Annotated in this window: 64 protein-coding genes and 1 pseudogene (1 of these 65 only partly in view); 46 read left to right on the forward strand and 19 right to left on the reverse strand. The window is 62.6% G+C overall.

Annotated elements, in window-relative coordinates; translation table 11 throughout:
- The 34 genes and pseudogenes from Mgrana_RS08305 to Mgrana_RS08470 form a co-directional block, all read left to right on the forward strand.
- On the forward strand, nucleotides 1-128 hold a 128-nt coding region (locus Mgrana_RS08305), incomplete at its 5' end, for an EF-Tu C-terminal domain-related protein (RefSeq protein WP_476738584.1).
- Nucleotides 129-139: 11 nt separating this feature from the next.
- On the forward strand, nucleotides 140-454 hold the full coding sequence (rpsJ, locus tag Mgrana_RS08310; protein WP_119357146.1) for a 30S ribosomal protein S10: 315 nt from the start codon (nucleotides 140-142) through the stop codon (nucleotides 452-454).
- Entirely contained in the window at nucleotides 454-1101 is a 648-nt protein-coding gene (rplC, locus tag Mgrana_RS08315; RefSeq protein ID WP_119357147.1) for a 50S ribosomal protein L3, read from the forward strand. The genes rpsJ and rplC overlap by 1 nt, the downstream gene beginning before the upstream one ends.
- A complete protein-coding gene (gene rplD, locus Mgrana_RS08320) occupies nucleotides 1101-1733 on the forward strand; it encodes a 50S ribosomal protein L4 (protein ID WP_119357148.1) in 633 nt (210 codons plus the stop codon). The genes rplC and rplD overlap by 1 nt, the downstream gene beginning before the upstream one ends.
- On the forward strand, nucleotides 1730-2020 hold the full coding sequence (gene rplW / locus Mgrana_RS08325) for a 50S ribosomal protein L23 (RefSeq protein ID WP_119357149.1): 291 nt from the start codon (nucleotides 1730-1732) through the stop codon (nucleotides 2018-2020). The genes rplD and rplW overlap by 4 nt, the downstream gene beginning before the upstream one ends.
- Before the next feature lie 179 nt (nucleotides 2021-2199).
- Nucleotides 2200-3027: a 50S ribosomal protein L2 gene (rplB, locus tag Mgrana_RS08330; protein WP_119357150.1), complete on the forward strand. Its 828-nt coding sequence runs from the start codon at nucleotides 2200-2202 to the stop codon at nucleotides 3025-3027.
- Nucleotides 3028-3038: 11 nt separating this feature from the next.
- Nucleotides 3039-3317, forward strand: coding sequence for a 30S ribosomal protein S19 (rpsS, locus tag Mgrana_RS08335; RefSeq protein ID WP_119357151.1), 279 nt, complete (start codon nucleotides 3039-3041; stop codon nucleotides 3315-3317).
- A gap of 10 nt (nucleotides 3318-3327) precedes the next feature.
- Nucleotides 3328-3669 (forward strand): 50S ribosomal protein L22, encoded by a 342-nt coding sequence (rplV, locus tag Mgrana_RS08340; protein WP_119357152.1) that lies wholly within the window; start codon nucleotides 3328-3330, stop codon nucleotides 3667-3669.
- Complete coding sequence (gene rpsC / locus Mgrana_RS08345; RefSeq protein ID WP_119357153.1) at nucleotides 3659-4411, forward strand: 30S ribosomal protein S3; 753 nt, start codon at nucleotides 3659-3661, stop codon at nucleotides 4409-4411. Before rplV ends, rpsC begins: the two co-directional genes overlap by 11 nt.
- A gap of 2 nt (nucleotides 4412-4413) precedes the next feature.
- Nucleotides 4414-4839 (forward strand): 50S ribosomal protein L16, encoded by a 426-nt coding sequence (rplP, locus tag Mgrana_RS08350; RefSeq protein WP_119357154.1) that lies wholly within the window; start codon nucleotides 4414-4416, stop codon nucleotides 4837-4839.
- A pseudogene (gene rpmC / locus Mgrana_RS08355) lies at nucleotides 4817-5011 on the forward strand (50S ribosomal protein L29); the annotation flags it as partial. The gene rplP and the pseudogene rpmC, both read left to right, overlap by 23 nt.
- A gap of 107 nt (nucleotides 5012-5118) precedes the next feature.
- Complete coding sequence (gene rpsQ / locus Mgrana_RS08360) at nucleotides 5119-5412, forward strand: 30S ribosomal protein S17 (protein WP_119357156.1); 294 nt, start codon at nucleotides 5119-5121, stop codon at nucleotides 5410-5412.
- Nucleotides 5409-5777: a 50S ribosomal protein L14 gene (gene rplN, locus Mgrana_RS08365; RefSeq protein ID WP_119357157.1), complete on the forward strand. Its 369-nt coding sequence runs from the start codon at nucleotides 5409-5411 to the stop codon at nucleotides 5775-5777. The genes rpsQ and rplN overlap by 4 nt, the downstream gene beginning before the upstream one ends.
- A 120-nt stretch (nucleotides 5778-5897) precedes the next feature.
- Nucleotides 5898-6227 (forward strand): 50S ribosomal protein L24, encoded by a 330-nt coding sequence (rplX, locus tag Mgrana_RS08370; RefSeq protein ID WP_119357158.1) that lies wholly within the window; start codon nucleotides 5898-5900, stop codon nucleotides 6225-6227.
- Nucleotides 6228-6236: 9 nt separating this feature from the next.
- Nucleotides 6237-6785: a 50S ribosomal protein L5 gene (gene rplE, locus Mgrana_RS08375; RefSeq protein ID WP_119357159.1), complete on the forward strand. Its 549-nt coding sequence runs from the start codon at nucleotides 6237-6239 to the stop codon at nucleotides 6783-6785.
- A gap of 33 nt (nucleotides 6786-6818) precedes the next feature.
- Nucleotides 6819-7088 carry a 30S ribosomal protein S14 gene (rpsN, locus tag Mgrana_RS08380; RefSeq protein ID WP_119357160.1) on the forward strand — a complete coding sequence of 90 codons (270 nt, stop codon included), beginning with the start codon at nucleotides 6819-6821 and terminating at the stop codon, nucleotides 7086-7088.
- Between the two features lie 164 nt (nucleotides 7089-7252).
- Nucleotides 7253-7648, forward strand: a complete 396-nt coding sequence (gene rpsH, locus Mgrana_RS08385; protein WP_119357161.1) for a 30S ribosomal protein S8 — start codon at nucleotides 7253-7255, stop codon at nucleotides 7646-7648.
- Nucleotides 7648-8190, forward strand: coding sequence for a 50S ribosomal protein L6 (gene rplF / locus Mgrana_RS08390; RefSeq protein WP_119357162.1), 543 nt, complete (start codon nucleotides 7648-7650; stop codon nucleotides 8188-8190). The genes rpsH and rplF overlap by 1 nt, the downstream gene beginning before the upstream one ends.
- Before the next feature lie 11 nt (nucleotides 8191-8201).
- Complete coding sequence (rplR, locus tag Mgrana_RS08395) at nucleotides 8202-8540, forward strand: 50S ribosomal protein L18 (protein WP_119357163.1); 339 nt, start codon at nucleotides 8202-8204, stop codon at nucleotides 8538-8540.
- Between the two features lie 85 nt (nucleotides 8541-8625).
- Nucleotides 8626-9129 (forward strand): 30S ribosomal protein S5, encoded by a 504-nt coding sequence (gene rpsE, locus Mgrana_RS08400; protein ID WP_119357164.1) that lies wholly within the window; start codon nucleotides 8626-8628, stop codon nucleotides 9127-9129.
- 18 nt (nucleotides 9130-9147) lie between these two features.
- Nucleotides 9148-9324, forward strand: a complete 177-nt coding sequence (rpmD, locus tag Mgrana_RS08405) for a 50S ribosomal protein L30 (protein WP_119357165.1) — start codon at nucleotides 9148-9150, stop codon at nucleotides 9322-9324.
- Between the two features lie 16 nt (nucleotides 9325-9340).
- Nucleotides 9341-9808, forward strand: coding sequence for a 50S ribosomal protein L15 (gene rplO / locus Mgrana_RS08410; protein ID WP_119357166.1), 468 nt, complete (start codon nucleotides 9341-9343; stop codon nucleotides 9806-9808).
- A gap of 1 nt (nucleotide 9809) precedes the next feature.
- Nucleotides 9810-11138 (forward strand): preprotein translocase subunit SecY, encoded by a 1329-nt coding sequence (secY, locus tag Mgrana_RS08415; RefSeq protein WP_119357167.1) that lies wholly within the window; start codon nucleotides 9810-9812, stop codon nucleotides 11136-11138.
- A gap of 11 nt (nucleotides 11139-11149) precedes the next feature.
- Nucleotides 11150-11722 carry an adenylate kinase gene (locus Mgrana_RS08420; RefSeq protein WP_119357168.1) on the forward strand — a complete coding sequence of 191 codons (573 nt, stop codon included), beginning with the start codon at nucleotides 11150-11152 and terminating at the stop codon, nucleotides 11720-11722.
- 15 nt (nucleotides 11723-11737) lie between these two features.
- The gene (gene map, locus Mgrana_RS08425; protein ID WP_119357169.1) at nucleotides 11738-12523 is read left to right on the forward strand and encodes a type I methionyl aminopeptidase; all 786 of its coding nucleotides are present in this window, start codon (nucleotides 11738-11740) and stop codon (nucleotides 12521-12523) included.
- A 10-nt stretch (nucleotides 12524-12533) separates the two neighbouring features.
- Nucleotides 12534-12752, forward strand: coding sequence for a translation initiation factor IF-1 (infA, locus tag Mgrana_RS08430; protein ID WP_119357170.1), 219 nt, complete (start codon nucleotides 12534-12536; stop codon nucleotides 12750-12752).
- 37 nt (nucleotides 12753-12789) lie between these two features.
- Complete coding sequence (gene rpmJ / locus Mgrana_RS08435) at nucleotides 12790-12903, forward strand: 50S ribosomal protein L36 (RefSeq protein WP_119357171.1); 114 nt, start codon at nucleotides 12790-12792, stop codon at nucleotides 12901-12903.
- Between the two features lie 44 nt (nucleotides 12904-12947).
- Nucleotides 12948-13328, forward strand: a complete 381-nt coding sequence (rpsM, locus tag Mgrana_RS08440) for a 30S ribosomal protein S13 (protein ID WP_119357172.1) — start codon at nucleotides 12948-12950, stop codon at nucleotides 13326-13328.
- A gap of 147 nt (nucleotides 13329-13475) precedes the next feature.
- Entirely contained in the window at nucleotides 13476-13883 is a 408-nt protein-coding gene (rpsK, locus tag Mgrana_RS08445; protein ID WP_119357173.1) for a 30S ribosomal protein S11, read from the forward strand.
- A gap of 81 nt (nucleotides 13884-13964) precedes the next feature.
- Nucleotides 13965-14585, forward strand: coding sequence for a 30S ribosomal protein S4 (rpsD, locus tag Mgrana_RS08450; RefSeq protein WP_119357174.1), 621 nt, complete (start codon nucleotides 13965-13967; stop codon nucleotides 14583-14585).
- Nucleotides 14586-14637: 52 nt separating this feature from the next.
- Nucleotides 14638-15624: a DNA-directed RNA polymerase subunit alpha gene (locus Mgrana_RS08455; RefSeq protein WP_119357175.1), complete on the forward strand. Its 987-nt coding sequence runs from the start codon at nucleotides 14638-14640 to the stop codon at nucleotides 15622-15624.
- A gap of 56 nt (nucleotides 15625-15680) precedes the next feature.
- The gene (rplQ, locus tag Mgrana_RS08460; RefSeq protein ID WP_119357176.1) at nucleotides 15681-16037 is read left to right on the forward strand and encodes a 50S ribosomal protein L17; all 357 of its coding nucleotides are present in this window, start codon (nucleotides 15681-15683) and stop codon (nucleotides 16035-16037) included.
- A 208-nt stretch (nucleotides 16038-16245) separates the two neighbouring features.
- Nucleotides 16246-17418, forward strand: coding sequence for a methionine adenosyltransferase (metK, locus tag Mgrana_RS08465; RefSeq protein WP_119357217.1), 1173 nt, complete (start codon nucleotides 16246-16248; stop codon nucleotides 17416-17418).
- A 118-nt stretch (nucleotides 17419-17536) separates the two neighbouring features.
- Complete coding sequence (locus Mgrana_RS08470; protein WP_119357177.1) at nucleotides 17537-20185, forward strand: hypothetical protein; 2649 nt, start codon at nucleotides 17537-17539, stop codon at nucleotides 20183-20185.
- Here the strand turns inward: Mgrana_RS08470 and pyrF are convergent.
- Nucleotides 20179-20991, reverse strand: a complete 813-nt coding sequence (pyrF, locus tag Mgrana_RS08475; protein WP_119357178.1) for an orotidine-5'-phosphate decarboxylase — start codon at nucleotides 20989-20991, stop codon at nucleotides 20179-20181. The genes Mgrana_RS08470 and pyrF overlap by 7 nt on opposite strands.
- 40 nt (nucleotides 20992-21031) lie before the next feature.
- Nucleotides 21032-22027 (reverse strand): asparaginase, encoded by a 996-nt coding sequence (locus Mgrana_RS08480; RefSeq protein WP_119357179.1) that lies wholly within the window; start codon nucleotides 22025-22027, stop codon nucleotides 21032-21034.
- A gap of 650 nt (nucleotides 22028-22677) precedes the next feature.
- On the opposite strand from Mgrana_RS08480, the gene Mgrana_RS08490 reads away from it, so the two are divergent.
- From Mgrana_RS08490 to typA, 5 genes are all read left to right on the forward strand, one after another.
- Nucleotides 22678-23733: an AAA family ATPase gene (locus tag Mgrana_RS08490; protein WP_119357181.1), complete on the forward strand. Its 1056-nt coding sequence runs from the start codon at nucleotides 22678-22680 to the stop codon at nucleotides 23731-23733.
- Between the two features lie 13 nt (nucleotides 23734-23746).
- Nucleotides 23747-24721 carry a DUF58 domain-containing protein gene (locus Mgrana_RS08495; protein ID WP_119357182.1) on the forward strand — a complete coding sequence of 325 codons (975 nt, stop codon included), beginning with the start codon at nucleotides 23747-23749 and terminating at the stop codon, nucleotides 24719-24721.
- Between the two features lie 28 nt (nucleotides 24722-24749).
- On the forward strand, nucleotides 24750-25805 hold the full coding sequence (locus Mgrana_RS08500) for a VWA domain-containing protein (protein WP_119357183.1): 1056 nt from the start codon (nucleotides 24750-24752) through the stop codon (nucleotides 25803-25805).
- Between the two features lie 13 nt (nucleotides 25806-25818).
- On the forward strand, nucleotides 25819-26775 hold the full coding sequence (locus Mgrana_RS08505; protein ID WP_119357184.1) for a vWA domain-containing protein: 957 nt from the start codon (nucleotides 25819-25821) through the stop codon (nucleotides 26773-26775).
- A gap of 94 nt (nucleotides 26776-26869) precedes the next feature.
- Nucleotides 26870-28657 carry a translational GTPase TypA gene (typA, locus tag Mgrana_RS08510; protein WP_119357185.1) on the forward strand — a complete coding sequence of 596 codons (1788 nt, stop codon included), beginning with the start codon at nucleotides 26870-26872 and terminating at the stop codon, nucleotides 28655-28657.
- A 9-nt stretch (nucleotides 28658-28666) separates the two neighbouring features.
- On the opposite strand, the gene Mgrana_RS08515 is transcribed toward typA, so the two are convergent.
- From Mgrana_RS08515 to Mgrana_RS08545, 7 genes are all read right to left on the reverse strand, one after another.
- Complete coding sequence (locus Mgrana_RS08515; protein WP_119357186.1) at nucleotides 28667-29377, reverse strand: D-lyxose/D-mannose family sugar isomerase; 711 nt, start codon at nucleotides 29375-29377, stop codon at nucleotides 28667-28669.
- Nucleotides 29378-29395: 18 nt separating this feature from the next.
- Nucleotides 29396-30349 (reverse strand): carbohydrate kinase family protein, encoded by a 954-nt coding sequence (locus tag Mgrana_RS08520; RefSeq protein WP_119357187.1) that lies wholly within the window; start codon nucleotides 30347-30349, stop codon nucleotides 29396-29398.
- A gap of 12 nt (nucleotides 30350-30361) precedes the next feature.
- On the reverse strand, nucleotides 30362-31120 hold the full coding sequence (locus Mgrana_RS08525) for a class I fructose-bisphosphate aldolase (protein WP_119357188.1): 759 nt from the start codon (nucleotides 31118-31120) through the stop codon (nucleotides 30362-30364).
- Nucleotides 31117-32037: a 6-phosphofructokinase gene (locus tag Mgrana_RS08530; RefSeq protein ID WP_119357189.1), complete on the reverse strand. Its 921-nt coding sequence runs from the start codon at nucleotides 32035-32037 to the stop codon at nucleotides 31117-31119. Before Mgrana_RS08530 ends, Mgrana_RS08525 begins: the two co-directional genes overlap by 4 nt.
- A 3-nt stretch (nucleotides 32038-32040) precedes the next feature.
- Nucleotides 32041-32775 carry an ATP-binding cassette domain-containing protein gene (locus tag Mgrana_RS08535; RefSeq protein WP_119357190.1) on the reverse strand — a complete coding sequence of 245 codons (735 nt, stop codon included), beginning with the start codon at nucleotides 32773-32775 and terminating at the stop codon, nucleotides 32041-32043.
- 19 nt (nucleotides 32776-32794) lie between these two features.
- Nucleotides 32795-33796 carry an ABC transporter permease subunit gene (locus tag Mgrana_RS08540; protein ID WP_240631294.1) on the reverse strand — a complete coding sequence of 334 codons (1002 nt, stop codon included), beginning with the start codon at nucleotides 33794-33796 and terminating at the stop codon, nucleotides 32795-32797.
- A 93-nt stretch (nucleotides 33797-33889) separates the two neighbouring features.
- Nucleotides 33890-34876, reverse strand: a complete 987-nt coding sequence (locus tag Mgrana_RS08545) for an ABC transporter substrate-binding protein (protein ID WP_119357191.1) — start codon at nucleotides 34874-34876, stop codon at nucleotides 33890-33892.
- A gap of 199 nt (nucleotides 34877-35075) precedes the next feature.
- On the opposite strand from Mgrana_RS08545, the gene Mgrana_RS08550 reads away from it, so the two are divergent.
- A complete protein-coding gene (locus Mgrana_RS08550) occupies nucleotides 35076-36026 on the forward strand; it encodes an ROK family protein (protein ID WP_119357192.1) in 951 nt (316 codons plus the stop codon).
- Nucleotides 36027-36039: 13 nt separating this feature from the next.
- Here the strand turns inward: Mgrana_RS08550 and Mgrana_RS08555 are convergent, their stop codons facing one another.
- Nucleotides 36040-36681 (reverse strand): Crp/Fnr family transcriptional regulator, encoded by a 642-nt coding sequence (locus tag Mgrana_RS08555; RefSeq protein ID WP_119357193.1) that lies wholly within the window; start codon nucleotides 36679-36681, stop codon nucleotides 36040-36042.
- Between the two features lie 128 nt (nucleotides 36682-36809).
- Here Mgrana_RS08555 and Mgrana_RS08560 point away from each other — a divergent pair, with 128 nt between their 5' ends.
- Nucleotides 36810-38078: an LCP family protein gene (locus tag Mgrana_RS08560; RefSeq protein WP_119357194.1), complete on the forward strand. Its 1269-nt coding sequence runs from the start codon at nucleotides 36810-36812 to the stop codon at nucleotides 38076-38078.
- Here the strand turns inward: Mgrana_RS08560 and Mgrana_RS08565 are convergent.
- Nucleotides 38075-40024, reverse strand: coding sequence for an APC family permease (locus Mgrana_RS08565; RefSeq protein ID WP_119357195.1), 1950 nt, complete (start codon nucleotides 40022-40024; stop codon nucleotides 38075-38077). The genes Mgrana_RS08560 and Mgrana_RS08565 overlap by 4 nt on opposite strands.
- A 50-nt stretch (nucleotides 40025-40074) precedes the next feature.
- A complete protein-coding gene (locus Mgrana_RS08570) occupies nucleotides 40075-40452 on the reverse strand; it encodes a roadblock/LC7 domain-containing protein (RefSeq protein ID WP_119357196.1) in 378 nt (125 codons plus the stop codon).
- Between the two features lie 274 nt (nucleotides 40453-40726).
- Here Mgrana_RS08570 and Mgrana_RS08575 point away from each other — a divergent pair, with 274 nt between their 5' ends.
- The 5 genes from Mgrana_RS08575 (at nucleotide 40727) to Mgrana_RS08595 (ending at nucleotide 46078) form a co-directional block, all read left to right on the forward strand.
- Nucleotides 40727-41515: a DeoR/GlpR family DNA-binding transcription regulator gene (locus Mgrana_RS08575; RefSeq protein ID WP_119357197.1), complete on the forward strand. Its 789-nt coding sequence runs from the start codon at nucleotides 40727-40729 to the stop codon at nucleotides 41513-41515.
- A 46-nt stretch (nucleotides 41516-41561) separates the two neighbouring features.
- Nucleotides 41562-42512: an ABC transporter substrate-binding protein gene (locus tag Mgrana_RS08580; protein ID WP_119357198.1), complete on the forward strand. Its 951-nt coding sequence runs from the start codon at nucleotides 41562-41564 to the stop codon at nucleotides 42510-42512.
- 78 nt (nucleotides 42513-42590) lie between these two features.
- Nucleotides 42591-44138: a sugar ABC transporter ATP-binding protein gene (locus tag Mgrana_RS08585; RefSeq protein WP_206075069.1), complete on the forward strand. Its 1548-nt coding sequence runs from the start codon at nucleotides 42591-42593 to the stop codon at nucleotides 44136-44138.
- The gene (locus Mgrana_RS08590; RefSeq protein ID WP_119357200.1) at nucleotides 44135-45109 is read left to right on the forward strand and encodes an ABC transporter permease subunit; all 975 of its coding nucleotides are present in this window, start codon (nucleotides 44135-44137) and stop codon (nucleotides 45107-45109) included. The genes Mgrana_RS08585 and Mgrana_RS08590 overlap by 4 nt, the downstream gene beginning before the upstream one ends.
- Before the next feature lie 54 nt (nucleotides 45110-45163).
- The gene (locus tag Mgrana_RS08595; protein ID WP_119357201.1) at nucleotides 45164-46078 is read left to right on the forward strand and encodes an Hsp33 family molecular chaperone HslO; all 915 of its coding nucleotides are present in this window, start codon (nucleotides 45164-45166) and stop codon (nucleotides 46076-46078) included.
- 24 nt (nucleotides 46079-46102) lie between these two features.
- Here Mgrana_RS08595 and Mgrana_RS08600 read toward each other — a convergent pair whose 3' ends face one another.
- The 7 genes from Mgrana_RS08600 to Mgrana_RS08630 all read right to left on the reverse strand — a co-directional run.
- A complete protein-coding gene (locus Mgrana_RS08600) occupies nucleotides 46103-46927 on the reverse strand; it encodes a PIG-L deacetylase family protein (protein WP_119357202.1) in 825 nt (274 codons plus the stop codon).
- Between the two features lie 55 nt (nucleotides 46928-46982).
- On the reverse strand, nucleotides 46983-48026 hold the full coding sequence (gene galK, locus Mgrana_RS08605) for a galactokinase (protein ID WP_119357203.1): 1044 nt from the start codon (nucleotides 48024-48026) through the stop codon (nucleotides 46983-46985).
- Nucleotides 48027-48091: 65 nt separating this feature from the next.
- Entirely contained in the window at nucleotides 48092-49792 is a 1701-nt protein-coding gene (locus Mgrana_RS08610) for a bifunctional metallophosphatase/5'-nucleotidase (RefSeq protein ID WP_119357204.1), read from the reverse strand.
- A 60-nt stretch (nucleotides 49793-49852) separates the two neighbouring features.
- Nucleotides 49853-50545, reverse strand: a complete 693-nt coding sequence (locus tag Mgrana_RS08615; protein WP_119357205.1) for an ABC transporter ATP-binding protein — start codon at nucleotides 50543-50545, stop codon at nucleotides 49853-49855.
- 24 nt (nucleotides 50546-50569) lie between these two features.
- Entirely contained in the window at nucleotides 50570-51709 is a 1140-nt protein-coding gene (locus tag Mgrana_RS08620) for an ABC transporter permease (protein ID WP_119357206.1), read from the reverse strand.
- Nucleotides 51710-51745: 36 nt separating this feature from the next.
- Entirely contained in the window at nucleotides 51746-52375 is a 630-nt protein-coding gene (locus tag Mgrana_RS08625) for a hypothetical protein (RefSeq protein ID WP_240631295.1), read from the reverse strand.
- A 64-nt stretch (nucleotides 52376-52439) separates the two neighbouring features.
- Nucleotides 52440-53685, reverse strand: partial view of an ABC transporter permease gene (locus tag Mgrana_RS08630; protein ID WP_119357207.1) — the 3' portion only. Its footprint extends 56 nt past the window's final position; only the last 1246 of its 1302 coding nucleotides appear in the window; its start codon lies off the right edge, out of view; it ends in the stop codon at nucleotides 52440-52442.

Consider the following 53685-nt stretch of genomic DNA (forward strand, 5'->3'; position numbering starts at 1 on the left):
CGGGGGACAATATCACCTTCACGGTGGAGCTGATCAAGCCCATTGCGATGGAGGAGGGATTGCGGTTTGCCATCCGTGAGGGTGGGCGTACCGTCGGCGCAGGCGTCGTCGCAAAAATCATCGAGTAAAGGAGCCCTGAATGCCCAAGATCCGTATCAAACTTCGGGGCTTTGACCACAAGAGCTTGGATGCTTCGGCGGCCAAGATTGTGGAAACTGCCCGCCGCAGCGGCGCACAGGTGGCAGGGCCGGTGCCCCTGCCCACCCGAATTCGTCGCTTTACCGTGCTGCGGGGCCCCTTCAAGCACAAAGATAGCCGTGAGCATTTCGAGCTGCGCACCCACAACCGCTTGGTGGATATCACCGATCCCACCCCCAAGACCATTGAGGGGTTGCGGAACCTGGATCTGCCCACTGGGGTGGAGCTCGAGCTCAAAGTGGTAGGAGGCCGCTGATGAAGGGCATCCTTGGTACTAAAGTGGGCATGACCCAGATCTGGCGCAACGACCGGGCCATCCCGGTTACGGTGATCTTGGCTGGGCCCTGTCCGGTAGTCCAGCGCCGCACCACCGAAAAAGACGGTTACGAGGCGGTGCAACTGGGCTTTCAAGCCCAGAAAGCCCAGCGGGTCAACAAGCCCATGAAGGGTCACTTCGCTAAAGCCGGGGTGGAGCCGGTCAAGTACCTCAAAGAGCTGCGCGGCTTCAACCCCGAGAGCGATACCGTTACGGTGGGCATTTTTAGCGCCGGTGAGGCTGTGGACGTGACCGGCACCTCGAAGGGTCACGGCTTTACCGGGGTGATGAAGAAGTGGAGCTTTGCCGGTGGAAATGATAGCCACGGAGCCCACAAAGTTCACCGCCACGGTGGTTCGATCGGTAACCGCAAGACCCCAGGCCGGGTCTTCAAGGGGAAGAAGATGGCCGGGCGCTGGGGCAATGAGAAAGTCACCATCCAGGGCCTCGAGGTCATAGACATCCTTCCTGAGGAGAACCTGCTCCTGATCAAGGGCTCGGTTCCCGGCGCCAATGGCTCTTTGGTGGTGGTGCGGCAGACCGCTAAGGTTCCGGCCCGCCGCGGCGAGGGAAAGGGAGGTAAATAATGGCCTACACCCTTTCTGTATTAGGCAGCGGTAAGACTGTGGAAGCAGCCTTGCCCGAGTCCATCAACCCGCACGTGCTCTATGAGGTGGTGCGCTGGCAGCTGGCCTCGCGCCGCCGGGGCACAGCAGCCACCAAAACCCGCTCCAAGGTGGCCTTTACTGGCAAGAAGATGTACGCCCAGAAGCATACCGGGCGGGCTCGCCACGGCGACGCTGGAGCGCCCATCTTCGTGGGGGGTGGTACCACTTTTGGGCCCCAGCCGCGGGACTACGGCTATACCCTGCCCAAGAAGGTGCGCAAGCTGGGGCTCAGCATGGCCCTGGCTGACCGGGCCAAGGAGGGCAAGCTGCTCCTGGTGGATGGCTTTCAAGGGGTAAACGGCAAGACCAAGGAGTTTGTGGCCTGGTTGGCCGCCAACCAGCTCGAGGGACATACCGTGCTTTTGGTCACCTCTAACCCCCTGGTGGCCCGCGCCGCCCGCAACCTGGCTAAGGTGCGTATCCTGGCTCCAGAAGGGCTCAACGTTTACGATATCCTCCGCCAAGAAACCCTGGTCATGGAGCTTTCCGCTTGGGAAAACCTGCAGGCCCGCCTGGGGGAGGGTACAACCAAAGGGGGTGAAGCGCAGTGAAGACCCCTTTTGACATCATCCTCAAGCCGGTGCTCTCGGAGAAGGCCTATTCCAAGTTCGCAGAGGGAACCTACACCTTCTGGGTGGCCCCCGATTCCAACAAGACCGAGATCGCCAATGCGATAGAGTCGGCCTTCAAGGTTAAGGTGGTGCGGGTGAATATCCAGAATACCCTGGGCAAAAACAAGCGCCTGGGCAAGTTCGAGGGTAAGCGCCCTGACCGCAAAAAAGCCATTGTGACGGTGGCTCCAGGACAGAAGATCGAGGCTCTAGAAGGGCTGATCTAGCCCGGGCCTGATCGAGATTATTGGAGGGTCGGCCTGAATCACAAACCTTCAGCCGCCACCCTCAGCCTCGAGGCCAGAGCGCTTTGGTCCGATCTCACGGGGACTAAAGCCGATGAAGAGGCGAGAATCCACTTGGAAGCAGGACGACTCCGGCCCGTCCGTATCAAGTGAGGTACAAGATGCCTGTTAAGAAGTTCAGACCCTACACCCCCTCGCGCCGCACCATGACGGTGGCGGACTTCTCCGGCCTCACCAAAAAGCGTCCGGAGAAGAGCCTCACCACCCCCATGCCCAAAACCGGTGGGCGCAACAACCAGGGCCGCACCACCAGCCGCTTTATCTCTGGTGGACACAAGCAGCTCTACCGCATCATTGATTTCCGCCGGCGGGACAAGGCCGGAATTCCGGCCCGGGTTGCGGCCATTGAATACGACCCCAACCGCACGGCCCGCATTGCGTTGCTGTTTTACCGCGACGGCGAAAAGCGCTACATCTTGGCGCCCGATGGCCTAGCCGTGAATACCCAGGTGGTCAGTGGTCCCGAGGCCCCGGTGGCGGCGGGTAACGCCTTGCCTCTGCGGTTCATTCCGGTGGGCACGGTGATTCACGCGGTCGAGCTCGAGCCCGGCAAGGGGGCCAAGATGGCCCGCAGCGCCGGGACCAGCATTCAGGTTCAAGGCCGCGAAGGCGAGTACGTGATCCTGCGCCTGCCCTCAGGGGAGCTGCGCCGGGTTCATGCCGAGAGCTATGCCACCATCGGCACGGTTAGCAACGCCGATCACAAGAACATCGTTCTGGGTAAAGCCGGGCGCACCCGCTACCTGGGCCGCAAGGGCCATGTGCGCGGTAGCGTGATGAACCCGGTGGATCACCCCCACGGTGGGGGTGAGGGGCGTACCCCGCGCGGTCGTCCGCCGGTCTCGCCCTGGGGCCAGCAGGCTAAGGGCCTCAAGACCCGCAAAAAGAAGAAGCCCTCGAGCGCCTTTATCGTCGCTCGGCGCAAGTAGAGGAGTGATCTATGCCGCGTAGCTTGAAAAAAGGAGTGTTCGTGGATGGTCACCTGCTCGAGAAGGTCGAGGCGCTGAACGCCAAGAACGAGAAGCGGGTGATCAAGACCTGGAGCCGCCGCAGCACCATTGTGCCGGAGATGATCGGGCACACCCTGGCGGTCTATAACGGCAAGCAGCACGTGCCGGTGTACATCACCGAGCAGATGGTGGGCCACAAGTTGGGTGAGTTCTCGCCCACCCGCACCTATCGCGGGCACAGCCGTGAGGCCAAGGCTGCCGCCAAGTAAAGGAGGGGATGTGGAAGCCAAAGCCAGTGCCCGTTATGTGCGCCAGTCGCCCCAAAAGGTGCGTCTGGTGGTGGATCTGATTCGCGGCAAGCCGGTGGAGGAGGCCCGGGCCATCCTCAAGTTCACCCCGCACCGGGCCAGCGAGCCGGTGGGTAAGGTTCTTGAGAGCGCCTCGGCCAATGCCGTCAACAACTACGACATGCTCGAGGATCAGCTCTTTGTCAAAGCCGCCTTTGTGGATGAAGGCCCCAGCCTCAAGCGGGTTATGCCCCGCGCCCGGGGCCGTGCCGACATGATCAAGAAGCGCACCAGCCACATCACCATCATCGTGGGGGAGAAAGATGGGAAATAAGATCAATCCGGTGGGCCTGCGCCTGGGGATCACCCGCGAGTTTGAGTCGCGCTGGTACGCCGGTAAAAAAGACTATGCCCGGATCCTCACCGAGGACCGAGCCATTCGCCAGCTGCTCGAGAAAGAGCTGGGGGCTGCCGGACTGGCCCGCATTGACATCGAACGGGCTGCCGACAACATTGCGGTCAACGTTTACGCGGCTAAGCCCGGGGTGGTGATCGGGCGCGGTGGGGAGACCATCAAGCGCTTGCGCGAGGCCTTACAGAGCAAGTTCCCCGGTAAGACCGTGGCCCTCAACGTGCAGGAGGTGGGCAACCCCAACCTCAGCGCTCCCTTGGTGGCACAGCGGGTGGCTGAGCAGATCGAGCGCCGCTTTGCGGTGCGCCGCAGCATCAAGCAGGCGGTTCAGCGCGTGCGGGAATCGGGTGCTCAGGGGGCCAAAATCGTGGTCTCGGGTCGCATTGGCGGGGCCGAGCAGGCCCGGGTGGAGTGGGCGGCTGAGGGTCGGGTACCGTTGCACACCCTGCGGGCCAACATTGACTACGGTACTGCCCGGGCCGAGACCACCTATGGTTCCTTGGGGGTCAAGGCCTATGTGTTCCAAGGGGAGGTTATCGGGGGGAAAAAGGTGGTACCGGGGGCTGCCCCTGCCGCCCGTCCTTCCGCTCCCAAGCGCGAGGAGGGTAAGCCCCGTCGCCGCTCCGCGGTGCGCAAATCCGGTCCGCAAGAAGGAGGTCAGTAGCCATGCTGATGCCCAAGCGCATGAAATACCGCAAGGCCCACCGAGGCCGGATGCGTGGCACCGCCAAGGGTGGGGATTATGTGGCCTTTGGGGAGTATGGCCTGGTTAGCCTCGAGCCCACCTGGGTCACCAGCCAGCAGATCGAGGCGGCCCGCGTGGCGATGGTGCGGCACTTCCGCCGGGGGGGTAAGATTTTTATTCGCATCTTCCCCGACAAACCCTTCACCAAAAAGCCCCTAGAAGTGCGAATGGGTAAGGGTAAGGGCAACGTCGAGGGATATGTGGCCGTGGTCAAGCCGGGCCGTGTGATGTTTGAGGTGAGCGGCGTGACAGAGGAACAGGCCCGTGAGGCCTTGCGCCTGGCGGGGCATAAGCTCCCCATGCAGACCAAGGTGGTGAAGCGCGATGCCTACGACGAAGCTCAGTGATCTACGCAAGCTGGCCCCTGCGGACCTGCAAAAGCGGGTGATGGATAGCAAGAAAGAGCTGATGGAACTGCGTTTCCAGGCCAGCATCGGCCAGCTCGACAAGAACCATCGGGTGCGCGAGGTCAAGCGAGAGGTGGCGCAGATGCTCACCGTGCTGGGCGAGAAGGCCCGAGGGGTAGAGGTGGTCTCGAAAGCGGAGGTTGTGGCTAAGCCCACCCGCAAACCGGCAGCCAAGAAGCCCTCGAGCCGCGCCAAGAAAGCCGCCGAGTAAGGAGAACTATGCCTAAAAAACTGATAACCGGCGTGGTGGTGAGCGACAAGGCGCAGAAGACTGTGAGCGTGTTGGTTGAGCGCCAGATGCAGCACCCCATCTACGGCAAGGTGATTCGTCAGAGCAAGAAGTACCTCGCCCACGATGAAAACGGGGAGTATAAAACCGGGGATGTCGTGGAGATCCGCGAAGCCCGGCCGATCTCTAAGAACAAGAAGTTCGTGGTGGTACGCCGCCTGGAAGAGGGGCGCACCGACCTGGTGGAGCGCTACCAACTGCGCAAGGAGCGGGGTAACGCATGATCCAACAAGAAACAGTTTTGGATGTGGCCGATAACACCGGGGCCCGGAAGATCGCCTGTATTCGGGTGATGGGGGGGCACTACCGCAAGTACGCCAGCGTGGGGGACGTGATTGTGGCCTCGGTCAAGGAGGCCATTCCTCGCGGGATGGTCAAGAAGGGCGACGTGGTAAAAGCGGTGGTGGTGCGTACCGCCAAGGAGATCAAGCGGGGGGACGGCAGCAGCATTCGCTTCGACACCAACGCCGCGGTGATCATCAATCCACAGAATGAGCCGCGCGGAACCCGGGTGTTTGGCCCGGTGGCCCGTGAACTGCGCGAGCGCGGCTTCATGAAGATCGTCTCGTTGGCCCCCGAGGTGCTCTGAGCTGGGGAACCCAGGGCCGGTGCTTTTCTTTGAGGATTTTGCTATACTTGCCCTTTGGCGCTCGAGTGGGGGGAGAATTCCCCTCCATCCTTTGAGGAAAGCGATCAGGTCGGAGGAGTCATGAAGGTACACATCAAAAAAGGTGACAACGTGGTGGTCCTCTCCGGGCGAGAGGGTCTGCGCGGGGCCACCGGAAAGGTTAAGACCGTCCTGCCCCGAGAGGGTATGGTGGTGGTGGAGGGGGTTAATATCGTCAAAAAGGCGGTGCGCCCCAACCCCCGCAACCCCCAGGGTGGGTTCATTGAGCAGGAGGCGCCGCTGCACGCCTCCAAGGTGATGCCCATTTGTCCGAGCTGTGAAAAGCCCACCCGCATCCGCAAAAAGCTCCTGGATGACGGGAGCAAGATTCGCGTTTGTGCCAAGTGCGGCAGCAGCCTTGAGACCCGCTAAGAGGTGTGTATGGCGCTAGAAGTCGCACTCAAACAACACTATAAGGAGCACGTCCGCCCCGAGCTGATGAAGCGGTTTGGCTACACCAACCCCATGGCCGCCCCGCGCTTGGTCAAAATTGTGGTGAATCAGGGCTTGGGCGAGGCCAAAGAAGATAGCCGAATCCTCGAGAAGGCCGGTAAGGAGCTGGCGGTTATCACCGGGCAGCAGCCTGCGGTAACCAAGGCCAAAAAGAGCATCTCCAACTTCAAGCTGCGCCAGGGGATGCCGATTGGTCTGCGGGTTACCCTGCGCGGAGACCGGATGTGGATTTTCGCTGAAAAGCTCATTCACATTGCCTTGCCCCGCATCCGTGATTTTCGTGGGGTGAACCCCGGTAGCTTTGATGGTCGCGGCAACTACAACCTGGGGCTGCGGGAACAGGCCATCTTCCCGGAGATCACCTTCGACATGGTGGATGCGGTGCGGGGTATGGATGTGGCGGTGGTGACCACTGCCCGCAATGACGAGGAAGCCAAGGCGCTTTTGGAACTCCTGGGCTTTCCCTTCCGCAAGTAAGTCTGAGTTTCTATTGAGGAAAGGAGGTGACACATGGCTAAAAAATCCCAGATGGAAAAGATGAAGCGCAAGCAGAAGACCATCGCCAAGTACGCGGCCAAGCGGGCTGCGCTCAAGGCAGCCGGCGACTATGCGGGCTTGGCCGCTCTGCCCCGCGATGCCAGCCCCACCCGTCACAAAAACCGCTCGTTCATGAGTGGGCGCAGCCGCTCGTTCATTCGCTACTTTGGCATCTCCCGCATCGAGCTCCGCGAAATGGCTCACAAGGGTCAGCTTCCCGGGGTGAAGAAGGCAAGCTGGTAGGGCAGCTCTGTAGGTCGGAACGTTTGGGCCGATACCGCAGGGTTTAGCCGTTCAGGAAGGGTTGAGGGCGTTCTAAGCTGTACGGTTGGTTCTTTTTGACCAAAACCTGGCTTCGCAAACGTTCAAGGACAAACGGCCCGGCCTGAAAAGAAGGAGAATTCACGATGTTTAGTGATCCGATTGCCGACATGTTGACCCGAATCCGCAATGGGCTCGTGGTCCACAAGGAAAGTGTGGATGTCCCTGCTTCGAAGTTTAAGGAGCAGATTGCCGACATCTTGGTCAAAGAAGGCTTCCTTAGGGGAGTGGAGCGCCACGAGAACGAGGGAAAGCCCTTCCTGCGCTTGTTCCTCAAGTATGGCCCTCGCCGTGAGCAGGTCATCCAGCATATTCAGCGGGTCTCCCGCCCAGGGCGGCGAGTGTACGTGGGGGCAGAGAATGTTCCCAATGTGCGCCGGGGACTGGGGCTGGCCATCATCTCGACCTCCAAGGGGCTGCTCCCTGACCGCGAGGCGCGCAAGCTCGGGGTCGGTGGTGAAGTGATCTGCGAGGTGTGGTAATGAGTCGCATTGGTAAGCAACCCATTCCTCTGCCCAAGGGGGTTACCGCCGAGGTGAGCGGTGGGGCAGTCAAGGTTAAAGGCCCTAAGGGCGAGTTGACCGTCAACTACAACCCTCAGATGCAGATCAAGAGCGAGAACGGCAGCCTCACCGTAAGCCGCAGCTCGGATAGCCGCACGGATAAAAGCCTGCACGGCCTGACCCGGACCCTCATTGCCAACGCGGTGCAGGGGGTCTCGAGCGGCTTCGTCAAAGAGATGCTGATCAGCGGTACCGGTTACCGCGCCCAGATGCAGGGCAAGAACCTCGAGCTCAGCGTGGGGTACAGCCACCGCGTAGTGGTGAACCCACCGGCGGGGGTCACCTTCGAGGTTCCCGAGCCCACCCGGGTGCGGGTGGTGGGTATTGACAAGCAGCTCGTGGGTCAGGTTGCCGCCAATCTGCGCGAGGTGCGCAAGCCGGATGCTTACCACGGTAAGGGCGTCCGCTATGCTGACGAGGTTCTCAAGCTCAAGCCAGGTAAGGCCGCAGGGGCCAAGTAAAGGAGCACAATATGGCCCATCTTTCCACTACCGATCGCCGTAAGTACCGCGTGCGCAATGCGGTGAAGTCCAGTGGGCGCCTGCGCCTGTCGGTACACCGCTCATTGCAGCACATCTACGCTCAGATCATTGACGACGCCAAGGGGGAAACCCTGGCCACGGCCAGCAGCCTGGCCCTGGGGCTCAAGGGCAACAAAACGGAGATGGCCAAGAAGGTTGGTCAGGCTATCGCCGAAGCGGCTAAGGCCAAGGGCATTACCACGGTGGTGTTCGATCGGGGCGCCTTCAAGTATCACGGGCGAGTCAAGGCTTTGGCCGACGGGGCCCGCGAAGGTGGGTTGCAGTTCTAGCTGGAAGCCGAGGGCTGAACCTCTAAGGCCGAGAATTTCGCTTTAGCCTTCAGCCTTGAGCCTTCCGCCTTTAGCGAGGTTGAGAATGCCTGAAACCGATTTTGAAGAGAAGATGATCGAGGTGCGCCGTACCTCGAAGACCTACCAAGGCGGGCGCCGTTTTCGTTTTGGGGCACTTGTGGCCGTGGGAGACCGCCAGGGCCGGGTGGGGCTTGGGCTGGGTAAGGCCAAGGAAGTCCCGGTGGCCGTACAGAAGGCCAACAACTACGCTCGCCGTTCGATGATTGACGTACCGCTCAAGAACGGTACCATCCCTCACGAGATCACCGTGACCTGGGGTTCCTCGACCATCCTGCTGCGGCCGGCTGCGCCGGGTACGGGGGTAATTGCGGGGAAGGTGCCCCGGGCCATCCTCGAGCTCGCCGGGATCACCGATATCCTGACCAAAGAACTGGGCTCGCGCAACTATGTCAATCAGGCCTATGCCACCCTCGAGGCCTTGCGCCAGCTGCAGACCTGGGAGGACGTGAAGCGGCTGCGCAAAGCTGAGCCGAAAAGCGAAGGGGGTGAGGCCCAGGCGGTGCAGTAGCCCCGCGATGGCAAGCCTATGGCGACCATTAAAGTCCGGCTGATCAAGAGCCCTATCGGTTATCCGCACGATCAAAAGGCGGCCCTCAAGGTATTGGGGCTCACCAAGATGCACCGCGTTCGTGAGGTCCAGGACAACCCCGCGATGCGCGGACAGATTCGCAAAGTGGCTCACCTCGTTGAGGTGATTCAGTAGCCCTCAGGAGCAAACCATGAAACTTTCCGATCTTCGCCCCAATGAAGGGGCTAATAAGCGCAAGAAGCGCGTGGCCCGTGGCCCCGGCTCGGGCCACGGCAAGACCGCTGGGCGCGGCCACAAAGGGCAGAAATCCCGTTCCGGTGGCTTGAAGAACTCGGCTCGCTTCGAAGGCGGGCGCTCGACCTTGCTGATGCGCCTGCCTAAGCGCGGGATGGGTGGGCAGGTGCCGGGGGAGATCCCACGGGTTGAGTACCAGGTGGTCAATCTTGGCCTTATCGCCAAGCACTTCACCTCCGGTGAGGTAAACCCGGAGGCCCTGGTTCAGGCGGGTCTGGTCCGGCCTGGGTATCCGGTAAAGGTGCTGGCCCAAGGGGAGGCCAGCGGGGTCAGGGTCCATGCCCATAAGTTCTCCCAGGCGGCAGCCGAAAAGCTCAAGGCAGCCGGCGGCGAAGCAGTAGAGATCCAGCCCAAGGGGGCCTAGGATGCTACAGGCCTTCCGCTCCGCGCTGGTTATCCCTGAATTGCGCCGGCGCATCCTGTTCACGCTGTTTGTGCTGGCGCTGTACCGGCTGGGGAACTTCATCCCCACGCCGGGGGTGGACATCTCCAAGATCCGTGATTTTCTGGGCACTCAGGCCGGAAGCGCTTTGGGCTTGGTCAACCTGTTCAGCGGCGGAAACTTTGAGCAGTTCTCGATCTTCGCCCTGGGCATCATGCCTTACATCACCGCCAGCATCATCATGCAGCTTTTGGTAACGGTGATTCCCAGCCTCGAGAAGCTGCAAAAAGAAGGCCCTGAAGGACAGAAGCAAATCCAGCAGTACACGCGCATCGCTGGGATCGCCCTTGGCGCGGTGCAGGGGCTGTTTTTGGCGGTGACCTTTCTCGAGTCCAACGCGGGTGCTTTTTTGCTGCCCGGCTGGGAACCCGGTTTCTTCTTCCGCTTCGTGGTGGTGGTGACCCAGGTGGCTGGTATCGCTTTGCTGCTTTGGATGGCGGAGCGCATCACCGAGTATGGGATCGGCAACGGTACCAGCATGATCATCTTTGCCGGGATCGTAGCGAGCTGGTTGCCCCAGTTGGGCCGCACCTTTGGTTTGGTGCGCACCGGCGAGGTCAACCTGATCGCCCTCTTGATTTTCCTGGCCTTTGTGGTGGTGGCTTTTGCCTTCATGGCGGGGGTACAGCAGGCTGAACGGCGCATTCCGGTGCAGTATGCCCGTAAGCAGGTAGGGCGTAAGGTGTTTGGTGGCCAGGCCACCTATATCCCCATCAAGCTCAACGCGGCCGGCGTGATCCCCATCGTTTTTGCCGCGGCCATCCTGCAAATCCCGCTATTTTTGACCGGGGTTCCGGCCTTCCAGAACTCGCCGATTGCCCAGGGGATTGCGAACTTCTTTAATCCGCGCAATGCTTCGGGGCTGCTCATCGAAGTGTTTTTGATCGTGGCCTTCACGTATGTCTACACTGCGGTGCAATTCGACCCCCGGCGCATCTCGGAAAACCTGCGCGAGTATGGTGGGTTTATTCCGGGGATTCGCCCGGGCGATCCCACCAAGAATTTCTTGGAGCACATTGTCTCGAGGCTAACCCTGTGGGGGGCCATCTTTCTGGGGGTGGTGGCTGCGCTGCCGACCATCTTCCAAAACGTGACCGGGGTGACCACCCTGTCCTACCATTTTTCGGGGATCAGCTTGCTGATCGTGGTGGGCGTGGCCCTCGACACCCTGCGCCAGATTGAGTCGCAGCTTCAGATGCGCAACTACGAGGGGTTCCTCAGCAAGGGCCGTCTGCGAGGCCGAACCCGTTAGAGGAGGGATGCATGGCGGAAGCGGTAATCTTTTTGGGCCCCCCCGGTGCGGGCAAAGGTACCCAGGCCAAGCGATTGGCGGCTGAGATGGGTTTTACCCAGCTCTCCACCGGTGATATCCTGCGCAGCCATGTGGCCCGGGGCAGCGAGTTGGGCCGCAGGGTGAAGCCGATCCTGGAGCGGGGCGACCTAGTGCCCGACGACCTGATTCTAGCCCTGGTGCGCGAAGAGATTGCCGCGATCCCCCATCCCAAGGTGATCTTTGATGGATTTCCCCGGACCAGCGCGCAGGCCGCAGCGCTGGATGGTTTGCTGTCGGAGCTGGGTATCTCGCTCAAGGGGGTGCTGCTGGTGACGGCCCCTGAAGAAGAGCTGGTCAAGCGCCTGCTGAACCGCGCCCAGCAGGAGGGCCGCTCCGACGATAACGAAGCCACCATCCGCAACCGCCTCGAGGTTTACAAAACCCAGACCCAACCCCTGGTGGACTACTACCAAAAGACCGGTCATCTGCGGAAGATCAATGGCCTGGGCAGCCCCGATGCGGTCTACCGCTCGATTGAGGCCGCGCTGGTGGCAGAAGCCTGAACCCCCTGAGCGATTATGGCGATCCACATCAAGAGCCCCTGGGAAATTGAGCGGATGACCGAGACCGGTCGTTTGCACACCCAGCTCTTTGCCGAGCTCGAGCCCTACATTCGCCCCGGGGTGACCACCCTCGAGCTCGATACCCTCATTCACAAGGCCATGACCCGCCTGGGGGGACAGTCTCCGCAGATCGGCTACCGGGGTGGGGGCAGCGTTCCCTATCGCTATGCCACCTGCATGTCTTTGGATGATGTGGTGGTCCATGGTTTTCCCAGTGGGCGCCCACTGCGCGAAGGGGAGATTCTCAAAGTGGATTTCGCATTTACCTACGGGGGATTCACCACCGACATGGCCAGGACATATCCTATCGGTAAGGTCTCCCCTGAGGCGGAGAAGCTGATGCGGGTTACGGAGGAAGCCTTTTGGCTGGGGCTGGAATACCTGCAACCGGGGAACCGCATCGGTGATGTGGGCCATGCGGTGCAGGAGTTCGTAGAGCGCAAGCACGGATTGTGGTGTGTGCGCGAGATGGTGGGGCATGGGGTTGGGCGGGGGATGCACGAAGACCCCCAGCTCCCCAACTACGGGGATCCTGGAAAAGGCCCCAAGCTGCGTCCGGGGATGACCCTGGCTTTTGAGCCGATGGTTTCCCTTTTCCCGGCCAAGATGGTAATATTGAATGATGGCTGGACGGCCACGGTTGGCAAAGGCAACCTGGCTGCCCACTACGAAAACACGGTGCTGATCACCGAATCTGGTCCTCGCTTGCTGACGGGGAGCCAGCGAACTGTGCCGGTTTAGGAGGAACTGCTTGGCCAAGGAAAAAGACACCATCCGGGCGGAGGGCGTGATCTCGGAAGCCTTGCCCAACACCACTTTTCGTGTCCAGCTGGATAACGGACCGGAAATCCTGTGCTACATCTCGGGCAAGATGCGCATGAACTACATCCGAATCCTCCCGGGGGATCGCGTGGTCGTGGAGATTACCCCCTATGATCCCAGCCGGGGCCGGATTGTGTACAGGAGGTAGGGCAGAAAGGCCGCCCTTCTAGGGCGGAGGAGGAACTATGAAAGTGCGGGCGTCGGTCAAGAAAATGTGTGACAAATGCAAGGTGATCAAGCGGCACGGGGTGGTGTTTGTGATCTGCCAAGACCCCACCCACAAGCAACGTCAGGGATAAACCCCACTGGGCCGAAAGAGACCTGGGGGCAAAGAGGAGAGTGAATGGCTCGTATCGCTGGTGTAGAAATTCCCCGCAATAAGCGTGTGGACATCGCCTTGGGTTATATCTACGGGGTGGGTCCGGCTCGGAGCAAAGCGGCGTTGGAGGCGACTGGGGTAAACCCGGCCACCCGCGTCAAGGACCTGAGCGAGGCTGAGGTGGCTAAGCTCCGGGATTTCGTGGAGAACACCTATAAGCTCGAGGGTGAGCTCCGCGCAGAGGTGGCCGCCAACATCAAGCGGTTGATGGATATTGGTTGTTACCGCGGCTTGCGCCATCGCCGGGGCCTGCCGGTACGCGGTCAGCGCACCCGTACCAATGCCCGTGGCCGCAAAGGCCCCCGCAAGACGGTGGCTGGGAAGAAAAAGGTCACCCGGAAGTAGCCGCAGGCCGGGTCTGCTTTTGGAAGGTTTAGGCCAAAACAGTTTCATAAAGCTGGAACGCAGATGCATAGACATCCGGTACCTGCCAGTTGAGACTCCTAAAAAATCGGCTCTGACCCCCTATTGGCCGGAGCAAAAGAGGAGAGTATGGCTGAGAAAAAAGCTTCAAGTTCGCGCAAAAAGAAGGTCAAACGTTCAGTTTCCGCTGGGCGGGCGTTTATCCACGCTTCGTACAACAACACCATTGTCACCATCACCGATAGCGAGGGCCATCCGGTCACCTGGTCCTCCGGTGGGGTGATCGGCTACAAGGGCAGCCGCAAGGGCACGCCTTATGCGGCTCAGCTTGCGGCAATGGACGCCGCCAAAAAGGCCCAGGGGTTTGGCATGAGCAGTGTGGATGTGGTGGTGCGGGGCACCGGTTCGGGCCGTGAGCAAGCCATCCGTGCCCTGCAGGCCAGTGGGATTCAGGTGCGCAGCATCGTAGACGATACCCCGCTGCCCCACAACGGCTGCCGTCCGCGCAAGAAGTTCCGCAAGACCCAGGGCAAGTAGCCCTGTGTGCTGTGGCGAACCTTAGGGTTCCCAGGTTCGCCATGACGTTTTGGGAACCCAGGCTGTAGGAGGCAATTGTACATGGGTCGTTATCGTGGTCCAATCGTGAAAATCGCCCGTCGGCTGGGCGTCAATGTGGCCGAAACCGAAAAGGTTCAAAAGTTCCTTGATCGCCGTCCCTATGCCCCAGGCCAGCACGGCCAGAAGCGCAGCCGGGGCCGTCCCTCCGATTACTCTGTGCGGTTGCGGGAGAAGCAGAAGCTGCGGTTTATCTACGATGTTTCAGAAACCCAGTTCCGCAACCTTTTTGCTGAGGCCAGCAAGCGTAAAGGGGTGACCGGTACGGTGTTTTTGCAGCTCCTGGAAAGCCGCCTGGATAACGTGGTCTTCCGGTTGGGCATTGCCAGCACCCGTCGCCAGGCGCGGCAGTTTGTGCGCCACGGGCACATTTTGGTGAACGGCAAGCGGGTTACCATCCCAGGCTACCGGGTACGCCAGGGCGATGAGATCAAGGTGGCCGAGAAGGCCAAGAAGATTGAGTTCATCACCCAAAATGTCGAGCGCTTCAAGAACCGCAAGACATTTCCCTGGCTCGAGTGGAACGCGGGCACCATGACCGGTCGTTTCCTGCGCCTCCCTGAGCGCGAGATGCTTTCTCTGCCGGTCAATGAGCAACTCGTGATCGAGTTCTACTCGAGGTAAGCGCTAGCCCATAGCGTTGCTATCGGCTATATGCCCTCCGAAGGAGGAAATTTTGGAAACCACCAAGACCAAAGCCCCTGTGTTCAATGCCCGTATTGATGGGAACTACGGCGAGTTTGTCCTCGAGCCCTTGGAGCGTGGCTTCGGTGTGACCTTGGGTAACCCCCTGCGCCGCATCCTGCTCTCCTCGATCCCCGGAACCGCGGTCACCAGCATCTACATTGAGGATGTTTTACACGAGTTTTCCACCATTCCTGGGGTTAAGGAAGATGCCATCCAGCTCATCCTTAACCTCAAGGAACTGGTGGTGAAATTTCATAACCCAGGCTCGGGCCCCAAAACCCTTACCCTGCGGGCGACCGGCCCTCGAGTGGTATATGCCAGGGATTTAGAAGTGGGGCCTGATGCTGAGATCATCAACCCAGATCTCTATCTGGCTACTCTCGACGAGAAGGGCAAGCTGGTGATGGAGATCCGCGTGGACGAGGGGGTGGGATATGTTCCTGCCGAGAAGCACGGGATCAAAGACCGCATCTCTTCGATCCCGGTAGACGCACTCTACTCCCCAGTGCGCCGGGTGGCCTACCAGGTTGAAGATACCCGCCTGGGCCAGCGTACCGACCTGGACAAGCTCACCTTGCGGGTCTGGACGGATGGCTCGGTCTCGCCCATGGAGGTGTTGCAGCAGGCGGTGAACATCCTGCGTGAACAGCTCGCGCTGTTTGATCAATCCCCGGTGCTACGGGTGGAGACGCGCCCCGCTGCGAGTGCCCCGGCAAGCAGCTCCGCTCCCAACGCTCCGGTCTCCGCCCCGGTCCCCGCTCCCACCCCGGTCAGCCCCGGTGTAGGGCTCACCCTGGACGATCTGGGCCTCACCACCCGTGTGCTGCACAACCTCAAGGAGGAGGGGATTGAGAGCGTGGAAAGCCTGCTGGCCCTCTCTGAGCGCGAGCTTAAGAAGGTGCCGGGTATTGGCGACCGTAGCCTGCAGGAAATCAAGGACTGCCTCAACCAGCATGGGCTGGTGATGAGGGACTGATCTCGCAGGTCTAAGTTTTGGGGGTTTAAGCCTGGAGATCCCTCTGAAGGAGAATCATGCGTCACCTTAATTCTGGACGAAAGCTCAATCGTAACTCTTCCCACCGCCTGGCCCTGGCCCGCAACCAGGCCAAGAACCTGCTTACCCACGGGCGAATCACCACCACCGTGCCCAAGGCCAAAGAGCTCGGGGGCTTTGTGGATCACCTGATCACGGTTGCCAAGCGGGGCGACCTCGCGGCGCGGCGGTTGGTGCTGCGTGATCTTCATGACCCCAAGCTGGTCAAGAAGGTCTTTGAGGAGATTGCGCCCAAGTACGCCAGCCGTCCGGGTGGATATACCCGCGTGCTCAAGCTGGCGGACCGCCGCCGGGGCGATGGAACCCAGCTTGCGCTGATCGAGCTTGTAGACTAACTATTTGCCCTTTGAATATCGAGGCCGTAAGCCTCGATATTTTCTTTTGCCATGGCGAAGATCTGACCGTGCTTGAGCAGCCTGAGTCCCTTAGATCGCTTGCCCAACTCATGTGTATGCCATAGCCTGCTTGGCTGTGCGTAAGGATAGCAGGTACGCAGGTTTCGCGGTTTGCTATACTCTCCCGGTTGATAGGAGGCTTCTCTTGCTGCGCTATGTAACCTCAGAATCGGTAACCGAGGGACACCCCGACAAGCTGGCCGATCGCATCTCCGACAGTATCCTGGATGCATTTTTGGCCCAAGACCCCAAGGCCCGGGTGGCGGCTGAGACGTTGGTCACTACCGGGCTGGTGATGGTGGCCGGGGAGATCACCCTCGAGAAGGGCTACGTGGATATCCCCCGGGTGGTGCGTGAGGCGGTCCTGGAGGTCGGCTATACCCGGGCCAAATACGGCTTTGATGGGAATACCTGCGCGGTGCTCACCGCAGTAGACGAGCAGAGCCCGGACATCGCGGGTGGGGTTAACGAGGCCTATGAGTGGCGGGTGCTGGGCTCGCGGGACCCCCTCGACCGGGTGGGGGCGGGGGATCAGGGCCTGATGTTTGGTTACGCCACCGACGAAACCCCTGAGCTGATGCCACTGCCCATCTCGTTGGCTCACCGCCTGACCCGCCGCCTGGCCGAGGCCCGCAAGACCGGGGAAATTCCCTACCTGCGCCCCGATGGCAAGGCCCAAGTCACGGTGGTTTACGAGGGCCAGATCCCGCTATATGTGGGTACAGCCCTGGTTTCTACCCAACATGGTGAGGACGTTGAAGGGGAGCAGATCGCTCAGGACGTGATCGCCAAGGTGATTCGCCCAGCCATTCCGGAGCGGTACTTGAGCGAGAAAACCCAGTATCTGGTCAACCCCTCGGGCAAATTCGTGATCGGGGGGCCTCACGGCGATACCGGCCTGACTGGGCGCAAGATCATCGTAGACACCTACGGGGGGGCGGTGCCCCATGGAGGGGGGGCGTTCAGCGGCAAAGACCCCACCAAGGTGGACCGCTCGGCGGCGTATTACGCCCGCTACATCGCGAAGAACCTGGTGGCGGCAGGTTTGGCCAAGCGGGCCCTGGTGGAACTGGCCTATGCCATCGGTAAGGCCAGGCCGGTGGGGATGCGGGTTGAGAGCTTTGGTACGGGCACCCTAGAAGATGAGCGGCTGACGGAGATAGTCGGGCGGGTGTTCGATGCCCGGCCTCGAGCCATCATTGAAAACCTGGGGCTGGCCCGACCGATCTACACCCCGACCTCGGCCTATGGCCACTTTGGCCGTGAGGGCTTTCCCTGGGAAGCCACCGACAAACTTGAGGTGTTGCAGGGCCTGGCTTGAAGCCCAGGAGGGGTTTGCTGGGACAGCCCGGGGCTTGACGTAACGTTAAGCCGAGATCAAGCCGGTTTGAACCGTAAGGTCTTCCCGCAGGCATTACACTAGCCGTTAATACTGGAGTATGCCCGAAGGGGAGGAGAATCGCTTGTCGCTGTATCAGACCCTCAACCAATCCCTCGAGCCCGTTTTGGGGGAGCGTACCCGAATGGTGCTGGAGGAAGGAGTCCGGCGGCTGGGTGTGAGCCCGGATCAGCTCGACCCCTCCCAAGCGGAGGTGATCCTCAAACGCTTGGTCTATCGCGAGCTACAGTCGCGGATGAGCCCCACCGCTGCCCGAGCCCGGATCGAGGAGATGCTGCGGGAGATCGGGGCAACAGAGAAAGAGGAGGAGGGGCCCAATGGGGCGAGCACCGCTCACTCTGAAGCCGCTTTGGGTGAGCTCGAGGCCGGGCTCAAGCGCTTCAGCCTGTACCTAGACTGGCCTGAGGTGGGGCGGCTGCGGGGCCTGATCGCCCTGATCAGGGGGAACCCCCCCAGCAGCACCACGGCGGGGCTGCTGCGTGAGGGGCAGGAGGTGCTCTCTAACCTCGAAGAACGCTTACAATCGGCCTTGCTGCGCCAAAGCCGCGACATCGCAGACCTGCAAACCGCCCTGGAGCGGGTTCGGAGCGTGGGGGGGCCCAAGGTGCGCCGCCTGGAGAACCTGCTGCGCCAGATCCAGGAGGCCCATGCTGCCGAGACCCTAGCCCCTGCCGAGGTGGAGCGGGCCAGGGCCCTGGCCGCAGAGATGCGCAAGCTGGTCGAGAGCAGCGTGGTACAGAACCCCACCCTGGAAGGGGCGATTTTGCTCGAGGAGGAAACCCTCTCCGGGAGCGGCCCTCCTACGGTGGAGATGGCTTGGGATGACAGCGAGCTGGTGCTGGACCTGGACTTCGAATCGCTGACCGCTGAGCAGCAGTCGCGCATTCGTGAGATTGACGTGGCGGAGGACCGGCGTAGGCTCGAGGCCCTGTGTGATCGCTATCCCCATGCGCTGGGCCGCAGTGAGGTCTCGGGGCTGCGGGCCGCCCTCGAGGCGGAGCTCGAGGCGGGTCGCCCGGTGGGAGAACGGTTGGGCGAGTTCGAGGCCGTCCTCAGGGAAGCCCAGGCTGAGCAGGTGGCGGAGGCTCGAGTGCGCTACGAGTGGCTCCTGGAGCGAGCCCGGCAGCTGAGCGCCTCGGAGAAGACCGCGGCCCTGGCTGCCCGTTTGGAGATTGCCGGACAGACCCTAGCGGGGGGGGGGCTCCCAGGGGAACTGGCCGAGCTGGAAGGGGTGCTGAGCGCTCTCGAGGCCGAAGAACGGGCGGCCAAGGAGTTGCGCGAGCGTCAGCAGCGGCTCAAGGTGGCGTTGGAGTCGCTGCGCTCGGAAGCCGAGGTGGCCCTTTCGCCCTACCGTGACCACGCCGAGGTTGAGCTGTTTTTGGTCACCCTGTCCGATCTTCCGGCTCAGGAGGACGTGCTGGGCCGGGCTCGAGGCCAGCTTTCAGCCCTCCTGACCGCCCTGGCCCGGGAGCGGGAGGAGGAGGGGTTGGCCCGTATGAGCCTGCGGGCTGCAGTGCAGGCCCTGCCCTCGCTGGAACCCCTCGAGGCGGGCAAGCAGGCGGTGCTGCAGCGCCTGGAAGCGCCAGGCTCGCGCGAGGCCCTGGCCGAGCTCGAGGCCTATGTGCAAGCCCTTACCGAGCGGGCCCGAGCCCTGGTTTCCGCCCGCCTGGAGGCGCTCGAGGCCAGGGTGGAGCGGCTGGAATCCACCCTCAAGGAATCCCTGGGGGAGGTGCGGGCCGCGCTGGCCGAGGCCCGTCGGGAACTGGCTCAGGGCCGCTTCAGCGACCCCACCCCGATAGAGGAAGCCTTGGAGGAACTGGTCAGCGCTCGGCGGGCGGCAATTGCGGAGGAGCTCTCGCGCTACGAGGTGGCGGGGCGCAGCTTGTGGGGCTTGGGAGGGGAGGATCTCGAGGCCAAAGTCACCCAGGCCCGGGCCCAGTTGGCCGCAGGGGAGCTCCCAGACCTTGGCGAAATTCACGCCCTGCTGGCCCGGATGCGCCGGGCTCAAGAAGCCCTGCGGGCCGAGCTGGGTGGACGGATCAGCGCCCTGCTGGAGTCCTTTGAGGGTCACAAGGGGGTGGGGGGGGAGACGGTGTTCCGCCTCAAGCCGCTGTGCGACTTCTTGAGGTCGGCTTCAGAGCGGCTGACCCGCCTGGGGACCAACTCCCTGTTGGAGGTGCGGCGTACCCTCGAGGAGGCCGAGCGGCTGGAAGGGCAACTGGCCCAGGAGTATCGGGCGGCCAGCTCGGTGATGCAGGAGCTACAGGGCATGGACCTGGACAGTTTCCTGGATGTGTTCAATGCCCCGTCCAAGCCCGACCAACCCCCGGCCTCGTCGGGAAGCCCAGAACCCCCCTCGGCAGCCCTTTCTGCCGAACTCCAGGCAGCCCTGGCCTCGCTGCAGATGCGCGGGGTAGAGGCGGTGGCGCTTTTAGAGGGGGAGCGGTTGCTGTGGGGCAGCCTACCGATTCCCAGCGAGGGGGCGGGCCGGGTGTTCGAAGGGTTGCGCCGCCTGGGGGGTGAGCTCTCGAGCCAAGCCGCACAGCTGGCGGTGCTTTCCCTAACCCAGGCGGTGGTGGTGCTGCTGCCTTTAGGGGCTAAAGGGTTGGTGGTGTTGGCGGAAAAAGCCCTGCTCTCGCGGGTGCTGATTCAGATTGAGAAGCAGCGCGAGGTGTTGGCGGGTCATTGAGGCAGATCTGGTTGAGGCAAGGGGGTTTGTAGCTCCTGAAGATAGGCCTCGGCTTGCTGCACCGCGCGGGGGATATCGGGCTGACCCCCCGGGTAATACAAGGCTCGGCTCGCGGCGTTCAGCAGACCCGCTCCCCGAACCGGCGTACCGCCTTGGGCCCCTAACCCCGGCAGCAACAGAAGCGAATGGGGCATAAGGCCCCGCAGCTCCTCGAGGTGGGTGGGGTAGGTGGCCCCAACCACCGCCGCCACCCGGCTCCACTGCCCTACCCGTTGGGCCTCGGCTTGGGCCGCCACGTATTCTGCCACCCGCCGGTACAGGGGTTTTCCATCGGAACCCTGCACGTCCTGGAACAGTCCAGAACCGGGGTTCGAGGTTTTGACCAATACAAACACCGCCCCACCGCTTTGCTGCGCCGCTTGAAAAAAGGGCTCGAGGGCATCGCTGCCCAGATAGGGGTTGACGGTGAGGGCCGAACCGGGATAGGCCTCGAGGTACGCCCGGGCATAGGCTTCCGCGGTAGAGCCAATGTCACCGCGCTTGGCGTCGATGATCACCGGAAGCGAGATCACCCGGGCCCCACTGATGAGCTGGTGCATTAGGGCAAACCCGGGCGCGCCCAGCGCCTCGAAGAAAGCCGCCTGGAACTTGACCGCACAGAGCTTGGGGGCCAGGGCCTCGAGCAGCTCCAGGGTGTAGCGGCGGATGGACTCGAGAGGAGGGTTGCCGTGCAGGGCGGGCCGGGGGTCCACCCCCAGCACCAGCGGTGGGCGGGCGCCTACCTCCTCGACAAACTCGCTGTTCACCCCTCCAGCCTACCGTGGGGCGTTCCGCTTGTGCAGGCTTCTAGACCCAGCTCAGCTCAAACGCAGCCTCGTAGTGCCCGACCTCGAGGCCCCGCACGTTGCGTACCGGTGGGGTGCGCCACTCCAGGGGCTGATCCGGGGAGAGCATCCCTAGCAGCTCCAGTAGCCGCACCACAGCGGAATCCCGGGCCACCGTGGAGCCGTCTTCGATCTTGAGGGCAATCCCCAGGGGTCCCCAGCGGCTTTCGCGCAGGGCCATGGCATAGTAGCCGTCCGCACCGCGCTTGGCTACCAACATGGGCACGGTTTGCATCAGCACGGTGTCAATGGCCCCAGGTCCGGCGACCAGGTCGGGATGAGCCCGCATAGCTGCAAACGCGGCCTCGAGGCCCACCTGATACTTTTGCGGTGCGGCCTCGGGATGGGCCAGGAGGGCCAACATTCGCGCTGCAGGAGCCAGCGGTAACACGAAGGTGGGGACACTGCAGCCATCCACCCCGTAAGGGATGGTATGAAGTCCCGAAAGGTCGCGCAGGGTTTGGAGATTTAGCTGCTGCACAGGGTGATCCGGCTGCTCGTAACCGTGAGGCTCTACCCCCATTGCCAGCGCCGCGGCCAGCATCCCGGTGTGCTTCCCCGAGCAGTTGTTGTGCAGTACGGTGGGGCGCTCCCCTGCGCGCTCGAGGGCAGCCCTGGCTTCGCGGTTATAGGGCCAGTGGGCCCCGCAGGCCAGGTATTCCGGCCCGAGGCCGAGCTTGTTCAAGAACCCCTGAACCACCGCCAGATGGGCCGGGGTACCTTCGTGTGAGGCGCAAGCCAGAGCCAGCTCCTCGGGGGTCAGGCTAAAGCGGGTGGCCGCTCCGGTTTGGTACAGGGCCTGGGCCTGGAAGGGTTTGGCTGAGCTGCGCATATGGGCCGCCAGCTCGGGGTTGCCCGCATAGGCCAGGAGGTTCCCCGCTGGGTTGACGATGGCCAGGGAAACACGGTAGCGGTTTTCGATCAGCTTGCCGCGAAAGCTGTAGATGTAGGCGCTCACGGGCTCAGTCTACGCTGAGGAGCCATTTCCAGCGAGGGGGTTTGGCGGGCGTTGTATGGGAATCTGGAGGCCTCTTCTCAGCCAGTCCCCAGCTTAGAGGCTTAAAGTAGAGTATGGTACTCCCTCAACTTGGGTTGTATGGGCTGGCTGGCCTGATGCTGCTTGGGGTGGGGTTTTACGCTGGGCGCATGAGTGCGGCTCCGCCGGCTCGAGCCGTGGCCCCTGGTCTGCCGGCTTTTTCAGCACCCCCGAGGCTAAAAGCTCAGTTTGATGGGATCCCCCGCTCTACCCCGGATTTTGGCCTGCCCCAGCCACCGAACCCGCGGTCGGCCCCGGATCCCCGCGAGATGATTCCCCTCCAGCCGGGGCCAGGGCAGCAGCGGCCAGGGAATCAACCAGGGGAAGGGCAGGGAAACGACCAATGCCCGGTGTTTATTTACCAAGATGGCCAGCTCTACATGCTGCCTCGCCCCGGTCAGCAGCCAGGCTCGGGGCCCGGGCCGGGGCCGGGTCTGCCTGGGGATGGCTCACCGGAGCTGATCCCGCTACAGCCACTGCCCGGTATGCCTATGCCTGGAAACCCCACCAGCCCGTTCACCCCAGACCGACCCAAAGCTGATAGCCGCAGCTAACCCTGTTGGAGGTCAATCATGAGCGAACCCCAAAGCACCCCCCCCCTCGAGCCCCAGGCGGTGATGGAGGCCAGTGCCCGGTTGCGGGCCCTGCTCTTGGAGGTCAAGAAGGTGATCGTAGGGCAAGACTTGATGCTCGAGCGGATGGTGGTGGCCCTGCTGGCCCGGGGCCATATCCTGATCGAAGGGGTTCCCGGTCTGGCCAAAACCCTGGCCATCAAGACCCTGTCTGAAGCCATCGGGGCCAGCTTTAAGCGGGTCCAGTTCACCCCGGATTTGGTTCCTGCGGATTTGATCGGTACCCGCATCTACAACCCCAAAGAGGCCAGCTTCGAGGTGGAGCTGGGGCCTATCTTTGCCAACCTGATCCTGGCGGATGAGATCAACCGAGCCCCGGCCAAGATCCAATCGGCCCTGCTGGAGGCCATGCAGGAGCGCCAAGTGACCATTGGCCACCAGACCTATAAGCTGCCCGACCCCTTTCTGGTGCTGGCCACACAGAACCCCATCGAGAGCGAGGGCACCTACTTTTTGCCCGAGGCCCAGGTAGACCGCTTCATGTTCAAGGTGCTCCTGGACTACCCGGCTTTTTATGAAGAGATGACTGTGGTGGAGCGGGTTTCCGGCCAGTTTGAGCCGGTTCGGGAGGCCCTCAGCCACGAAGACCTCCTGGCCCTTCAGCATATGGCCGATCAGGTTCATGTCCATCCTGCGGTCACCGAGTACGCGGTGCGGCTGACCCGGGCCACCCGTGACCCCGGCGAAGCCAAGCTGCCAGAGCTCAAGAAGTACATCAGTTTTGGCGGCTCTCCCCGGGCCAGCGTCAACCTGATCCTGGGGGCTAAGGCTTTGGCCATCGTGCGCGGGCGCGAGTATGCCCTGCCGGAGGATGTGCGCGACCTGGCCCCGGAGGTGCTGCGCCACCGCATCCTCCTTTCCTACGAGGCCCTGGCCGACGAGATCAAGCTGGAGGACCTTGTGGCCAAGATCGTGGCCGGGGTGCCGCTGCCCAAGGTGCATCTGGGGGATCCGTATCGGGATACCCGTCCGGCTGCGGAGAACCCCACCGCTTGATGAGGACAAGGCCATGCTCTTCCGTCGCCCCAAAGTCTCTCGGATCACGGTATCCCTGCCGCCTCCGGGCCCGCCCTCTCCGGATTTGCCGGCGGAATTGTTGAGGAAGCTCGAGTTCAAGGTGCTCAAGCGCCTGGATGGTCTTCTTTTCGGCGATTACACTGGCTTTTTCTATGGCCCCAGCCTGGATTTGGCCGAGGTGCGGGAATATCAGCCAGGCGATGAGGTGCGCCGGATTGACTGGAATGTGACCGCGCGTAGCGGGGGCCGGATCCATGTGCGGCAGTACCGCGAGGAGCGCGAGGTCACCGCCTGGCTGGTGCTGGACTTCACCGCCTCGATGAACTTTGGCACCCGCCGGGCCTTGAAGCGTGAGGTGGCGCTCGAGTTTGCTGCCACAGCCAGCGCCATCATCGCGCGCCATGGGGATAAGGTCGGTGCGGTGGGTTTCTCCGAGCAGGGGCTTCGCATCATTCCGCCTGGCTCAGGTCGCAAGCAGACCCTGCGTATCTTGCACGCGCTGCAGGGGGTGGGGCTCGAGCCCCGCCGTCCTCAGCCCCCCAGCCAGGATGATCTTTTTCGCGCACTGGAGCAGGTTTCCAAGCGCCTCAAGCGCCGCGCCCTGGTGTTTGTGGTCTCGGATTTTTTGAGTCCAGAGGGGAGTGAACCCCCGGCTTGGGCCTTGGGGCTGCGCCGTCTGGCCTATAAGCACGATGTGGTGGCGGTATGGGTCAGCGACCCGGCCGAGCGGGAGCTGCCCAAAGCTGGAGAGCTGCGGTTGCGCGACCCCGAGAGCGGCGAGGAACTTTGGGTGGACACCAGCGACCCACACGTCCGGGCGGCCTACGCCCGACTGGTTGAGCAGCGGGGGGTGGCTCTGGCCCGCGACTTACGGGCTGCGCGGGTGGATTTGCTGCCGCTTTCCACTGCACAGGACATAGTAGAGCCCATCTTCAAGTTCACCCTGCGCCGAAGGGGGCACCGATGAGACCGGCCAAAGGGCTTGGAGGGCCGCCATGACCTTTACCTGGCCCACCTTTTTGTGGGTGCTGCTCCTGGTTCCGGGGTTCATTGGGGTGTGGTGGGCCCTTTCCCGCCGCCGCGAGCGTACCGCACAGGTGTTCGCGGATGGACACCTGCTCTCTTCGGTGGTGCGAACCCCGCCCAAGGCGCATGTGCGCTGGCCGCTGGGGTTACAGCTTACCGCCATGACCTTGCTTTTGTTGGCGGCTAGCCGCCCGGTGGCGGCCCCCATCTTGCCGGCCAATAAGGCCGCGGTGATCATTGCGGTGGACACCTCTAAGTCTATGCAGGCGGCGGATCTCAACCCTAGCCGACTCGAGGCCGCCAAGGCGGTGGCTCGAGAGTTCCTCAAGGTGGCCCCGCCCAGCACCCAGATTGGGCTGGTGAGCTTTTCCGACAACGCCTCGGTGCTGGTCTTCCCCACCACCGATCGGCAGAAGGTGCTGGAGGCCATTGAGCGGCTCAAGCCCTCGCAAAACACCTCGATTGCCTCAGCGGTGGTGACCGGGGTGCGGGCTCTGCCGGGGCGCAAGGACCTCAAGCCCCCTAAAGCCCTGCTCCCGCCCAATCTGGCCGATAACGATCCCCTGCAGGCTCAGCCCGACCTGCCCCAAGCCCTCAACCCCGAGGCGTTTCCGCCGGGCAGCATCATGATCCTCTCCGACGGGGCTTCCAACGTGAGCACTAACCCCAGCCTGTCCACCCAAGGGGTGCTGGATATTGCCGCCCGGTTTGCCAAGGACAATAAGGTCAAGATCTATACCTTCCCCCTGGGCCGGGAGGGCGGTGCCGTAACCAACCTGGGAGGACAGAGCTACTACATTCCCTTCGAGCCCAAGCCCTTGCAGGACCTGGCCCAGAACACCGGCGGAAAGAGCGTGTATCCGCCCAGCGATGAGGCTTTACGAGCGGTATTCAAGGAGCTTGGAACGGTGATCCGCTGGGAGCCCACCCGCCTCGAGATCTCGGCGCTGCTCTCGGGTCTGGCGGTGCTGCTGATGCTGATAGGCGCCGGGCTCAACCTACACTGGCAGCGGAAAGTGCCTTGAGGGAGGGGAGACGGTGAGCTTTCAGTGGCCCTGGGTTCTGGTCTTGCTGTTGCTGTTGCCGCTCTGGGTATGGGTGTACCGGCGCAGCCTGCGCCGTCCGGCAGAGGCGGTAGTCCTGTACCCGGATCTGGCCCGGCTCCGGCGGGCGGTGGGGGCTCGAGGGGTACAGCGGCACATCCCGGCCCTGCTCTTCCTGGGAGCCCTGCTGCTGGCCCTGCTGGCCCTGGCCCGCCCCTCCTGGAGGCTGCTCGAGGCCGATCCACGGGCAGGGATTATTTTGGCGGTGGACATCAGCCGCTCGATGCAGGCCACCGATGTCTGGCCCAGCCGCTTCGAGGCGGCCCGGAGCGCCCTGCGCACCTTTGTTAGGGAGCTTCCCAGGGGGGCTCGAGTGGGCCTGGTGACCTTTTCCCGCAATGCCACCTTGGTGGTGCCCCTGACCACCGACCGCACCCAGCTTCAAGAAGCCATAGATCTGCTCCAACTCGATCTGGGCACCGCGATCGGTGAGGCCATTGTGGAGAGCGTCTCCGCCCTGCCCTCGCTCAAAGAGCGCAGCGATGTGCCCGACCCCAAAAGCCTGGCCACCATCATCCTGCTGACGGATGGGCGCAGCTTGGGGGGGATAGACCCCCTGCTGGCAGCGGAGCAGGCCAACCAACAGCAGATCCGCATTGATACCATCGGCATCGGGCGGGTTACCGATGGGCCGGTGCCGGGGCTGCCGGAGGGGTATCAGGTGGCGGCGGCCTTTGACCCGGAGACCCTGCGGAGCATCGCCCAGATTACCGGAGGGGAGTATGTCTCGGTGGATTCCCTCTCCAAGCTCCAGCAGACCTACCGCAGCCTGAGCCAGAAGATGGTGTGGAAAACCCACCGGGATGAGGTAAGCGGGCTGTTTGCTCTCGGGGCTGGGGTTTTGCTGATGCTGAGCCTAGGGCTCTCACAACTGCGGCGCCGGGTGGTGTAGGGGGTTGGAGTACACAAACCCCTGACCGGCCTGCTACACTATGAAAGTTGTGCCCACGGGGTTTTGCCCGTCGGCGAGACCCCCTGGAGATAAAATGGAACTCAGAAACATCGCCATCATCGCGCACGTAGACCACGGTAAAACCACGCTGGTAGACGCGATGCTCAAGCAGGCCAAGGCCCTCAGCCGCCACGACGAGGGGGCGGAGCGGATCATGGACTCCAACGACCTCGAGCGCGAGCGCGGCATCACCATCTTGGCCAAGAACACCGCTGTGGAGTGGGGTGGGGTCAAGATCAACATCGTGGACACTCCCGGTCACGCCGATTTCGGGGGCGAGGTCGAGCGGGCGCTCTCCATGGTAGACGGGGTGCTCTTGCTGGTAGACGCCGCCGAAGGTCCCATGCCGCAGACCCGCTTCGTGCTCAAAAAGGCCATCGAGGCCGGGCTCAAGCCGATTGTGGTGATCAACAAGGTGGACAAGAAAGATGCCCGGCCCGACGAGGTTTTGAATGAAACCTTCGACCTGATGGCCGAGCTGGGGGCTTCTGAGGAGCAGCTCGATTTTCCCTACCTGTATGCGATTGGGCGCGAGGGCGCGGCCTGGCTCGGTGACCGAAAGAAGGAGCACCTCGAGGACCTCTTCCAGACCATCCTCGAGAGCATCCCCGCCCCGCGGGTTGAGGAGGGGCCGTTTCAACTGCGGGTGGCTAACCTCGACTACTCCAACTTTCTCGGCAAGATCGCGCTGGGCAAGGTTCACCGGGGTACGATCCGGAAAAACGAGACCGTCGCCATCGTGGGGGAGCATCAAACCCGCACCCAGAAGGTGCTGGCGGTGTTCACCCACAAGGGGCTGGAGCGCCTCGAGGTCGAGGAGGTTAGCCCTGGGGACATTGTGGCCATCGCCGGGATGGAGGGAGTGGAGATCGGTGATACCATCGCCAGCCGCGAGGCCCCCGAGGCCCTGCCGCGCCTGGCGGTTGATGAGCCCACGGTCTCGATTACCGTGACCCCCAACACCTCCCCCTTTGCCGGGCGGGAGGGGAAATTCGTAACCAGCCGCCAGATTCGCGAGCGGTTGATGCACGAGCTCGAGACCAACGTGGCCCTGCGGGTCATCGAGATCACCCCGGACACCTTCGAGCTGCACGGGCGGGGTGAGCTCCACCTGAGCGTTCTGCTTGAGACTATGCGCCGCGAGGGGTATGAGTTCTCGGTGGGGCAGCCCAGCGTGCTGTACAAAGAGATAGAGGGGCAGATCCAAGAGCCCTACGAGTACCTGGTGCTGGATGTGCCGGAGGCCAAGTTTGGTCCGGTGATGGAGGCCCTGGGAACCCGCAAAGCCCAGATGGCCCATATGGAACAAGAGGGGGGGCGCATCCGTGCCGAGTTCAAGGTTCCGGCCCGAGCCCTGTTCGGCTTCCGCACCAATTTCCTGACCCTCACCGCTGGGGAAGGGGTCATGAGCCACAGCTTTGATGGCTATGGGCCTCATGTGGGGGGGTTGGAGACCCGCACCACCGGCAGCGCGGTGGCCATGGAAGCCGGGGTGGCCTACGCCTACAGCCTGTACCGCTTGCAGGAGCGGATCAGCTTCTTTATCGAGCCGGGAACCGAGGTCTACGTGGGGATGATTGTGGGGGAGAACGCCCGCGACAACGATCTCAACGTCAATGTCAACATCAACAAAAAGCTCACCAACGTGCGGGCCGCCGGTTCGGATGAAAACATCCGGCTCATCCCGCCGCGCAAATTCACCCTCGAGGAAGCCCTGGAGTTCCTTGCCCCGGACGAGCTCCTAGAGGTGACGCCCAAGAGCTTGCGGCTCAGGAAGCGGGTGCTGGACCCCGCCCAGCGCAAGCGCGCAGAGGCGGTTTGAGGCCATAGCTCAATACCCGGTTTGGGGGCTTTGGCTGTAGCGATAATAGCTGCCGTAGTCGGTGATGAGCAGCCGGTATGGCGGCTCATCCTCCTCGACCTGGGGAAAGCGGCCCACCGGCTCTAGAAAAAAGTTGTCGTGGGCATCGTCGTTAACCGTGGAGACCTCGCCCACCAGGACGGGTTTCTCCAGAGCCCGGAACTGGTGGTACTGGAAGGGCTCGAGGGTGATGCTCTCCCCCGGTTGCAAGAGGACGGCTCCCCCGGCTGGAACGCTGCGCTCGAGCCCATCACAGGAAACCTTGACCTCCCGGTCTGAGAATTGGCCCTGTTCATCAGCCCAGTGCAGCACGATCTCCAACACACCGCCGCCCCGGTTGATGATGTCCTCGGTCTTGCTCTTGTGGTAGTGGTGCAGCACAAGCTGATCCACCCCACAGACCAGGATCTTTTCACAGTAGGTTTTGCCCTTCAGGCTGCGGAGGTTCTCCAGGGCCCCGTTGCGGAGGGTGAAGAGCAGCACGCCCTTGTTCTGGTACTCCCCCAGGCCAAAATCGGTGACATCCCAGCCCAGGCCATGCTCAGCGATCTCCCTGGCCTCGGGGCCTTTGGCTTTCCAGTCCTCAGGGCTCCAGTGGGCAAAGGGGGGAAGGGCAAAGCCATGCTGCCGAACAAACGCCTCTCCCTCACGGATAATCTGGTTGATTTCAGAGCGTTTCATAATGGGCCTCCAGCAAGATCAGGGGATCTGCCCAGCGAGGTATTGAAGCTCGTTCCAGTCGGTGATCCCGCCCATTGCCCCCATGGCCCGCACCCCCATGGCTCCCCCGGCATTGCCGTAGCGGGCGCAGTCCCTCAGGGGCATCCCTCGCAGCCAGGCGGCCAGAAACCCCGCGATAAAGGCATCTCCGGAGCCTGTGCCGTCAATGCTGGGCACCTGCACTATCCCCAAGCGGTACTGCTCCCCGGCTCGGTTCATCACAAAGGAGCCCTCCGCCCCCATTTTGAGCGCTACCACCTGGCGCACCCCCAGCTCGAATAGCTTTTGGGCGATGGCTTGCGGTTCTTGTTCGCCGCTGATGTGCCGCGCATCGTGGATGCTGGGGCAGAAGAGATCGGTGTGGGGCAGGAGCGAGTGGATTTTATGCCAGTCGCCTCGAGGGTTCCAGACGTTGTCCAGCGAGGTGATAAAGCCCAGCCCGGAGGCTCGAGCCAGAAGATCTCGAGCCGGGCTCCCGTCGCTCCCCTCCATGCCCGGTAGGGCGAAGAACCCGGCCAGGTGAAGGAGCCGGGCCCCCCTAGCCCGCAGCGCCTCCAGCGGCACATCCGCCGGGACCAGCCGAGCGTTGGCCCCGATGGCGTGAATGAAGGTCCGCTCACCCTCCTCGTCTACCAACACCTGGGTGGCCGAGGTGGGGGCTTGGGGATCGCGGAGGATCAGGCTCTCGGCTCCGTGGCGCTGGGCCTCGTTGACCATGAAGTCCCCGAAACCGTCGTGGCCGACCCGCCCAATCACTGCGGTGGGGATACCAAAGCGGGCCAGCGCGTACCCGGTGCTGGCCGCCGAGCCCCCTGAGCACAACAGTATCTCGTCCACCAGCTCGAGCCGTCCCTTTTCCGCCGTGCCCCGCACCGGCCTGGCCACCACGTCGGCGACAAAGATACCGACCGAAACTGCCTCTAGCCTTCCCATCCTGCACCCGGCTTACAGCAGCGCCCGAATGGCTGCAATGGCCTCGGTCATATCCGGGCGCTGCCAGACGTTGCGCCCGATCACCACGCCTCGAGCCCCGCTCCTAAGCCCTTCCGAGATGCGGCGGTACAGGGCCTCGGGGTCGTCCTGCTTGGCCCCCCCCAGGAACACCGTAGGCACCTCCCAGGCCAGGATTTGCTCCAGGGCCTTTGGCCCTACCGCCGGGATTTTGAGGATATCGGCCCCTAGCTCCAGGGCAATCCGTGCCCCATGCACGATCACCTGATCCTGGTCTTCGGGCAGCAGGGCCTCTCCCATCCAGAGCGGCTCGAGCATCAATGGAAATCCTTGCTGATCGGCCTCTTCAGCCACCTGGGCGATGACCCGAATGTTTTGCTCGATCACCGCTTCGCTCAAGCCCCAGGGGAAGAGCAGCTTGACCACATCGGCCCCCAGGGCTTGGGCTCGCCGCACGGTGGTGATGGGGATTTCGGCCCGGATGGTCTCGAGCAGCCCTGGGCGGTTGCCCCAGAGCTGGGTGTCCAGGGTCAGGGTGAGGGTCATCTCTCCCCGCTCGGGCCCCAGATGCTTGGCCAACCCAGGGGACATCAGGGTGCCGTCTACCCCTGCCTGGCGCAGGGCCCGCAGGGTGGCCCGGGGGTTTTCCAGCCCCGGTATATTGCCCAGGCTCAAGCCATGGTCAATGGGGATGATCAGGGCTTTGCGGTTTGGAGGAAGGACACGGTGCAGGCGCTGGGTCAGTTCACTCATAACAGATCCTTGGGAAAAGGTTTGCGGGGGCCGATTTGTTCGAAAGCAACCCGCCGGTACTGCCCCTGCTGGAGCCCAATCATCCCGCTGTGGTGGTGGGCCAGGGCCTCAACCGCGTGTTCAGCCAGGGCCCTGGCCAGCAGTCGGTCATGCCCGCTGGGCCGTCCCCCTCGCTGGGCATGGCCGATGCGGGTATGGCGCAGCCGCAGGCCGAGCGCCTGCTCGAGCCGCTCGAGGGTTCCCATCAGCTCCGGGTAGCCCTCGGAGGCCACCAAGAAGGCGAAGCCTTGGCGCCCCAGGGCCTCCCGCATGTTCTGCTCGAGGACCTCCAAAGGGAGGGGGCGCTCGGGCACCAGCAGCACATCCGCCCCCCCTGCGCGGGCCACGGCTTGGGCTAGAAAACCGGTATCCCCGCCCAGGGTCTCGAGGCTGAACCACCGGGGTAGGGCTTCAGCGGTATCCCGCAGGCCGTCGAACAGCCAGAGGGCGGTGTTGAGGGCGGTATCAAACCCGATAGACTCGTCGGAGCCGTCCACGTCGTTGTCAATCGTGCAGGGAATGCCCACCACCTTGAACCCGGCCTCGGCGATCCGGGCGGCCCCCGCCAGCGAACCGTTCCCCCCCAGGACCAGCAGATGGCTCACCTCGGCTTGCTGGAGCCGATGAAGGGCAGCGGGGATCTTGTGGGCGAACTCGGGTTCCCGGGCGGTTCCCAGGAAGGTGCCGCCCAGCCGGGCATACGGCAAGGCTTTAGAGGAGGAGAGGGGTAGGCTTTCTCCCCGCAGCAAACCGGAAAACCCCTGGCGAATGCCCAGCACCTCCCAGCCTCGAGCCTGGGCTGCGTGGGTGGCGGCCCAGACCGCCATGTTCATGCCAGGCGAATCGCCACCTGAGGTGAGAATGGCCAGCTTGGACATGGCTTATCCCCCTACCATCAGCTTGACGATCTCGTCACCGTGGGTTTCGTGGGCTGGGCGCTCCCCGGCTTTTTGCCCCCGCAGGAGCACCAGAATTCGGTCGGAGACCGCGAAGATATCCCCCAGGTTGTGTGAGATGAAGATGATCGCTACCCCCTGAGCCTTGAGCCGCTGGATGAGCTCAACCACCTTGCGCTGTTCGGGGACCCCCAAAGCCGCGGTGGGCTCGTCCATGATCAGAATCCGGGCTTTCCAGTAGATGGCCCGGGCAATGGCCACGGCCTGGCGCTGCCCCCCGGAGAGCGCGCTCACCGGGCGATCCAAAGCGGTTTGGATGTCCAGGGTGTCGAGCACGGTGCGGGCTTCGGCCCGCATCTTGGGTCGGTCCAGTACCGGCAGGCCGAAAACCCGGTGCATGGGTTCGCGGCCTAAAAAGACGTTGGCCCCCACGTCGAGGTTGTCGGCCAGGGCCAAATCTTGGTAGATGGTCTCGATCCCCACGGCCCTGGCCTCGCGGGGATTGCTAAAGCGCACCTCACGGCCCTCGAAGAAGATCTGCCCTTCCTCAGGGGTATGTACCCCGCTGATGCATTTGATGAGGGTGGACTTCCCAGCCCCGTTGTCCCCGGCAAGGGCCAGCACCTCTCCGGGGAAGAGCTGAAAAGAGATGTTGTTGAGCGCGGTCACCCCGCCGAAGCGCTTGGTGAGCCCCCGTACCTCGAGCAGCGGCTCACTCATAGGGCCTCCAGAGCCCAGCTCATGGCTTCATCACCCGGGCTTTAGACTGATCCACCAGCACGCTCAAAATGATCACCAACCCCACCGCGATAAACTGCCAAAAAGGCTGCACATTGATAAAAACCAGCCCAAACTGGATCACTGCGATGATTAGGGCTCCAATTACGGTGCCGATGATGGTTCCGGCCCCCCCAAAAAGACTGGCTCCCCCGATCACCACCGCGGCGATCGAGTCGAGCAGGGTGGGTTCCCCGGCCTGGGCGGCCCCCGCGGTGAACCGCCCGGTGTAGATCACCCCGGCCAACCCGGCCAGCAAGGCCGTGATGAGGTAGAGCTGCATGGTATGTCCGGTGACGTTGATACCGGCCCGTACCGCCGCCTGGCGGTTACCCCCAATCGCATAGGTGTACTGCCCGAACTTGGTCTGGCTCAGCACATAGTGCATGATCAGCACCACCACAGCGGTGATCAGCACCGGGATTGGAATCAGGCCGAAGAGGAACCCGTTGCCCATGGCGGAGTTGACCGGGTTGCTGGTGGGGACCGTGTTGCCAGCCGCGGCCAGAAACCCCAGACCCCTGGCCACCCCATACATCCCCAGGGTACCGATAAAAGGGGGAACGTTGAGCCGCGCCACCAAGAAAGCATTGACCACCCCTACGCCCAGCCCAGCCGCCAGTGCGAGGAGCACCGCCAGGGCAAAGGAGAGCGCTGCGGGCAGGGTGGGGTCGAGGGCCTGCATGGCTCGAGCGCTCACCACCGCGGCCAACCCCACCGTGAACCCCACCGAAAGATCAATCCCCCCGGCGATGATGACCAAGGTTTGCCCCAGGGCTAAAAGCAGAGGCTGGACCGCGGCCAGCAGGATGCTCTGCAGGTTGGTGGGGTTGAGCAAAAACGTACTGCCATAGGCAGCCCTGGCCCAGATTTCAAAGAACAACACCATGAAGATGAGGAAAATCCACGACCAGGCTCCCGCTAGCCAGCGCAGAAAAGGGTGAGGTCGGTTGGTAGCGTTCAAATCGGCTTCCACAGCGGATAAGGCTCCTTCTGCATCAAACCCCGTTCTGCGCTGGGGGAGGTCTGGGAGATTTCTCCCAGACCAAGGGGACCTTTATTTGGAGGAGTAGATGGCTGCTTTGGCCTCGGCGCTGTCGGCGTTGGCCTTGTCAATCACGGTGTAGCCGGTGCTGTAGCGGGTGGGGATCTTCTTGCCGTTCAGGGCGTCTACGGCGTACTGCACGCCGATCATGCCCATGTCGTAGGGGTGCTGGCAGACCGACATGTCAATGATGCCATTCTTGATCTCGTTGACAATGCTTTCTGGGCAGTCAAAAGCCGCAACCTTAACCACCCCGCGCTTGCCTGCATTTTTCACCCCGTTGGCGGCCCCCTCAGCGCTGAACAGGTTGGCCCCAAACACACCGGCCAGGTCAGGGTTCCGGGCCAGCACCGCGGCAAACTGGGCAGCCGCTTTGTTGGCGTCATCGTCGTTGTACTGGGTCTCGAGCACGGTGATGCCGGGGTACTTTTTCATCTCCTCCTTGAAGCCCTGTTCGCGCTGATCGGTGGTGGAGATCCCGGGCTTGACATTGGAAACATACACCTTGCCCTTTTCTCCGATCGCCTTGGCCAGGGCTCGAGCGGCGATGCGCCCACCTTCTACGTTGTCCGAGGCCACATACGACAGCGGGAAGTCGGCATCGCCCTTACCGGTCTGGTACTGGCCGTTCTCGCCGATAAAGGTGTCTACGGTGATGATCTTAATGCCGGCATCAAACGCCCGCTTGAGCGGGGCGATGAGCTGCTGCTTGTCGGTGGGGGCGATCAGGATGGCATCAGGCTTGCGAGCGATGATGGCATTCAACACCGGAATTTGGGTGGTGGGGCTGAACTCTGGCCCACCCTGGAAGATCAGGTTCACCCCTAGCTTTTGGGCGGCAGCCTCGGCGCCTTTGTGCATGGTGATGTAGAAACCATCGGTGGTAAGGCCGGGGATCAGGGCGATGGTGTACTTTTTCTGCTGAGCTTCGCCCAGCATGGCCCCAAAGACGATTGCGCCGAGCGCGGCTACCGCGACTGCCCATCGTGCCTTCTTCATACGCGCCTCCTTTGGACAACCCGCAGAATCGCAGAGGGTGTGCAATTCAACCGGCGAGGGCAGCTCTGGCTTCGGGGCCGCGCCCATAGTCTACAAACTGCGCCGGGAACGCGGTTGAATCGTTTTTCTGCCCGCCCATCGTATGCCAGAAACAAACGGCTTGTCAATCGTGGCTTTGTTATGCTGAACCCCAAGGGGCATGGCGCACGTACTGGTTGGGGATGTTGGCGGAACCAAAATTGGCCTGGGGCATCTGAGCAAAGCCCCGGCTTCTAAGGCCTGGGTTCCAGGAGGGGGGAAGGGTGCGGAACCCCTCCCCTCGAGCCTCAACCCCCTGGAACTGATCCCCACCGATCGCCTGCGGGTTCCCGACCCGGTAGAGGCGATGGCACAGATCTTGGGCGAGTACGCCGAGAAGCACACCCTGGAGCCCCAGGCTGCGGTGCTGGGGGTGCCGGTGAGCCCAGACCGTGACCTGGACCGGGTGCTTTCCAGCCCCAACATTCCCCAGCTCGAGGGGCTTTGGTTGGCCAGTGCGCTGCGGCAACGCTTGGGGTATCCGGTGTATCTCGAGCGGGATATCGCCCTGCTGCTCTTAGGGGAGTACCGGGCGGGTTCGGCCAAGGGAGCAAACTCGGTGCTGGGGGTGTTCTTTGGCACCGGGGTAGGGGCGGCCATGCTCCTGGACGGGAAGCCTTACCGGGGCTACTCGGTAGGGCTCGAGCTAGGACACATCCCCATCCGCAGCGAGGGCCGGGTTTGTGTGTGCGGCAATACGGACTGCCTGGAAGCCTATGCCAGCGGCCATACCCTGGTTGAGCTCTCGAGCCAGAGCGGGATTCCGCTGAGCCGTTTGTTCGCTCGCAGGCGGGAGAGCGGCTTCCTGAGCCGGGCCCTCAAGCGCTTTGGCCACGATCAGGCCTATGCGGTAGCAACCGCCATCAACCTGTTTGATCCCGAGGTCTGCGTGATTGGGGGGGGGATTCCCGCAATGAGCGAGTATCCTCAGCGGCTTTTTGAGCTAACCGTGCTGGAGCACCTGCGCCGCCCCTACCCACGAGAGACCGTGCGGATGGCCTGGGCTGCCCTGGGGCCTAGGGCGGCGCTGTATGGGGCCCTCGAGGTGCTGAGCCAGCGCCAGGATGGATAGGGCTCCGAGATCTCTAGAGCGAAACCTCGCGCAGCGCTTCCGGTTTGAGCACCAGGATGCGCCGATAGCCCAGCTCAATGGTGTCGTCCATGGCCAGCTCGCCCAGCACTTTGGTGATGGTTTCCCGGGTAGAACCGGCCAGATGGGCCAGATCCTGATGCGATAGGGTGACCTCGAGGCCTTCCTCACCGCTTTTCATGGCGGCCAGAAGGGACTTGGCCAACCGTGGCAGCACCTCCTTGAAACGTAGGTCGCGCAAGCGCTCCTCCGCTTTGCGCAGCCGCTTGGAGAGCAGCCATACGAAGGCCGACTGGGCTTCGGGGAAGCGGCTGGTGAGCCGGGCCAGGTCTTCGCGCGAGGCGGAGAGCAACTCGCAATCCACCAACGGCTCGGCAAAAACCCCGTAGGTTTCGTTGGGGAGCAGGGCCGCCTCGCCAAAGATCTCCCCGCTGCCGACCACGGTTAGAGTGATCTCCTCCTCGTCGGGCCCTAGCTGGAATAGCCGTACCCAGCCTTCAGCGATGTAGTACAGGGTTTTGGCCGGATCGTCCGGGTAGCAGACATAGCTACCCCGCCGGGCTGCGAAGGGGCGGAACACCCGCTCGGCTTCGGCTCGAGCTTCTTTGGGGAGGGCAGCTATGAACTCAGGTGACATATCTTTCTAATACTTTAGCCTGAGTTCCCCCTTCTTAGATTGGGAGAGAGCCCACAGATAGGCCCTAAGGCCCTCCGCAGGCGGCTTCGGTTCATGAGATCTTCACGCGGCCTGACTAAATTAATTCGATGCGGCGCTTGTGGCTGTTGGGGTTTTTGTTGCTTGCGTTGGGGGCAGAGCTGGGGTATTTCTGGCTCGAGCCGAGCCTCCGCTCCAAGCCCCAACCCAGCGATGCCCCTGCTTCGGCGGAGCCGCTGGCTCCCCTCTCTACCGCGCTGGGGGTGGGGGCTAGTGCGATGGGGCTGGGGCCCAAACTGGAGCAGCCGCTCAACCTGCTGGTGATGGGTGAGGACATTTCCTATTCGGGGCCAGCCACCCCGGTTTATAACTGGAAAGGCAACACCGACACCATGATGCTGGTGCACTTCGACCCCGCCGAAAAGCAGGTGGTGGTGCTCTCGTTGCCGCGCGATACCTACGCGACCATCCCCGGTCACGGCAGCCTTAAGCTCAATGCGGCCAACCCTTTGGGGGGGCCGGAGCTGGCGCAAAATGCGGTGGCGGGCCTGTTGGGGATAGAGGTGGATCGCTATGTGTTGATCAACGTGTTTGCGGTGCGCGACCTGGTCAACACCCTGGGTGGGGTTGAGGTGTATGTCCCCGAGGCCATGGACTACGATGACCGGGCCGCCAAGCTGCACATCCACTTCAAGCCGGGGCTGCAGACCATGAACGGGGATCAGGCCATGGCCTATCTGCGTTTTCGCCACGACCGCATTGGCGACATCGGGCGGGTACAGCGCCAGCAGGCCTTCCTGGAAAGCCTCCTGGCCAAAACCAAAGAACCTTCGGCCTGGCTACAGGCCCCGCAGCTTTTTTCTACCCTGAGCGCCAACATTCGCACCAATCTGACCGAGGAGGATCTGGCCAGGCTGGCCGGTTTCATGAGCAGCAAGCCTGAGGTGGTGCGGCTGCTGCTTCCGGGAGCCTTTTGGAGCGGTGGGGGGGTCAGCTACTGGCGCATGGACGCGGCTAAAACCCAGGTGCTGGTCAGTCGCTATTTGCAAGGCGGCTCGGATCAGGCCGGTGCAGCCCCTGGGACCACCAAGACCCGGCTGCCCAGCATTGCCCTGCGGGGGGACCCCAAGCAGGTGGGGCCGGTGCTACGGGCCTTGCGCAAACAGGGCTACTGGGCGTTTGCCGAGAATTATCAGGTTGAGCCCATTCAACAAAACTGCGTGGTCACCAACGGGGACCTCGAGGGAGCCCAGGCTTTGGCCAACCAGCTGGGGCTGAGCTGTGTGCAAGTGAGTGGAACCGGCAGCCTGTACGCGGACTACACCTTGCTCATCAGCAGCCAAGGCCTGACCTTGCCCAAGCCCGCCGCCACCAACTAATATCCCCCCACGTGAACCAATGGCCTGCGCCGGGCATTGGGCTCGGCTTGGCGCAGGACTTCATGGGTCATGGTGGGCACATCTCCCTCTCCTAGAATCAAGAACTGCAGGGCGGCTTGGATGGGGCTGCGCTCCCCCCACTCGAAGTAGATGTGGGGGATTTTTCCGGTGCGATCCCGGATGTAGAGCAACACCGCAGCGATGGCATTAGGCACCGAAGGGCTTTGCATGCGCAGAATGCGGTGTTCCCCTACCTCTACCCCCCGCACCTTGAGCACCCCCGAGAAGTCGGAGGCATCGGGAACGGTGACCTCGAGGAAGGCTACGGGGTCTTTGGGAGGCATATGGGTGCGGGCCCGCACATCGCTCTCCTTGGCGTTGTACTCGAAGGCGTTGCCCGATTCACGGTGATTGGCAATCAGGCGGATCTCGCCCTGGGCCAGGTTTTTAATGATCTCCTCGGCGTCAGCGTCTACTTCAATGCGGTCTACCCGCAGCTCGGTGCTGCGGAAGATCCTCGAGATCACGCTGATCACCACCACCCCTAGGATGAAAAGGGAGGCGATCTGCAGTCCGCTGGGGTGCTTCAGTACGTTGACGATCAGGGTATAGAAGAAGATTAGGCTGACCAGACCGAACCAAAAGACCGCCCCTGCCTGGCGCTTGTATAAGGCCGAGAGGGTTACCGCCACCGCCGCCGAACCCATCAGCACCAAAACCCCGGTGGCATAGGCGGCCGCCTGGGCATCCACGCTTGCCCGGAACACCAGGGTTACCGCAAAGCAGATGGCGGTGTAGATCAACACCAAAGGGCGCGTGGCTCTGGCCCAGTCGGGGGCCATGCCGTAGCGCGGCAGGTAGCGGGGCACGATGTTGAGCAGCCCGGCCATCGCGCTGGCCCCAGCAAACCACAAGATGGTGATGGTGCTCAGGTCGTAGGCGGTGCCGAACGCGTTGCCCAGATAGGTGTGGGCCAGGTAGGCCAGGGCTCGCCCATTGGCCTCCCCCCCCTCTTGGAAAGCCTGGGCGGGAATCAATAAGGTGGTCACCACCGCGCTGGTCAGGAGCATTACGCTCATGATCAAGGCCGCTCCGGTGAGGAGCTTGCGGGAGTTGCGGATGCGGCCTTTAGGGTGATCGGGGGTATCGTCGGGGTCTCCTTTGACCAAGGGCATGACCACCACCCCGGTCTCGAAGCCGGAAAGCCCCAGGGCGAGCTGAGGGAATACCAGCAGCGTCACCAGAAGCATCTGGGAGATGCTGGTGTAGGAGGAGTGCAGAGAAACCGACCAGTTCCCAAACACCTCGGGGTGCTGGGCGATCTGGACAAACCCTGTAATCACCACCACCAGGCTTAGGCCGATGTATACCACCACCAGCACCACCGCGATCCCGATGGCTTCCTTGAATCCCTTGAGAAACACAGCCCCCAAAAGCCCAATCAAAACCAAAGTGATGGGGACGGGCAAGTCCAGCGAGGTGGGCCAGAGCGGGTTCTCAATGATATGGGCGGTGGCGTCCGCGGCTGAAAGGGTGATGGTGATGACGAATCCAGTGGCTACAAAACCCAACAAAACCAGCACCACGAACTTGCCCGTCCAGCCTTCCAGAAGTCGCTCGAGCATTGAGATCGAGCCGTCTCCGTGGGGGCTTTCCCCGGCCACCCGGCGGTACATCGGCAGGGCCCCAAAGAGGGTCAGGAGCACCAGCATCAAGGTGGCGATGGGGGAGAGCACCCCCGCGGCCAGGGCGGCAATGCTGGGCTGGTAGCCCAGGCTGGAGAAGTAATCCACCCCGGTCAGGCACATGACCCGCCACCAGGGATGGGTGGGGTGCTGGGTTTTCTCCTGTTGGTAAAAGCCTTCGGTGGGTTTTTGGCTGCCCTCCAAAAGCCAGCGACGGAACTTGCTGCGTGCCCAGCGCGAATACGTCTGACTGCTCGCCATAGTACCTAGGAAAATAGTTTACTCCCCCCATCCAAAGTTGGGGGCTGGAATCAGAATCCCGGCGAGGAAGGGCGCAGGGCCTGACGGATTCGATAGGCGGAACTTCTGGCCTCGAGGTGTACCAGACCCAAATTAACCCCCGCCGGGAGCTGAACCGCCAGGAGCACCCCTCCGTCAATGCTATAAAGGCTGACACAGCCCTGCTCGCCGCAAACCGTGGCTTCGTGAAAGTTTCCTTGGGACAGGGTGGAGGCCACCCGCTGGCCCAGCTCATGGGCCAGGGCCGCCATTACCGCGACCCGGGTGGGCTCGAGGTCCTCAGGGTAACTGGCCACCACCAGCCCTTCTGAAGAGGCCACCACCGCCCCGGTGGCTTCGGGGAGCGCCTGACACAGCGTTTGCAGGATACGATCGAGTTCGTGTTTCATCGGAAAGTGGGTTGGTGCACAGACAAGCCAAGGTTATGGTACCTGAGGCGCGCTCTGCAAGGGGTGCTTATGCCCTAGCGGCCGGCAAGGGCAGGGTTGGAACCTCAAGCTGTTCGTTTATGTTTGAATGAACAGAGCCATAGAAACCCCAATTCCACCGGAACATATTGGCGAGCAAAGGGTTGATTTGAGTCAGATATCTGTTGATTTTTGTTTGAGCAGGTGATATAACCAGTGCACCTCAAGTACGGCCTCTTGAAACCTGTAGGAGTCTATGTTGCCTGACGATCGGTTGCGCCGCATCCTCGAGCTAGTGAACCGGCATGGCACCCTCAGCAATGTGGCCATCGCCCAGGCTGTCTCGGTCTCAACCATGACCGTGCGGCGGGATCTCAGCCTGCTCGAGCGCCAGGGCCGCTTGCGGCGGGTTCACGGTGGAGCGCAGGCCATAGATGAGCAGGACGTGGATTACTCCCTGCGCCGAGAGCGCAACTTGGGGGCCAAGCAGCGCATCGGGGCCAAGGCTGCCGAGTGGATCCAGGATGGGGAGACAGTCTACCTCGATGCAGGCACCACCACCATGGAAGTAGCCAGGGCGCTCAAGGCCCGGCGCCTACGCAACGTGCGGGTGGTCACCCATGCGGTCAATATCGCCACCGAGCTTTCCGGTACGCCCGGTTTGGGGTTGCTGCAGGTGGGTGGGGAACTGTTTCTGCACAACTACTCGGCCACCGGGCCGCTGGCTCTCGAGACGCTGCGGCGCTTTAGCTTCGACCGCTTGTTTTTAGGGGCGCAGGGGGTGGACCCCTCAGCCGGGCTGACCAACTCCTCGCTGCTGGAGGCCGAGGTTAAGCAGGCGGCGATTGACGCCAGCCGTTGGGTTTGCCTGGTTTGCGATGCCTCCAAATGGGGTCGGGTGACGTTCGCTCCCTGTGGGGACTTGCGTGACCTGGATCTGTTCATCACCGATTCCCGGCTTCCCCAGGAAGCTCGAACCAAATTGGCGGAACTCGGACTGGAGGTGATCACGGTTCCCTGGCCAGGGAACCCTACCCACGATTAGGCCCTAGGCTTTAAGGCTTGCTCGGTATCAAGGGAGGGAATGTGTTATGAAGCGTTCGACTAGAGGTTGGCTGATCGCCCTGCTGCTGGGCTCGGCCCTCGTGGTGGGGCTGGTTTGGGCTCAGTCCCAGCAACTGACCAAGGTAGCCACCAACCTGGGCTCTTTAGGTAACCCCTTCTTCATCCGTATGGGCCAAGGGGTGACCGATGCCGCCAAGAAGATCAACCCCAACGTTCAGGTGATCGTGGAAGCCGCCGATTATGACGTGGGTAAGCAGAGCGCGGCAATTGACAACTATATCGCTGCGGGGGTGCAGATCTTGGTGCTCAACCCCGCCGATCCTGAGGCGCTGGTCCCCGCCGTCAAGCGGGCCAAGGCCGCGGGCATGACTGTGGTCTCGGCAGACGTCGGCATCAAGGAGGGGGCCGATGCCATCATCACCTCCAACAATGTTCAGGCGGGGGTTCTGGCCTGCCAGTTCATCGCCGATCGCTTGAAGGGCAATGGCAATGTGGTGATCATCAACGGCCCACCGGTGACCGCGGTCACCGACCGGGTAGCAGGTTGCAAGCAGGTCTTTGCCAAGTACCCCGGCATTAAGATCCTTTCCGACAACCAAAATGCCGGTGGAAGCCGCGATGGTGGGCTCAAGGTGATGACCGATTTGCTCACCGCTAACCCCAAGATCGATGCGGTCTTTGCCATCAACGACCCCACCGGTATCGGCGCGGAACTGGCCATTCGCCAGGCCAAGCGCGAGAAGGAGATGTTTATTACCGCGGTGGATGGTTCTCCAGATGCGGTCAAGGCCCTTAAGGATCCCAACTCGATTTTCTTAGCCTCCTCCGCCCAAGACCCCTACACCATGGCTGCGCGGGCTCTGGAAATCGGCTGGCAGATCCGCACCGGTAAGATGAAGCCACAGACCGCCCCGATCCTGATTCCGGTACAGCTCATTACCAAGCAAAACGTGAACAGCTACCGGGGTTGGGAATAAGCTAAGACAAGCCCAGAACGGGCAGGGCTGCCGGTTTTCAGTTCACACCGAGGGCCGGCAGCCCATATGGATATGTTTATGGAACCTTCTAACCCCAGTCCCCTCCCAGGAGCACCCCCGGCCTTGGAAATGCGCCATATCTCCAAAGCGTTTCCCGGGGTGCAGGCTCTTAAAGATGTGAGCTTTGTGGCCTATGCAGGGGAAATCCATGCGCTGATGGGTGAAAACGGTGCGGGCAAAAGCACCTTGATGAAGATCTTGGCCGGGGCATATAGCGCGGATTCTGGGGAGATTCGGGTGTTTGGTCAACCGGTGCGCATCGCTGGCCCGCTGGATGCCCGCCGGGTGGGGATCAACCTGATCTACCAAGAACTCAACCTGGCGAGAAATCTCACCGTGGCCGAAAACATCTTTATGGGGGTGGAGCCAGCCCGAAGCGGCCTCATTGATCGGGCTGCCATGCGCCGGGCGGCCCGGGAGGTGCTGGAGCAGTTGGGGGCTTCCTTTGGTCCGGAGACCCCGCTGTCTCGGCTGAGCATTGCCGAGGGGCAACTGGTGGAAATTGCTCGAGCCCTGATGTTTAGGAGCCAGGTACTGGTGATGGATGAGCCCACCGCGGCCCTTTCCGAACGCGAGACCGAACGGTTGTTTGAACTCATCCGCAGGTTACGGGATCAGGGGATTGCGGTGGTCTACATCTCACACCGCATGGCTGAGGTCTATGCACTGGCCGACAAGGTGACGGTGCTTCGGGATGGGCAGTACATCGGTACCCTGGAGAAAAAAGAGATCAACGCCGAGCGGGTAGTGCAGATGATGGTGGGGCGGCCTGTGCAGGATTTCTACGAGCACCGCACCGCCCGAACCAAAGGGGAGGTGATGCTCGAGGTGCGGGGCATCACCGATGGTAAAAAGGTACAACCTTCCTCGTTCAGCGTGCGGGCGGGGGAGATTTTAGGACTGGCTGGGTTGATCGGTGCGGGGCGTACCGAGCTGGCCCGGCTGATTTTTGGGGCCGACCCAAAGGCTTCGGGTGCGGTGCGGATCGGTGGGCAGCCGGTGCGCATCCAAAGCCCTACCGACGCCATTGCGGCGGGGATCGGGTATGTTCCAGAAAACCGCAAGGAGCAAGGGTTGTTCCTCCAGATGGCTTCCGGCGATAACATCGCGATGAACGTGCTGAGCCATTACGCCGCTGCGGGGATTATCAACCCCATTGGGGTAGGGCAGTTGGTGCGCCAGGCTATCAAGGATCTCTCGATTCGGGTAGCCAGCCCGGCAACCCGGGCGATCAACCTCTCAGGTGGGAATCAGCAAAAGCTGCTACTGGCTCGCTGGCTTGCGATTGGCCCCAAGGTGCTGATCCTAGACGAACCCACTCGAGGGGTGGATATCGGGGCCAAGGCAGAGATTTACCGGCTGATCGGTGAGCTCGCTGCCAAGGGGGTGGCGGTGGTGTTTATTTCGTCAGAGCTGCCGGAAGTGGTAGGGATGAGCGACCGGGTGCTGGTGATGCGGGAAGGGCATTTGGTCGGTGAGCTCGACCCTGCCCGTGGGGATGTGATCAGCCAGGAACACATCATGGCTTATGCCACCGGAGTGAAAGAGATGGAGGTACGGGCTTGAGCACCGAGGCTAAACGACAAACCAACAAGGCTACCCGGGCGGACATCCTGGGGGCATTGGGTATTCTGCCCGTACTTATCTTGATCTGTATCATCTTTGCGATCTTATCTCCCAACTTCGCTACCCCCAACAACTTCATCAACGTGCTGCGCCAGGCCTCGATCAACGTGGTACTGGCCGCAGGGATGACCTTTGTAATCCTTACCGCCGGAATTGATCTCTCGGTGGGGGCCATTCTAGGGGCCTCGGCGGTGGTGGCACTTCAGGTCTCTCTGATGCCCCAGTGGGGCTGGGCGGCGATCCCGGCGGGGCTTTTGGCGGGGCTGGCCTTTGGCCTGATTAACGGGCTGCTGATTGCCTATCTGAAGCTCTCGCCCTTTGTGGTGACGCTGGGTGCGTACAGCGCGGTGCGTGGGGCGGCATACCTGCTGGCCAACAACGGCCAGACCGTGATCAACTCCAATTTGAGTTTTGCCGCGATTGGCAACGACAGCTTTCTGGGGGTTCCCTGGTTGGTCTGGATTGCCCTGCTGGTGATTTTGGCTAGCTGGTTTATCCTGCGCCGCACGGTGCTGGGGGTGCATGTCTATGCGGTGGGCGGCAACGAACAGGCCGCACGGCTCACCGGCATCAAGGTGCCGCGGGTACTGCTCTTTGTCTATGGCTTCAGCGGGCTATGCGCGGGTTTGGCTGGAGTGATGAGTGCAGCCCGGCTCTATAGCGCCAACGGTATCCTAGGGACCGGGTATGAACTCGACGCGATTGCAGCGGTGGTGCTGGGGGGTACCAGTCTGGCCGGTGGGGTGGGCTCGGTCTTGGGGACTACCCTGGGCGCAATGATCATCGCCGTGCTCAACAACGGGTTAACCATCTTGGGGGTTTCCTCGTTCTGGCAGCTGGTGGTCAAGGGGGTGGTGATTGTGATCGCGGTGGCGGTGGATCGCCTGCGCACGGCTCGAGCCGGGCGATAGAAGAGCGCTCTATCTCCCTATCTTTTCCCAGCCCCCGGCTACAATAAACAGGTTATGGGACGATTGATTCGCGGCCTCGCTGCCGAGGGGAATCTTCGGGTGCTGGCGGCGCTCACTACGGATGTGGTGGAGGAGGCCCGCTTGCGCCATGGCCTTTCTCCAACCCCTACAGCAGCCCTGGGACGGGCCATGACCGGGGCCCTGTTGTTGACCTTTTTGCTCTCCAAGACCCCCAAAGAGCGCATCACCCTGCACTTTCGGGGGGATGGGCCGCTGGGGGGGCCGATTGCCGAGGCCGCCCCGGATGGGTTGGTGCGCGGCTATGTGAAACAGCCCCACCTCGAGCCCCCGCTGCGCCCAGACGGCAAACTCAATGTGGGGGCGGCGGTGGGTCGGGGTGAGCTAAAGGTGGACCGGCTCCTGTCCAACCAAGAGATCTACCAATCCAGCACCGAACTCATCTCTGGGGAGATCGCCGAGGATCTGGCCCGGTATCTTTGGCAATCCGAGCAGGCCCCTTCAGCGGTGCTGTTGGGGGTGCGGGTATATGGACAGGGCGAGGTGCAGGTGGCCGGGGGGGTTGCGGTTCAGGTGTTGCCGGGTTGCCCGGACGAGGTGGTTCGGCGGCTCGAGGCCAACCTGCTGGCGCACCCCAGCCTTACCGACCTGCTGCTCGAGCGGGGGTTGGAGGGGTCGGTAGAAGCCCTGATGCAGGGGCTGGGGTACCAGGCCACCGATCTCAAACCGGTGGGCTACCGTGAGGGGTATATCCCGCTGCAGTTTGGCTGCCGCTGTACTCGAGAGCGGGCCCTCAACGCCTTGGTCTACTTCTCGCCCCAGGAGCGCCAAGAGATGATCGAGCAGGACGGGGGGGCCGAGGTGATCTGCCACTGGTGCGGTGACACCTATAGGATTACCCCCGATGAAATTCGCTCCCTGCGAGAGCTTCCGGAGGGGCCTCGAGCCTAGGCTGTTTTCTGGCAGATGGGCGCTCTATAGGCCCTCGAACATGTCCAGCAAGGGCCAGTGCGGCACCGGCCCGCGGGTTCCCCCCAGGGTAAAGGTCTCGACCGCCATCCACCCCTCCATCTGGGCTCGGCGTTCGGCGGGCATGGTCTCGGCTACCAGAGGGGCGAATTGGGAGCGGTGGGCCCGGATGGCGGCGAGCTTTTGGGGCAGGTATTCCTGCACGTTCAGGGTGAGGGCCAAAGTGCTCTCAGAGACCCCAAAGACCTGGGGATCCAGCCCCTCCATAACGCTGCGCTGGCCGCTCTTCTGCATCGCTGCGGCCCGTTCGACGGTGAAGGCGGTGTAAAACAACCGCCGAGGGGGGTGGGGCAAGATGCCGCTGCTGTAAAAGGCAGCGGTGGCCGCTCGGTGGATCACCAGATGATCCGGATGCCCATAGCCGCCGTGAGGGTCAAAGGTGAGGAGCACCGCTGGCTGTACCTGGGCGATCACCTCGCGGATTCTGGCCTCGACCTCCCAGAGCGGGGTGTTGTAGAGGGCCTGGGGATCGTCCTTGCGCAGCCGCTCATTGCGGCCAGAGTCGTGATAGCCCAGAAAGAGGGGGGGCTCGATCCCTAGAGCCTGGCAGGAGCGCTCGAGTTCAACCGTGCGGATGGCCGCCATATCCGGTGGGCTGCCATCGGGCAGAGCTAAGGTGGGGTCCTTGAGCTGTCCAACCTCCCCTCGGGTTGCGCAGGCCAGATACACCTTGTGCCCCATTCGGGCGTAATGCGCCAGGGTGCCCCCGGTGGGAAAGGCTTCGTCGTCGGGATGGGCGAATACGGCTAGGATCGTGGGAGGCTGGGCCATGAGCGGAGCTTACGCCACAAGCCCCTGCCCCAAAGGTTAAACGCCCCACAATGCCCTAGTAAAACCGGGCCCTGGGGTAATCTTGCCGCACCCCTTCCTCAAAAGCCCCGTACTGGGAGGCTTCCACCAGGGCCACGGTGGCCCCGCCAAACCCGGCCCCGGTAAGCCGGGCGCCAATGGCCCCGTGCTTCAGCTCGAGCGCGACCAGCTCATCAAGCTCGGGGATAGAAACCTCGTAATCGTCGCGCAGGCTGTGGTGCGAGGCCACCATTAGCTCCCCGAAGCGGCGGTAGTCCCCGGCCTCGAGGGCCTGTACCCCCTCCAGCACCCGGGCGTTCTCGGTGACCACGTGCCGCGCCCGGCGGTTGAGCGGCTCGGGCAGGGCCTCTATCCGCGGCAGATCCGAGAGCGAGAGCTCCCGCAGCAGCTTGACCCCCAGCAGCCCACAGGCCTGTTCACACTCGGCCCGGCGGGTGTTGTATCCCGCCTCGGCCAGGCGGCGGGGTATACCGGAGTCCACCACCGCCACGCGGTATCCCTTGGGCAGTGGGGCCAGTTTGTACTCGAGGCTCAGGGTGTCCAGAAATAGGGCATAGCCTGGCTTCCCCAGCGAGCTAGCCATTTGGTCCATAACCCCTACCCGCACCCCCACATACTCCACCTCGCCTTGTTGGGCCAGCAGCGCGATCTGCCGATCGTCTATGGGCAGCTGATATAAGGCCCGCAAAGCCCGCAGGACTGCGATCTGCAGGGCGGCTGAACTGGAGAGCCCCCCGGTCATCGGCACCTCGCTGCGGATGTAGGCCCTTAGGCCAGGAACCTCGTACCCATGCTGGCGCAACACCCACACACAGCCCGCCACATAGTCAAGCCAATCCCCTTGTTTGGCCATACCGAGGCTGCGCTGCTTGGTCTCCTGGAAGTTCTCGGCGTAGACCTCGAGGCCCGGGTGGGTGGATGCTTCCACCTGGGTCTGGTAAGGCAAAGGGGTGGGGAAGACGAAGCCGCCGTTGTAGTCGGTATGTTCCCCTAGTAGGTTGACCCGTCCTGGGGCCGAGACGCTCACTTGGGGATCTTGGGCGAAAACATCCTTGAACATCGGAGCCACAGCATACCGTTTTTGCGCCCTCGAGACCGGGGGGTCCAGGGGGGTTGGGTCAGGCCCTACGGGTTCATCACCGCGATGCGGTTGCGGGGGGTTATCCCCACGGGCCTTCCGGCCTGTTCCTGGGCCTTCAAGTAGGCCTGTAGGGCGTCCAGGTCGAGATCTCCCCCCAGCCGCTCGGTGCCCTCCTTGAAAACCACGAAATTATCCCCGCCATCGGCCAGAAAGCTGTTGACGGTGACCCGATAGGTCTGGCTGGGGTCAATGGGGGTGCCGTTTAGGCTCATCGCAGAGACTTTGCCCCCTTTAGGGGCTTTGGCGTCCCAAGTGTAGCTGAAGCCCTCTGAAACCTGAAGGATGCGGTTTTGGCCAGGGGCGGGGTTATCAAACTGCTGCTCGAGGGCGGCTTTGATCTGGGCCCCGGTGAGGGTCATTACCACCAGGCTGTTCCCAAAGGGCTGCACGGTGAAGGTGTCCCCGTAGGTCACGGAGGGGCTGGGGTTGGGGGGCAGGTTGGCCCGGATGCCGCCAGGGTTCATGAAAGCGATCACCGCCCCGCCCTTGGCTGGGTCGCGGGTAGCGAAGAGCTGCGCGTCCGCAATCACGTCGCCGAGGGCCGACTCTCCGGCCGGGGTCGGGTCGCGGGTGATCTGCGGGACAGCCAGCGTGGCAATGGGCTGTGCCGCGATGGCCTCGGTCATGGCCTTGGCTTTGCTCACAATCTGGCGGATGGCCGGATCGTTGGCGAACTTGCTGGGGTCCACGATGATCGGATGGGTGCGGATCGAGAGCAGCTTGTTTGCGGCCTTGTCGTAGATCAGGTCAATCTGCATCACCAGGTGGCCGTAGTAGTCGCTTTGGGTGACCAACCGTCCATCCACCCGGCACTGGTAGCCCTGATGGGTATGGCCCGAGATCACCAGGTCCACCGCTGGGCTGAGCCGTTTGGTGATGTCCACGATCTCGCCGGAGAGGGTGGTGCAGTCTTTGACGTAAAAAGGCTCTTTGGCCGTTCCGCCCTGGTGGATCAGGGCGACGATGACCTGCGCGCCTTGGGCCTTGAGTTCTGGAATCAGCCGGTTGGCGGTCTCGGCTTCATCAAGAAACTCGAGCCCCGCCACCCCCGCGGGCAGCACGATGCTCGGGGTCTCTTTGAGCACCAACCCGATGAAGCCGATCTTGACCCCACCCACCTCCTTGATCACGTAGGCTGGGAAAGCCGGCTTGCCGGTGGCTTTGACCCGAACGTTGGCGGCCAGGTACTGAAACTTAGCCCCTTCGTAGGGGCCAAACTTGCAGGCCTTGGCGGGATCAAAAGGCTCATCGCAACCCCCGTTTTGCAGGCGCAGCAGCTCTTTGTATCCCCGGTCGAACTCGTGATTGCCTACCGAGCTGAAGCTCATCCCTAGATCGCTCAGGGCTTTGAGGATGGGCTCATCGGCCAGGAGCGAGGAGACCAGTGGACTGGCGCCGATCAGATCCCCTGCCCCGACCAAAAGGGTGTTGGGGTTTTGGGCCTTGGTTTCCTTGACGATGGTGGCGATGGCCTCCACCCCTCCGGCTTGCAGCGAGACCCGCTTGCTGCGATCAGCAGGGTCTGGGTAGCTGAAGTTAGAGGGCAGCAGGTTGCCGTGAATGTCGTTGACCGCGAGGAGGGTGATGTCTACCGTGCGGTTTTGATTGGCCGGAATGCAAGCGGTAAGGATGAGCAACAGGGCCACGAGCAGGCCCAATGGCGAGGAGCGGGTCCAGTTTTTCATAGCACCTCCGCCCCCAGACTATACGTTTTCGGTCAGGTCGGGTGCATGAGGTTGGGGATGTCAGGGCGTGGGCAGCAGGGAAGGGATGATCTCCTCCCGGATCAGCTGCCCATCCCTGAGGTGCAGGATGCGCTCGGCCTTCTGGGCCAGCTCGAGGTCGTGGGTGACCAAAATCACCGTACGTCCCCCCTGGGCCTGGGCCCGCAGCAGCTCGATCACCTTGGCTCCGGAGGCGGAGTCGAGGTTGCCGGTGGGCTCATCGGCGAAGAGGATCGGCGGGTTGAGCGAGAGGGCCCGGGCGATGGCCACCCGCTGCTGCTCACCGCCGGAGAGCTTGTGGGGGAGGTGGTGCATGCGCCGCCCCATCCCCATGGCCTCCAGCAACTCCCCGGCCCGGGCCTGCCGCTCTTTGAGGCGTTTACCGGCCAGCATCATGGGGAAGGCCACGTTCTCGAGGGCGGTCAGGGTGGGGATGAGGTTCCACTGTTGAAACACGAACCCCATGTACCGAAGCCGCAGCTCCGAGCGCGCATCCTCGGACTGTTGGGAAAGCACCGTCTCCCCCAGCCGAACCTGGCCTTGATCGGGCAGGTCAAACCCGGCCAGCAGGTTCAGCAGGGTGGTTTTGCCCGAGCCCGAGGGCCCCACGATCGCGCTGAGCCCAGGCCCAAAGCGGTAGGTGAAATGGTCTACCGCCACGATCGCGGTATCGCCTTGAGGAAAACGCTTGTGTAGACCGATGGCCTCGAGCATACAAACCCCTACAGTATACGGGGCTTACACCCTTCCCAGGGCCTCGATCACCCGTAGCCGACTGGCCGTGCGGGCGGGGAAAAACCCGGCCAGAAGCCCCAGAATCACCGCAACCAGTAGGGCGAAGGCCGCCAGGCGAAAGGTCACGCTCGAGAGCGCCAACCCCACCTCACCCACGGTGTACCAGTTGACCCCTGCCGAGGCCACCTCCCCCAGCAGTAGCCCCAACACCCCACCGGCAACACCCAGCAGCAGCGATTCCAGAAGCACCAGACCGAAGATGAAGCGCCGCTTGGCCCCCAGGGCCCGCATCAACCCAAATTCGCGGATGCGCTCATACACCGACATCATCACGGTATTGGCCACCAGCAGCCCGCCCACGATCAAGGCCACCAAACTGATGCCAAACCGTACCAGGTCGGAGATGCGCACCGCTCGCTCGGCGAATTTGAGCACATCGCCGCTGGTCTGGGGGCTCACTTGAGGGATGCGGGCAGTGATGGCCTTGGCCACCTCCTCGGCTTTGTGGCCTGGGGCGATGGATACCGCGATGGCGGTGTAGTTCTGGGTGTCTAGGGCGGCCTGCAGGGCTTCCAGGGGAACATAGATCACGTTATCAGAGAGCCCTCCTGAGCCCTTCAAAATCCCCTCGACCTTCACCGATACCGTAGGTGAGATGCGCAGGGTCCGGCCTAGTCCCAAGCCGCTGCGGAGGGCGACCCGCTCGCCTAGGATGGCCCCTCGCGCCCCCGGAACCAAGACCCCTTGCTTGGCCTCGAGGCTGGGATTGATGCTCTGGGGGCCCAGGCCCTGGGGCAAGCCCTGAAAGATGAACGCGGTTTGGGGATCGAAGCCACCCCGGGTGAGCACCACGTAGGGGATGACCTGGGTGATCCCAAGCGGAGTGCGCAGGGCCTCGAGGCGCTTCAAGACCTCAGGGCGCAGCTCGGGGTAGCCGGGGCTAAAGGCATCTACCCCTTCCGGCAACACCAGAATGGCCGGGCCAACCCTGGATAGCTCAGCCCCTAAGGCTTTGCGCAGCCCCTCGCCAAAGGAGAGAAACAGCACCATTGAAGCGGTTGAAACCACGATCCCCAGCAGGGTGAGGATGCTGCGTACCGGACGGGCCCGGAGGTTTCGGTAGACCAGCGCCAGAACTTCCATCCCCCAAGAATACCGCCCTCTGCTGTGGGCCGCCTCCTAAGCTGCACGCTGGCCCAGCAAGGCGATGAGCGCCTCCAGGTTCTCTTTGGCCCGGCCCTCCTTGAAGGGGTTGAAGGGCTTGCCCTCCTGTAGGGCCTGGAAAAGCCCGGCTCGAGACCCTCCTTGGCGGGTTTGCCCGCTGCGCTGGCCTCCCAGTCCGCCAATGGGGGGTGCGCCCGGTAGGCGCACCCCGCCCTGACCCTGCTGCCCCTGGGCTTGGGTCCGCTGGCGTAGCTGCTCCTCCCGGGCCAGCCGGGTGGTGTCCATCCACTGGAGCTGGGCATCGGTCAGGATGGTGTCCTCGATGGTGCTGAGGATCTTATCGGCCTCGGCGGGTTTGAGGTCGCTCCGGGTCGTCAGGCCTTTGAGCAGGGGCAGCAGCTTCTGGGCCTGGGCTTTGCTGAAGGCCAGGCCCTTCTGCCGGTCTAGTTCGTTCATCAAGGCCACCGACTGGGTGAGGTCAAAAACCGGGCGGTAGGCTTGTAGCTTCTTGCGCATCTCGTCGCTCATCCCGGTTCTACCCCCAGGGGAGCTGGGCGCGGGAGTGGGGCTTTGGGCCAAGCCAACCCCTAGGGCCAGCATGGCAATCATCATCCAGAGGGTTTTGTGTACGTGAAGGGTGGGCATGACCTTATGGTGGGCCAGTTGCGTGAAGAAGCGGTGGAGGCTTGGTGTAGGACGGGATCGGGTTTCATTCATAGCGCAGGGACTCCACTGGGTCGAGCCGACTGGCCCGAAGGGCGGGATACAGGCCAAAGAAGATGCCTACCGCAGCCGCGAACACAAAGGCCAACAGGATCGGCCCCCCGGTGATGACCGGGGTGATCTTGAGGGCCGGGCCGGCCAGGTAGGCCAGGCCAAACCCCGCCAGGATTCCGAGGATCCCCCCTCCCACCGAAAGCACAAAGGCTTCGACCAAAAACTGCATCAGGATGTCTCGAGGTTTAGCCCCCAGGGCCTTGCGGATGCCAATTTCCTTGGTGCGCTCGGTGACCGAGACCAGCATGATGTTCATGATGCCAATCCCCCCGACCAGCAGGCTAATTGCGGCAATACCGCCCAAAAAGAGGGTCAGGGTTTGGGTGACCTGATTGACCGAGGCCAGGGCATCGGCCTGGTTTTGCACGCTGAAATCGTAATCGTTGGGATCGGTTTTCTTGTGGCGGGTCGCCAGGAGGTCGGTGATGCGGTTTTTGAGGTCATCTAATTGGCTTTTATCCGCGGCTTGGACAAACACCGCGGAAACCTTGACCACACCGCTACTGTCAGCCCGCCCCAGGCGCTGGATGTAGGTGGAAAGCGGGATTAAAACGTTGTAATTGGGGGTAGCGAAGCCAGAGTTGCCCTTGTCCGGCAGAACCCCCACCACCGTGAAGCTGACTCCGGCGATGCGCATTCGCTGGCCTAGCGCCGCCTGGGAGCTGCCAAAGAGGTCTTGTGCCACCTGATACCCGATCACCGCAACCCGTTTGCGCCCGGCGTTGTCCGCCTCGGTAAAGAAGCTTCCAAACTCGGGTTGGGCGTTGCGCACGCTGGCGTAGTCCGGCCAAGTCCCCACGATCGCCGCGCTGGTGTTGTTGGCCTCATACTTGACCTGTGCGTTGCGCTGCAGGGTAGGGGCGATCCCCACCACCTCCGTGCCAAGGGCCCGGATGGCTTCGGCGTCCTTGAGGGTGATGTTCTGGGGCCCCCCTTGCCGCACCAGCCCACCCGGCCCCCCCCGGGTATTGGTTTCGCTCGAGACCGTCAGCAGGTTGGTGCCCAGGCTTTGCAGGCTTTTGGTGATGTTGGCGGTTGAACCGGTACCGATGGCGGTGAGGGCGATCACCGAAGCCACCCCGATGATGATGCCCAGGGTGGTGAGCGCGGAGCGCAGGGGATTGGCCAAGATGGCTCGCCAGGCGATGGAAACGGTGCGCAGGGGGTTGAGCCCCCCC

Source organism: Meiothermus granaticius NBRC 107808, from assembly GCF_003574355.1.
In the GTDB taxonomy this organism is placed as follows: Bacteria; Deinococcota; Deinococci; order Deinococcales; family Thermaceae; genus Meiothermus; species Meiothermus granaticius.

Bases quoted from the DNA above. Each gene is read 5' to 3' on its own strand.
- Mgrana_RS08555 (WP_119357193.1), bottom strand. From the start codon at position 36,681: ATGTCACCTGAGTTCATAGCTGCCCTCCCCAAAGAAGCTCGAGCCGAA.
- rpsC (WP_119357153.1), top strand. From the start codon at position 3,659: ATGGGAAATAAGATCAATCCGGTGGGCCTGCGCCTGGGGATCACCCGC.
- Mgrana_RS08600 (WP_119357202.1), bottom strand. From the start codon at position 46,927: ATGGCCCAGCCTCCCACGATCCTAGCCGTATTCGCCCATCCCGACGAC.
- Mgrana_RS08495 (WP_119357182.1), top strand. From the start codon at position 23,747: ATGCTCTTCCGTCGCCCCAAAGTCTCTCGGATCACGGTATCCCTGCCG.
- rplB (WP_119357150.1), top strand. From the start codon at position 2,200: ATGCCTGTTAAGAAGTTCAGACCCTACACCCCCTCGCGCCGCACCATG.
- rplQ (WP_119357176.1), top strand. From the start codon at position 15,681: ATGCGTCACCTTAATTCTGGACGAAAGCTCAATCGTAACTCTTCCCAC.
- rpmD (WP_119357165.1), top strand. From the start codon at position 9,148: ATGGCGACCATTAAAGTCCGGCTGATCAAGAGCCCTATCGGTTATCCG.
- Mgrana_RS08610 (WP_119357204.1), bottom strand. From the start codon at position 49,792: ATGAAAAACTGGACCCGCTCCTCGCCATTGGGCCTGCTCGTGGCCCTG.
- Mgrana_RS08620 (WP_119357206.1), bottom strand. From the start codon at position 51,709: ATGGAAGTTCTGGCGCTGGTCTACCGAAACCTCCGGGCCCGTCCGGTA.
- Mgrana_RS08565 (WP_119357195.1), bottom strand. From the start codon at position 40,024: ATGGCGAGCAGTCAGACGTATTCGCGCTGGGCACGCAGCAAGTTCCGT.
- Mgrana_RS08470 (WP_119357177.1), top strand. From the start codon at position 17,537: ATGCCCGAAGGGGAGGAGAATCGCTTGTCGCTGTATCAGACCCTCAAC.
- Mgrana_RS08420 (WP_119357168.1), top strand. From the start codon at position 11,150: ATGGCGGAAGCGGTAATCTTTTTGGGCCCCCCCGGTGCGGGCAAAGGT.
- rpsJ (WP_119357146.1), top strand. From the start codon at position 140: ATGCCCAAGATCCGTATCAAACTTCGGGGCTTTGACCACAAGAGCTTG.
- rpsE (WP_119357164.1), top strand. From the start codon at position 8,626: ATGCCTGAAACCGATTTTGAAGAGAAGATGATCGAGGTGCGCCGTACC.
- Mgrana_RS08625 (WP_240631295.1), bottom strand. From the start codon at position 52,375: ATGCCCACCCTTCACGTACACAAAACCCTCTGGATGATGATTGCCATG.
- Mgrana_RS08560 (WP_119357194.1), top strand. From the start codon at position 36,810: ATGCGGCGCTTGTGGCTGTTGGGGTTTTTGTTGCTTGCGTTGGGGGCA.
- rpsN (WP_119357160.1), top strand. From the start codon at position 6,819: ATGGCTAAAAAATCCCAGATGGAAAAGATGAAGCGCAAGCAGAAGACC.
- Mgrana_RS08550 (WP_119357192.1), top strand. From the start codon at position 35,076: ATGGCGCACGTACTGGTTGGGGATGTTGGCGGAACCAAAATTGGCCTG.
- Mgrana_RS08545 (WP_119357191.1), bottom strand. From the start codon at position 34,876: ATGAAGAAGGCACGATGGGCAGTCGCGGTAGCCGCGCTCGGCGCAATC.
- rplD (WP_119357148.1), top strand. From the start codon at position 1,101: ATGGCCTACACCCTTTCTGTATTAGGCAGCGGTAAGACTGTGGAAGCA.
- typA (WP_119357185.1), top strand. From the start codon at position 26,870: ATGGAACTCAGAAACATCGCCATCATCGCGCACGTAGACCACGGTAAA.
- secY (WP_119357167.1), top strand. From the start codon at position 9,810: ATGCTACAGGCCTTCCGCTCCGCGCTGGTTATCCCTGAATTGCGCCGG.
- rpsM (WP_119357172.1), top strand. From the start codon at position 12,948: ATGGCTCGTATCGCTGGTGTAGAAATTCCCCGCAATAAGCGTGTGGAC.
- rpmJ (WP_119357171.1), top strand. From the start codon at position 12,790: ATGAAAGTGCGGGCGTCGGTCAAGAAAATGTGTGACAAATGCAAGGTG.
- Mgrana_RS08490 (WP_119357181.1), top strand. From the start codon at position 22,678: ATGAGCGAACCCCAAAGCACCCCCCCCCTCGAGCCCCAGGCGGTGATG.
- rpsK (WP_119357173.1), top strand. From the start codon at position 13,476: ATGGCTGAGAAAAAAGCTTCAAGTTCGCGCAAAAAGAAGGTCAAACGT.
- rplP (WP_119357154.1), top strand. From the start codon at position 4,414: ATGCTGATGCCCAAGCGCATGAAATACCGCAAGGCCCACCGAGGCCGG.
- rplO (WP_119357166.1), top strand. From the start codon at position 9,341: ATGAAACTTTCCGATCTTCGCCCCAATGAAGGGGCTAATAAGCGCAAG.
- rpsD (WP_119357174.1), top strand. From the start codon at position 13,965: ATGGGTCGTTATCGTGGTCCAATCGTGAAAATCGCCCGTCGGCTGGGC.
- rpsH (WP_119357161.1), top strand. From the start codon at position 7,253: ATGTTTAGTGATCCGATTGCCGACATGTTGACCCGAATCCGCAATGGG.
- rplC (WP_119357147.1), top strand. From the start codon at position 454: ATGAAGGGCATCCTTGGTACTAAAGTGGGCATGACCCAGATCTGGCGC.
- Mgrana_RS08525 (WP_119357188.1), bottom strand. From the start codon at position 31,120: ATGAGTGAACTGACCCAGCGCCTGCACCGTGTCCTTCCTCCAAACCGC.
- Mgrana_RS08530 (WP_119357189.1), bottom strand. From the start codon at position 32,037: ATGTCCAAGCTGGCCATTCTCACCTCAGGTGGCGATTCGCCTGGCATG.
- Mgrana_RS08575 (WP_119357197.1), top strand. From the start codon at position 40,727: ATGTTGCCTGACGATCGGTTGCGCCGCATCCTCGAGCTAGTGAACCGG.
- Mgrana_RS08615 (WP_119357205.1), bottom strand. From the start codon at position 50,545: ATGCTCGAGGCCATCGGTCTACACAAGCGTTTTCCTCAAGGCGATACC.
- Mgrana_RS08535 (WP_119357190.1), bottom strand. From the start codon at position 32,775: ATGAGTGAGCCGCTGCTCGAGGTACGGGGGCTCACCAAGCGCTTCGGC.
- galK (WP_119357203.1), bottom strand. From the start codon at position 48,026: ATGTTCAAGGATGTTTTCGCCCAAGATCCCCAAGTGAGCGTCTCGGCC.
- map (WP_119357169.1), top strand. From the start codon at position 11,738: ATGGCGATCCACATCAAGAGCCCCTGGGAAATTGAGCGGATGACCGAG.
- rpsS (WP_119357151.1), top strand. From the start codon at position 3,039: ATGCCGCGTAGCTTGAAAAAAGGAGTGTTCGTGGATGGTCACCTGCTC.
- Mgrana_RS08520 (WP_119357187.1), bottom strand. From the start codon at position 30,349: ATGGGAAGGCTAGAGGCAGTTTCGGTCGGTATCTTTGTCGCCGACGTG.
- rplF (WP_119357162.1), top strand. From the start codon at position 7,648: ATGAGTCGCATTGGTAAGCAACCCATTCCTCTGCCCAAGGGGGTTACC.
- rplR (WP_119357163.1), top strand. From the start codon at position 8,202: ATGGCCCATCTTTCCACTACCGATCGCCGTAAGTACCGCGTGCGCAAT.
- Mgrana_RS08500 (WP_119357183.1), top strand. From the start codon at position 24,750: ATGACCTTTACCTGGCCCACCTTTTTGTGGGTGCTGCTCCTGGTTCCG.
- Mgrana_RS08585 (WP_206075069.1), top strand. From the start codon at position 42,591: ATGGAACCTTCTAACCCCAGTCCCCTCCCAGGAGCACCCCCGGCCTTG.
- rplX (WP_119357158.1), top strand. From the start codon at position 5,898: ATGAAGGTACACATCAAAAAAGGTGACAACGTGGTGGTCCTCTCCGGG.
- Mgrana_RS08595 (WP_119357201.1), top strand. From the start codon at position 45,164: ATGGGACGATTGATTCGCGGCCTCGCTGCCGAGGGGAATCTTCGGGTG.
- Mgrana_RS08570 (WP_119357196.1), bottom strand. From the start codon at position 40,452: ATGAAACACGAACTCGATCGTATCCTGCAAACGCTGTGTCAGGCGCTC.
- rplE (WP_119357159.1), top strand. From the start codon at position 6,237: ATGGCGCTAGAAGTCGCACTCAAACAACACTATAAGGAGCACGTCCGC.
- Mgrana_RS08515 (WP_119357186.1), bottom strand. From the start codon at position 29,377: ATGAAACGCTCTGAAATCAACCAGATTATCCGTGAGGGAGAGGCGTTT.
- rpsQ (WP_119357156.1), top strand. From the start codon at position 5,119: ATGCCTAAAAAACTGATAACCGGCGTGGTGGTGAGCGACAAGGCGCAG.
- Mgrana_RS08580 (WP_119357198.1), top strand. From the start codon at position 41,562: ATGAAGCGTTCGACTAGAGGTTGGCTGATCGCCCTGCTGCTGGGCTCG.
- rplN (WP_119357157.1), top strand. From the start codon at position 5,409: ATGATCCAACAAGAAACAGTTTTGGATGTGGCCGATAACACCGGGGCC.